We start from the raw sequence: 52,138 nt of genomic DNA, 5'->3' as shown, positions 1-52,138 counted from the left end.
ATTTTCGCTATATTCTTTCTATTTCCTCCTCTTATACGACAGCAAAGACCCGGCTAACTAAAAGCCGGGTCTTACAGTTAATATTCGATAGTGATTTGGCTGAGAGCCTTCGTCACAATGTGCTCAGGAATATCATTTTTGACAACGGCTGAACCGATACTATTCAACAACACCCAGTTTATTTTGCCGTTAATTGTCTTTTTATCCCGCATTAGATAAGCTTCCAGCTGCCGGACTGTACAGCCCTGGACTTTTAGCGGCAGACAATATTTCGTTAGTATGTCGCATACCTGATCTACCGTTTGCTGCGAGCATAAGCCGCAATCACGACTGATACGCGCTGCACCGTGCATACCGATAGCCACCGCTTCTCCATGGCTGTATTTATAATTCGCAGCTCTTTCAATTGCATGACCAATTGTATGACCGAAATTCAGGATCATCCGCAATGACGCTTCCCGCTCATCCTGCTGTACAACATCAGCCTTAATGCGGCAGGACCGGCTAACAAGCCTGGTAAGCATGACAGGATCCTTCTCCCATATAGCTTTGTCATTTTGCTGTAATTCAGCAAACAAACGGCTGTCACCAATAATACCATGTTTAATTAATTCTGCCAGCCCCGTAGCAAACTCACGCTCCGGCAAACTATCCAGCATATTAGGCTCTATTAAAACAATCCGTGGCTGATAGAAAGCACCTATAAGGTTTTTTCCAAGCGGATGATTGACAGCCACTTTTCCTCCCACACTTGAGTCTACTTGTGCTAATAGACTAGTAGGAATTTGAATAAAAGGTACTCCTCGCATGTAGGTTGCAGCGACAAAACCAGCTAAGTCTCCCACAACACCACCGCCTAAAGCCACAATCGGAGATAGACGATCAAGGCCCATTTCAATTGCCTTTGTATAAAGATCCTCAGCAACCGCCAGAGATTTGGACTCCTCCCCCGGAGCAATCGCCTTCATCTCCGTATGAAAACCGGCTTGCCGGAGGTTTTCAACTACCTGAGCACCATATAAGGCCCCCACGGTTTCATCCGTTATTACGAGTGCGGTAGAGCTTAAGTGCATACCATCTCTGAGTTTGCTCAACTGGGCTAAGCTGCCTGATCCAACATGAATAACGTAACTGTCAAATCCAAGTTCCACTTTTATTTGTTCCATACAATGCTCCTTACGCCAGAGATAAGCGACTCTTGTACTGCTCGACTGCTGCCACTAAATCATTCATACAGTCACTGCTAAATTTCTCCAAAATTGCCTGTCCTAGTATAATTGCAGTCATTGCTTCGCCAACGACTGCTGCCGCCGGAACAGCACAAACATCGCTGCGCTCGGTGCTCGCCGAAATCGGCAGGTGACTTGCGATATCAACGGACTGAAGCGGCTTCATCAATGTTGGTATAGGCTTCATCACTGCCCTCATCACAATGGTCTCGCCATTGCTCATACCACCTTCAATACCGCCTGCAAGGTTAGTCGACCGGCAATAGCCGTTGCCCGGATCATAATAAATCTCATCATGAGCCTTACTGCCAGGCAATGCAGCATATGCAAAGCCTGCTCCAAACTCAACGCCCTTAATTGCCGGTATGGACATCATGGCCGCCGCAAGCCGGGTATCCAGGCGGCGGTCCCAGTGTACGTAACTTCCCAGTCCCGGCAGGATTGAATCAGCCAGCACTTCCACCGTCCCCCCCAGACTGTCACCTTGTTCTTTAGCAGCATCAATTGCTGCTCGCATGCGTTCCTCTGCTTTTGCGTCAATACAGCCTAGGTCGGATTTTCCCCGGCGCCTAACAATACTGGCAAAATCGGGGCGGATTCCCTGAATAGCCACGCCACCTATATTTATAACATGGGATGTAACTTTTCCGCCAACTGCAGCAAGCAATTGCTTTGCTACCGCGCCAACGGCGACCCGGGAAGCCGTTTCCCGGGCACTGGCTCTCTCCAGTATATCCCGTACATCTTCCCTGTCATATTTAAGCACTCCTGTGAGATCTGCGTGACCAGGACGGGGGGCAGTAACAGGGGTCCCATTTGGGAGTCCACTAACTGCCATACGGTCTGTCCAGTTCGCCCAATCCCGATTGGAAATTGCAAGAGTAACCGGGCTTCCGAGAGTTCTGCCAAAGCGAACTCCTGACAAGATCTCCACTTTATCTTTTTCAATCTGCATGCGTCCGCCTCTGCCATATCCCAGCTGACGCCTGGCCAATTCTTCATTTATTCCATCAATATCAATCGGCAATCCTGCCGGCAACCCCTCGATTATCGTAGTAAGACATTGACCATGAGATTCTCCTGCTGTAAGAAAACGCATTAACTGTCACTCCCTATCCATTTGCACATTTGCTCCTAATTGTCTGAGTACGTCCGCAAAACCAGGAAAAGATACTGGAATACATTCTTCTTCATCTATCGTTGTTTCCCCGTCAGCGGCCAGACCGGCAACAGCAAAGGCCATAGCAATGCGATGATCGCCCCGGCTGTTGATCTGAGCTCCATGCAGCGAATTTGAGCCGCGGATAACCAGTCCGTCGTTTAATTCCCCGGCATCTGCCCCCATAGCGGTTAACCCCTGTACCATAGCGGCAATGCGGTTAGACTCCTTTACTTTCAGCTCGGCTGCATCACGAATAACCGTCTCGCCTTCAGCAAAAGCGGCAGCAATCGCAATTACCGGAATTTCATCAATTAAGCGGGGAATCATGTCTCCCGCCACCGTAACACCGCGCAGTTTACTGGACCGCACAATAATATCAGCTACCGGTTCAGTTAATTGGTTCTCATGCTGTAGTACTTCAATATTGCCGCCCATTGCCTGCAATACTTCGATAATACCGGAACGAGTCCGATTAATACCAACCTTGCGGATGATGACCTCAGAATGGGGAATGATCAAAGCCGCCACTAGTAAAAAAGCAGCCGAAGAAATATCTCCCGGTACAGCGATTGTTCTTCCCCGTAAAACAACGGGACCTTCAACAGATGCGGTAAGGCCCTGCCGCTTAATGGGGACACCAAAAGCCTCAAGCATTATTTCAGTATGATCCCTTGACGGCGCAGGCTCTGTTACACTTGTAACACCTTTGGCATACAGTCCCGCAAGCAGCAAGGAAGACTTCACCTGAGCGCTGGCCACAGGCAGTAAGTAGTCAATACCCGTCAAATTCTCAGCCGGACTTACAGTGAGCGGCGCCAGATCGCCAGCGCTATCAATCCGCGCCCCCATTAATCGCAAAGGCTTAGCTACTCTTGCCATTGGACGCTTTTGAATAGAAGCATCACCGTTAATAACCGAAGGAAAGGCCTGACCCGCCAGAATACCTAATAATAAGCGAATTGTGGTTCCCGAATTACCTACATATAACGGCTGCTTAGGCTGCTGTAATCCCCGGAGACCGGCACCTTGGACCTGAACAGTACTGCCCTGACGCGTTATTGTTACACCCATATCGCGAAAACAAGCGATTGTGGCCAGGCAATCTTCCCCGGCTAAAAAGCCGGTTATCGTTGTCTCTCCTTCAGCTAAAGCTCCCAGCATAACCGCCCGATGAGATATGGACTTATCACCTGGCACCTGCGTTTCGCCTTTGAGACCGGAGTTGAATCCCCAAATTTTCATTGCCTCACCCTCCCTTTCGTTAATTGCTCTGGCAAGCATCGCGCAGTTGCTTGGCTTGCTGAAAAAATTCTGTCAGTCCAGCTCGGTCTCCATTCGCTAATTTGCTTTCAACTGTATCCAATATATCCTTTAGCCGGGCTATAGTCTGTTTAATCTCAACCTTATTTGTCAAGCAAATATCTGCCCATAAACTGGGATTAGAGGAAGCAATACGCGTCATATCCCGGAACCCGCCGGCAGCAAGCGCCAAATGAAGCTGCCCTTGCTCTCCCTGTCCGGCCAAGACGGTCAGGGCTGCAGCTGTCACGTAGGGAGTGTGGCTAACATGCGCGACTGCCGGATCATGTTGCTCTCCCTCAAGTACTACCGGCAGGGCACCAATCTGCTCTGCAATAGCACTAAGCTGAGCTAATGCGCTTTCTGAGACTCCTTGATGCCTGGTTATAATATAAGGCCTGCCGCAGAAAAGCTGAGCATTGGCTGCTATAAAACTAGTTTTTTCCGAGCCTGCCATGGGGTGACCGCCCACATAGCACACACCTGGCGGCAACAACTGCGGCACAATACGCAGCAGTTCACCTTTCGTACTTGCCACATCAGTAACAACAGCGCCTGCTTTTAGATGTCCGGCTGCTTGCTGAACGGTTTGACCAATTGCACCCGGCGGTATTGCCAGAAACACAATATCTGCTTCAGCCACGCCTGTTTGCAGACTATCCGCTATACCGTCTAATTCGCCGCTTTTCTCCGCGAGTTGCCTAGTCTGCCGACAAGCATCATAGCCAATTACAGTAAAATCGGTATGTTTTTTAAGAGCCAACGCTAATGATCCGCCAATAAGTCCCAGTCCAATAACTGCTGCAATTCGCCTCATCCTATATCCCTCCGTCGCAGGAAAGCTGCTAGTTCCTGTATTTCCTTCATCAAAGAAGTATAATTAGCCGGGTTAAGGGATTGTGGACCGTCACACTGCGCCTCTGCCGGATTAGGATGCACTTCTATCATTAGTCCGTCAGCACCGGCCGCTATTCCGGCCATGGCCATTGGTTTAACCAGTCTCCATTTGCCGGTACCATGGCTGGGATCAACAATGATTGGCAAATGACTAAGATGTTTTATTGCTCCTACAGCGCTCAAATCCAGTGTATTGCGGGTATAGTCCTCAAAGGTGCGAATTCCCCGCTCACATAAAATTACATTAAAATTGCCTTCTGCCATAATATATTCAGCTGCCAATAACCATTCGGTGATCGTTGCCGCAATTCCTCTCTTCAATAAGATGGGCTTCCCTGAGCGCCCCACGGCCCGCAGCAGGTGGAAGTTCTGCATGTTTCTCGCGCCTATCTGCAAGACATCCGCATAATGAGCAACTAAATCAACACTCTCTACATCCATTACTTCCGTTACGATCTTAAGGCCAGTCAACGCTCTTGCCTCAGCAAGATAATCAAGACCGATTTTTTCTAATCCTTGAAACGCATAGGGTGAACTGCGAGGTTTAAAAGCACCCCCACGTAAAAACTGCGCTCCCGCTGCTTTAACTATTTCTGCAGCCTCGAATAATTGTTCCCGGCTTTCTACTGCACACGGTCCAGCCATAACCGTTATTTCCTTACCGCCAATAGACACTCCGTCAACATCTATAACCGTTGGCTCAGGGTGAAACTCCCTGCTTACCAGTTTATAACTGGCGGTAATAGGAACAGCCTGTTCCACTCCGGCAAAAGCTTCTATTGGCAAAGCTGCGATACTTTTTTTATCACCGATTATACCAATAATTGTCCGGAACTGCCCCTGGGAAAGATGAGTTTTTAAACCTGCCCCGTGAATTCTCTCTACTACAACTTTAACCTGCTCTACAGTAGCTTCTGATGACATAACAATAACCATACTACCATCCTCCTCATTATTGGAAAATTAAAAAACTCGCCCCTAAAATAATAGGGGCGAGTTAATAACCCGCGGTACCACCCTGCTTGCAAAAGCCGCTTGTTTCAGATGCGGGACATGAATGTCCGATATCTTAGCCTTTTAACGGTGGCAACCGGCTCAGCCTACCCCGTTTCACCGGTTTCAGCCTGCAACTCAGCGGCGTACTTCACTGCTCATGCCCTCCGGTTCACACCACCCACCGGTTCTCTGCGCGGCATTATAACAGCTACTCTTCCGCTTCATTGTATTTACTATATTAGCCTTATCATAGCAACAGTGTTAACTATTGTCAATACTATAGATACAAAAGTACACAATAAGCCTGTTTAGATACAAAAAAAAGCTAACTCCAATAGTTAGCTCCAATTTTCTTCTATTGCTCGAAGGCTAAGCACCCCAGATAAAACTGACCAGGTAATACACTGCTGCACCAGTTAAAGCACTAAGCGGGATTGTTAAAACCCAGGCCATCAGCATACTCTGCGCTACTGACCAGCGAACCGCTGTTACCCGCTTCGCCGAACCCACCCCCATAATAGACCCTGATACAACATGAGTGGTGCTTACCGGCAAATGAAAATGAGTGGCAGCAAAAATAACTAAAGCTGAATTCAAATCTGCTGCAAAACCATTGATAGGCTCCATCCGGAAAATCTTTGTTCCCATGGTTTTAATAATCTTCCAGCCACCGACAGCTGTACCACAGCCCATTGCAGCCGCACAAGATAACTTAACCCACATCGGAACTTCCAGTACATCGATCTGCCCTGCACTCAATAATGCCAGAGTAATAATTCCCATCGCCTTTTGCGCATCATTAGAACCATGAGAAAAAGACATTAAACTGGCTGAAATCAGTTGCATTCTCCTAAATCCAGTATTCAGTACATTAGGAGCATTACGGCCAAATATCCATAACAGCAGAATCATAATCAAATATCCAAAAACAAGGGCAACCAAAGGCGATAAAATCAGCGAAAGTACAATTTTTTGCAAACCTGCCATTTTGAGAGCATAAATACCCTTACTGGCAATTACCGCGCCCATAACACCACCAATAATCGCGTGGGACGAACTACTGGGAATGCCGTACCACCATGTCAATAAATTCCAGGCAATAGCTCCGATCAAAGCGGCTACTATGACCTGTTCATTAACCATTGCTGCTGACGTTACAATGTCACCGCCAATAGTCTTGGCTACGCCAGTACTGTAAAGAGCTCCCAAAAAATTGAGTACAGCTGCCAGATAGACCGCCTGCTGCGGCTCAAGGGCTCGGGTTGAAACGGAAGTGGCAATCGCGTTTGCCGTATCATGAAAACCATTAATATAATCAAAAGCCAAGGCAAGAAAGACAACTACCCATAATAATGTTAAATCAGGCATATTTTAGCACAACTCTCTTTAGAGATTCTGCCAAATCCTCACAAAGGTCAAGTACTTCCTCCATATGAGTGAGAATTTCTTTCCATTTTATAATTTCAACTGGATCTTTACATTCCCGAAACAGCTTAGCCATTTCACGGCGGTATAATTCGTCTCCCTCGGCTTCCAGAGCTACAATACGATTACAGCGCGCTTCCAGCTTCAAGTGATTCTTTTTGATATTACTTAAATACGATACAGCCTTGTCCAATTGTTTGACACACTTAACGACAACAACTGCCAATTCTTTTGTGCCTTCCGTAGCAAGCCCTGCATTATACATGTGCATTCTTTCAACAATGCCCTTAATGCAATCAACAACATCATCCTGTTTTTCTACCAGAATATGAATATCTTCCCGGTCAAGAGGTGTAATGAAGGTTTTGTGGAGCTTGTGCATAGTATCATCAACAATTTTGTCAGCCTGTTTTTCCAGTTTATCAATTTCAAAAACTACTCCGGCAAGATCAGTGCCGTTTTGAATTGCCTGATCCATAATTTCGGCTGATTGTCGAGCGATTTTTGCATGGTCCGCCAAGAATTCAAAGAATTTTTCTTCTTTCGGCTTTAAGCGAAAGGCCATAGTGACACTCCCCCTAATATGACTAAATCATACTGATTATAACATAGAACGACACAATGTTAAATTACCGTAAAATAATGTTATAATTCGGTTAAATTACACTTTTATTGCATAAGCCACCAGAATGATATTCTTTTTTCATATTTATTATAGCCTTCCCGAAGCAGGATAAAAAAATCGTAACCTTCTTGCCACCATTGGAATAAACTGTAGCAAAACTTTCATGTAAAAGAGGTATGCGAACTATGTTCAAATTTACTAAAAACAACCTATCCGTAAATTTACGTCCGGGAATCACCCCATGTCAGCCTATTATTCCCCGTCGCTATACCTTGACTCATTCCGATCAAACAGGTCAGCTATTCCTGTCCATAGGCCTGGATTATGCTACAGATGAAATTAACGCTAGCCGGGATGAAGTGCTAGCCGAGTGGCACTGCCTGGGAACAAGATCCTATCAGTTCCATGCCTATGTATGCATAGGCAGTCATTGCAGCAAAACAGAAGCCGCTTCTCGCAACCGTCATTTTATTCGCCGCCTTCCTTTAGCGCTCAGTGCAATTTATGGCGGTGACAGGAGTTTTTTTTATAACCGGACTGAGCTGCTGACAGCTCCCATATGGCTTCATTTTCAGTCAGCTTACTGCAAATTCCATCGTACTGAATATTGGGGTATGTTTACCGAGTATGCTAATGGTTACAGCCGAAGGGTCTGAATAAACAGATTCAGACCCTTCGGCTGTAAGGATTAAGCTATCGATTATCCACTTTTTCAGGATTCATATCATGATAAAACAGGCGCTTTTGCGCGGTCTCTTCCCAGCGCGTTCCAGGCTTGCCGTAGTTGCAAAAAGGATCAATTGAAATACCGCCCCGAGGTGTGAATTTGCCCCAGACCTCGATATATTTAGGATCTAATAAGCGAATTAGGTCCTTCATAATAATATTGACACAGTCCTCGTGAAAGTCACCATGATTGCGAAAACTAAACAGATAAAGTTTAAGAGATTTACTTTCCACCAAAAGCTGATCAGGCACGAGAGAAATATAAATAGTGGCAAAATCAGGCTGTCCCGTCATTGGGCAAAGACTGGTAAACTCAGGACAATTAAATTTCACAAAATAATCGTTACCTGGATGCTTATTTACAAAAGATTCTAATACCGCAGGATCATAACTATAGGTGTACCCTGTTCCCTGATTGCCCAGCAGAGTTACACCTTGTAATTCTGCTGCATTTCTTCCGGACATACTATTCCTCCTATCAAGCTCAAAGGTTTAACTTATTATTCAACTGTTTAACCAACAGTACTCCAGCAATACCCGGTATAATTTGGCCAATAGTAATGCTCGCTGCTAAAACGCCATAGGGTACATGAATTAAATAGGACAGCCAGATAGGTACAATCAGACCAGGACACAGAATAATCGGCACTGCTATCCACCAGTCGTTCAACCGGTATCGTCGCACTAGATAGGTCAGTGTAGAGGTGATAATTCCCACGGCAGTACCACCAATAATATCTGGCAGGCCCAGCCCCCCCATGAACAGGTTGCTTAGTAAATTACTCAGTCCCATAGGAACGATAAGAAACGGAAAAATTGCACTAAGCGCATATAAGGCGGTAGCTATTCGAATTTGATATTGACCAAAAGCGAAGCTCTGCGTCATATACATTACCACAACATACATGGCAATAATCAGACCTGATAAAGTTAGCTTTTGCAACGAAGTAGAAATAATTGGCCTGCTGGAAACTGCGTTTTTCATAAAATCCTCCTAATTTTGGGCAAACAAAAAAGGGCATACGCGCCCTTGTACTACACTATTGTCTAAGTAGTTGGCCCGTAGTTTTATTTAGAGACAGGATGGTTACGAACTGTCTGTTATATAGTTACAAAATATTATACCATAACGAAACTATAGCCGCAACTTGTTTCATCTTAAGGTCACTCAAGCCCACTTTCTTTATACCAGGCTAATGAGTTTACATGTAAAACAGGCAGCCTTGCTTCGGCTATATTCAACTGCCCTGCATAAATAACAACCGCCTGCCAATTCCCTTGTTCATAAGCTAGACTAAGCTGATAAATATCCTGAAACAAACCCGATGCCCCCAGCAAAGCGGCACGCACATCAGAAGTTACTGGCAATTCAGCCAGAATGTCTGCTAGCGGACGGTCAAGAAGTGCATCGATCAATGACAGTAAGCCCAGTAAAAATGCATCGGAGCCTCGCTCCTTATATCCGGCTTCATTAGCCAGCAGCTCGCAAAAACGCGCTCTCATCACAGAAATAACCACCAATTCCTGCGGTTTATCCTGTGCAAGTTCTCTGGTTACAATCAATGCTGCCCACTTGACTGCTTCTTTAACCCCCAGCAGTGCCAATGCCTGGCGGATTGACCGAATGGATGCACGAAAACCAAATGATGCTGAGTTTATATATTTAAGAAGCATATAAGTTAAAAATACATCTTTTTCTATTAACTTTTCAAGCTTGTCCAAATCAAGCAAAGAACTGCTGATTTGCTGCAGCAGTCTGAAATTAACTGTTTTATTTTTAGGGATACTCTGACTTGCAATAATAATAGGTTTGCTAAAAAAATAGCCCTGAAAATAAGTATAGCCAAGCTCCATAGCCTGACGGAATTCTTCTGGTGTTTCTACCTTTTCGGCAAGAAAACGAATATCTTTCCCTCTACACATCTCAATTAATTTAATTTGCTCTTCAATCCCCGTAATTTGAAAGTCAATCTTGATGATATCGGCTAGTTCCATCAGGGGCTCAAAGCGAGGTTCAAACACGAAATCATCTAATACAATCAAAAAGCCTAGTTCCCGGATTTTCCGGCATGCTTCTACAATGTCAGCTGTAGGATCAACCGTTTCAAGAATTTCTACTGCGATTTGATCTGCGGGCAGCATTGTGACGATCTCATTCTTTAGCAAATTGGCCGTAAAATTAATAAAAGCCCGTTTACCACCTGTCAACGTAGAAAGACCGATTAACCAAAAGCTGTTAACAATAACCTGCGATGTTGCTTGGTCACCATCAGCCGCACTATAGAAATTTTCCTGACCTTGCCGGAACAGTAGTTCATAAGCGAAAATATGCTGACGTCTGTCAAAGATAGGCTGACGAGCTACAAAAACCTGCATGTTACGTCCCCCTGCTTGCACACCCTACATATATCCCCATTATACGACATTTTTCTACCAGGAACCAGTTAATTTTCAGATTTTTGCAGCAATCATCCACCTTATACCGATATACTGCGCACGTTATTGCGTCCCGCAGTCTTAGCCTGATATAATGCCTGATCTGCTCTCTTAAGAAGTTCTTCGGAATTACCTCCCTGCTGAGGAAAGCTTGCTGCTACGCCCAAGCTGATGCTAAGCAACTGCGAAGGACTGCCGTAATGTTCCAGTGCCAGTTGGTTTACTGCCGAGCGCAAGGCCTCAGCGACCACGATAGCGCCTACATTGTCTGTATTAGGCAGCAACACGGCAAATTCTTCCCCACCGCAGCGGGCAACTAAATCGCCAGCCCGGCTGATTGTTTGGGACAATGCATGCGCTACTCGCTTGAGGCAGTGATCACCACCTATATGTCCATAAAAATCATTATATTTTTTAAAATAGTCAATATCTATCATAATCACTGCTAATGGAATTTCTTCTCGCATTGCCCGCCGCCACTCGTCCTTATAACGTTCTTCAAAATGACGCCTGTTCGCTATTTCTGTTAAACCGTCAGTAGATACCATTCGGTTAAGTTCTAAATTGGCACAAATCAACTCTTCAGTGAGACAGGCCAAAGTATACTGATATTCCAACAACCGCCGTCCGACCTGAAGACGGCTCCGCAGTTCTTCCGCATGAAAAGGCTTGCTGATATAGTCATCTGCTCCTGAGTTCAGCGCTAATACAAGCCCGTCCTTGTCAGTACGCATAGTCAGCATAATCACATAAATCTTGTGTCCTTCCGCACGCCCCTTAATTTTTCGGCACAATTCAATACCATCAATTTCGGGCATTACCCAGTCGACAACAGCAAGCACAGGCTCACACTCACTCTGCAGGTACTCCCAAGCCTGTTTGCCATTTGAAGCCGTCATTACTTCATAGCCCCAGGGATTAACGATTTGTTTTAAATAAGCAAGACTAAGCTCTTCATCATCCACCAGTAAGAGTTTCATCATTACGCTCCCTTCTTCCATCCGGAAGGCTAAGTTGACCCTTGGAATATCCTGGTTTTTCGCTGAAAATAGTGAAATACCTTTTTTAAATTTTCTGATAAAAAACTCCGCATCAGTAGCAATGCGGAGTGTCAATCTAAATAATATGATTTTGTTGGAGTTCGGCAATGCGCTCAGGGGAATAGCCTAATTGCTCGAGGATTTCCTCCGAATGCTGTCCAAGCACTGGTGCCGGCCTTTCAATACAATCAGCAGAAGCACTCAGTTTAATTGGATTACCGGGAATACGGACTTTTCCCGCAACAGGATGCTCCACCTCAATCAGCATATTGCGTGCTTCAATATGTGGATCAGAGGCCAGATCAGCAATAGTCAGGATTGGCGCTCCCGGCACGGCATGGTGCTGAAGTTTCAGTAAAATCTCATTCATAGTAAACTGACCAGCCCATTCGTTAATCATCCTGCCTAATTCGACTATATTTGTGGAGCGGTTGTCATTCAGCAAAAATCGTTCATCTGTAATCAATTCCGGTTTTTCCATTGCTTTGCATAATCGCTGCCAGGTAGCTTCATTGGCACAGGCAATGATGACATAGCCGTCGCTGGCCTGAAATACATCATAAGGCGCTACACTTGCATGACGGCTGCCAATTCTCGACGGATTCTGGCCAGTCATTGTATAGCGGACAACAGCGTTTTCCAAAATAGAGAATATACAGTCCTGCATGGATATATCAATACGCTGTCCAGTGCCGGTACGGCCTCGCTGTACAAGCGCCGCCAATATGCCGATGCTCATGAAGTTACCGGCATTAATATCGCCCAGGGAAGTACCTACACGGGTAGGAGTATCAGGAAATCCGGTAATACTCATTAACCCGCCCATTGCCTGAGCAATAGCATCAAAAGCCACCCGCTCAGCATAAGGTCCATACTGACCAAAACCAGTAATGGAAGCATAAATAAGCTTGGGATTGATTTTGCGCAATTCCTCAAACCCGAGTCCCCACTTGTCCATTGTGCCGATTGTGAAGTTTTCCAGTACTACGTCGGCGTCCTTGATAAGATCTTTTAGCACCGCTTGCCCTGCGGCAACACGAAGATCGAGTGTTATACTGCGTTTATTGCGGTTAAGTGTCATAAAGTATCCGCTCTCACCATTACAGAAAGGACCGAACAACCGGGCATCATCACCATGGCCCGGAACCTCTACCTTAATTACATCTGCCCCTAAATCCGCCAGGGTCATGGTACAATACGGCCCGGTTAACAGTCTGGATAAATCAATTATTTTAATACCCGCTAGAGCTTTCTCCATTGCCATCCCCCTCTTTTTTACTCACCTTGCTGTGCATGCCAGGATTTATAAAAATGTACTGCCCGGTCATCGCCTAATAACTCCCGGTATTGTTCAAGGGTTTTACCATTTAAGGTTAACATCGGCTCAACTTCCAGCAGCGGGATAATAACAAAGAGCCGTTCGTGCAGGCGGGGGTGGGGGACAGTCAATTCTGGAGAACAAATATGACTATTACCATACAGCAAAATATCCATATCAATCGTTCGCGGCCCCCAGCGTACATCCCGCACCCGCAAAAGCGACCGCTCAACTTTCATACAGGCTGAAAGCAGCTGTTCGGCAGAAAGAATCGTTTCGATAACTGCAACTGCATTTAAAAAAGGAGGCTGGTCAGTAAAGCCAACCGGTTCAGTTTCATACATAGAAGAAACCCGGCTGATTTGGATGCCGTCAACTGCGGCAAGCCGGGCTACCGCTTCACGTAAATACCTTTCCCGGTCCCCCATATTGGAGCCTAATCCTATATAACATCTCGTCATTTTCTTTTTTCTCTTGTAATTGAAATTTCTACATAATCAAAAATACCTGCTACTGGAGCAGAAGGCTTTCGTATTACTATATCAATCTTATCTATGAAAAAATCAGCCAATATTTTTTGGGCAATCGCTTCTGCCAGCCCTTCGAGCAGATTAAAGCGCCGATTTTCTACCAACTCTTTAATTACGCTGTAAACGTCTGCATAGTTGACAGTATCCCGCAAATCATCTGACTGCCCGGCAGACTTTAAGTCGAGGTACAGGACGGCATCAAGCATAAACCGCTGGCCGATTTGCTGTTCTGCCTCCAAGGCACCATGATAGCCAAAAAAAATCATATTTTGTAATCGAATGCTGTCCATATGAGGCATTATTCTAACTCCTCCCGGATTAAGGCGTCAGTCATGCGCGCAACCCGCACCATTTCTTTTACATCATGTACGCGGACAATATCAGCTCCGTTGGCAATTCCAATTGCTACCGTAGCTGCGGTTCCCTCTACCCGCTCGGCAGGCGGCAGTCCGCCCAAGGTTGTTCCAATAAAGGCTTTGCGGGAAGTACCTAACAGAATTGGGCAATCCAATTCTTCCAATAGCCGCAAATGGCGAATCAGCTTTATATTATCGGTCCTGGTCTTTCCAAAACCAATGCCCGGATCAATAATAATATTTTCCTTAGCAATTCCTGCCTGCTCAGCAATACGAATGCTTTTCAGCAAAAACTGATTCACTTCCTTCAGTAAATCCTGATACCCAGGCTGTTCCTGATTATGCATAACAATGAGAGGCACCTGATACTTTGCGACTACTGTCGCCATAGCCACATCCTGCTGCAGGCCCCAGACATCATTGATCATATGGACGCCCATCTTAAGGGCCGCCTCTGCTGTAGCAGGCTTATAGGTATCCAGCGAAATAGGTACACCGATTTCCCGGATAAGCCGCTCCAGCACAGGTAAAACGCGATCCATTTCTTCCTGTGCCGTGACTGGCTGATTATTGCCATAAGGGCGGGTTGATTCACCGCCGATGTCAATAATATCTGCTCCGTCAGCAACTAGTCTATGTGCATGGCGGACAGCAGCTTCCACCTGCCGGTAGCAGCCTCCATCAGAAAAAGAATCAGGCGTAACATTAACAATTCCCATTATCAACGTACGCTGACCGATTTGAAGTTCACGATCAGACCACCTGTAGGTTCGCATGCTTTGCTTCATATTCGTCACCTCTTGATGATTGCCAATACTTCTGCCCGGGCAGCCAGGTCGTCAGAATACGTGCCCCGCACAGCCAAAGTCGTGGTTATCGATCCAGGCTTCTTAACACCTCGCATAGACATGCATAAATGTTCCGCTTCAATCACTACCATAACACCGGCAGGCTTTAGCTTCTTTTCAATTACATCAGCAATTTGAGCCGTCAAGCGTTCCTGTATTTGCGGCCTTCTAGCGAAAATTTCCACAGTACTCGCTAGTTTCCCCAAGCCCGTAATCATGCCTTCTTGCGGAATATAGGCAACATGCGCCTTACCAAAGAACGGCAGGAGGTGGTGTTCACACATGGAGTGAAAGAAAATATCTTTTACCAGAATCAACCCATCATATTCTTTAGAATAAAAACACTCCAATTCTTTTTCCGCATCTTTATCCAAGCCGCTAAAGAGTTCAGCATACATGTGGCCGACGCGCTTCGGAGTATCCTCCAGCCCTTCGCGGGCAGCATCTTCACCAATCGCTTCCAGCAGCAATGCGATTGCCTGCCGGGCTTTTTGTTCATCCACCATTATTATCCCTCACTTCGCCTTTGCAGCCAAAACTGTAATGTTTATCGCTCTAATTGTCTGATTTGTGCTTCAAGCTCACGGCAAATTTTTGTATTGGCAGCAATAATGGATACTCCCCGGTCTTCCCGAAAGTTCAACACTCTTCCGCCCGCTTCTTCAACAAGCAAAACACCGGCAGCTGCATCCCACGGAGCCAGATTCATCTCCCAATAGCCATCAAAATATCCGGCTGCAACACAGGCCAGGTCATAGGCTGCAGCCCCTAGCCGCCGAACGGCCCGGGCCTGACGCACAATATGACTGAAATACGTTATATTATTGGCGGGATGAGTAGCAATATCATAGGGAAAGCCAGTTGCCAGCACACAGTCTATTAATTCACTTTTCGCCGAAACAGTGATCTTTTTACCATTCAGATAAGCCCCCTGGCCTCTAATTGCCGTATACAGTTGATCCACGATCGGCGCGTATACCATTGCCAGCACAGTCTCCTGCCGCCATTGAAGCGCAATCGAAATTGCAAATATAGGCAAGCCTTGCGCATAGTTAGTAGTGCCGTCAAGAGGGTCAATAATCCATTTATAATCGGAAAGCCGAGAAGTCAATCCCGACTCTTCAGCCAAAATGCTGTGTTCCGGATAGTGCTCCTGCAAGAAGGCAATGATGGTTTGCTCCGATTGCCGGTCAATTTCCGTTACTAAATCAATCCCAGTTGACTTAGTGGCAATGGTTAAATTCTGCCGTCCCAAATTTGCCTTTTGCATGGCCCCAACTGCCGTAACAACTTGTTTGAGCCGCGCCAGTACCTGATTCAGATCAAGCTCACTATGCACGATAACCGCCTCCAGAGCGCGTGTTTTTGACACGCTTTTATACGATTTTAGTTGTCCAGTCTTCCACATTCCATATGGAAGTCACCCAATCCTCGTAAAAATCAGGTTCATGAGACACCAATAATACAGTACCTTTAAACTCACGCAAGGCTCTTTTTAATTCTTCTTTTGCCTCTACATCCAAATGATTAGTCGGCTCATCCAGTACGAGCCAGTTAAAATCCTGCTGCATCAGTTTGCAAAGCCGGACTTTCGCATTCTCGCCACCGCTGAGAACCATCATTTGGCTCGTAATATGTTCATTTGTTAAGCCGCAACGGGCCAAGGCCGCACGAACTTCGTAGTTGGACATACCTGGATATTCATTCCACAGTTCTTCCAGAGCCGTATTACTGTTATTACGGCTTGATTCCTGCTCAAAATAACCGGGGAATAAATAGTCCCCTAATATCACTTTTCCGGACAAAGGCGAGATTTTTCCCAACAAGGTCTTAAGCAATGTTGATTTTCCTAATCCGTTAACACCCCGGATGGCAACCTTTTGCCCCCGTTCCAATGTCACATTGACCGGGCGGGTGAGCGCCTCGTCATAACCCAATACCAGATCAATTCCTTCCACAATAAACCGGCTAGGAGTCCGGGCTTCACGGAACTGGAATGTTGGCTTTGGTTTTTCCCGGGGCTTTTCCAGTATCTCCATCTTCTCCAGGCGTTTTTGCCGGCTGTTAGCCATGCCACGTGTGGCAACACGCGCCTTATTGCGGGCGATAAAGTCCTCTAAGCGGTCAACTTCCTGCTGCTGCCGTTCATAAGCCCTCAGTTCTTGACTTTTCCGGGTAGCATACATTTGCTGAAATTGTTCATAATCGCCGGTATAACGGGTAAGAACAGTATTTTCTACATGGTAAATGACATTAATGACGGCATTTAAAAACCCTATGTCATGAGATACTAAAATAAAACTGTTTTCGTAGTTGATTAAATACCGTTTAAGCCATTCAATATGCTCAAAATCAAGATAATTCGTCGGCTCATCCAGGATAAGGATGGTAGGGTTCTGGAGCAGCAATTTTGTAAGCAGCACTTTGGTTCTCTGTCCGCCGCTTAAATCGGTAACATCCTTCTCCAGGCCAATTTCTCCCAGCCCCAGCCCGTTAGCCACTTCGTCAATCTTAGCGTCAAGAGTATAAAATCCACTGGTTTCCAGCATATCCTGAATTTCGCCGACATCGGCAAGCATGCCTTCCATGGCATCAGGATCGGCATCACCCATTTTATCGTAGATACTGAGCATTTCCGCTTCTAAGTCAAACATGCGCTGAAATGCTTCCCGTAATACATCACGGATACTCTTTCCTTTAGTTAAAATTGCATGCTGGTCCAAATAGCCTACCGTCACCCGGCTGGACCACTCTACTTTGCCTTCATCCGGCGCTAGTTGTCCGGTAATAATATTTAAAAAGGTCGATTTACCTTCACCATTAGCCCCAATCAGCCCTACATGCTCACCTTTGAGCAAACGAAAAGAGGCGTTCTCTAAAATCTGGCGGGCACCAAAACCATGTGTAACATTTTCAACTGTTAATACACTCATATATCCTACTCCTGCTTCTCTTTTGTTTAACACTTTTAATCAGTCTAAACCCTTTTTAATTCTAGCCCAGACAGGCCCTTACTGTCAAAAAGAACTTACCTATTTCCAGCCTTACCAATATTATTGGTAAAAAATCCCTGAATTTACATTGCTTATCCTGCCGACACTATAATAATCAATTGTGAGAAAGGGGAATTACGATGAGACAAAGCATCCGCCGTAAAGCTCTAAAAAAGAAATATAAACGCATAGTTGCTGCTATGGCAGGCGCCGCAGTGATGTCGAGCGCTATGCTGCCTATGGTTTCTGCTGCTGCTGTTCAAAATGCACTTAGTCCTGTCGCCGGCGAAACTACTACTGCCACCGAGCAGGCTCAGCAATTGCCAAAGGAAACGCCAGCAAAAGATACAACTGCCACACAAACACCGGTTAAAGACAAAACACCTAAAAAAGACGAAAATAAAAATGAAGCAAAAAAACCCGTCCCCTCTAACTCTCCTGTCAGAGCAGCCAGAGAGCAGGCCGCTGCCCGTGGGTATGATACCCGCGGCGCGGATTTTTCGCTGCAGTCCAGCACTAAAACTGAAGCTACGGTCCGAATGCGTACAGATAACGGTAAAGAATACCGTATCAAGTTAAAAGCGGATTCTTCAGGGGACTGGAAGATTCAGCAAATTACACAGATTAGTGACGGAGGCGACCGGGACCATCATTCAACAAGCAATCCTGTGTCAATTGTTAAAGCTAATGCTGCTCGCTACGGCTTTGATTCTAATCGCGACTCCTTTACCCTTCTTTCCAAAACTGCTAACAAAGCTATCGTCCAGGTTCATCACCTGGGAGGCCAGACCTTTAAAGTCGATTTGGAGCGCAGCGGTTCAAGCTGGGTAATCACAACGATTCGCGGCATTGGCAATATGAACTATCCTGCCACATATATTCCAGCCAGCATGTTTACTCAAAGAACGGTTATCGCAGCGCCTGTTGTTGATCCTGCAAATCAAAAAATTCTTTTCCAATCAAAAGACTTTAAAGGCTGGGAATGGAATGAGAGAGCATATCCGACTAATATGCATTTTGGAATCTTCACCCGTGATCCCCGCCTGGGCGATTCTGTCACATTACCAGAACCGTTACTCCGCTCCTTATCGAACATAAACTATAACCGCCAAATGGTACTTTACGCCAATCTGGGTACTGTCGCTTACAATGGGTATGGCATTGGAATTGAGAAGGTAAGCCAGTCTGGAAATTCTTTGTTCATTACCGTAAGAACCAAAAGTCCCACGTTAACGGGTACCAGTCTCACTGCCAGCAAAGTTTACGATTATGTTCCCATCAACAGAAGTGCCGTTGACTTCACCAAACCTGTTCACGTCAGCTTTATCACTCCTGAAGGCACTGCGCTCAGCTGGTATACTTTCATGCCGCAAAGTTAAAGAACGCTTTAAGCCCCCCTCAGTTATTCGAGGGGGGCTTACTTACTGAATATGACTATACACAACTTGCGCCGTGTCCCAGTTCATTACCTGAGGACGCAGGCGCTCCAAATCTTCCTGCCTCCAACCGCTGTCTCTTTTAAGCAGCAGCTGAATTGCTTCCTGTTCCGTTTCGGCAACAACGACTGCCGCCGCTCGACTGTACATAGCTTCGTGCAGAACTGGTTCATTCATCATACTCCAGCTATGAAATGTACGGTCATGAACCCAAATAAAAAGTTTCACTGCAACTCCTCCGAACTCTTATTCCAAAGGCATATTAATATCTCTGACCCGTTCAGGTGCCTCAGCCAATAATTTGTCAATAATTAAAATACCATTCAAATGATCGTTTTCATGCTGTACAATGAAAGCTTCCAGATCCTCAAGGTGCAGAGTTTGACGTATCCAGTCCTCATCATGATATTCAATCGTAACCCCTGCGCTTCTATTCACATAACCAAAGGTCTGGGGAATACTAAGACACCCTTCTAAGCTTGGCACTTCTTCTCCTGTAAAAACCAGCGAAGGATTCATCATAATCACAGCTTCATCATCAATCATCGCTACAAAACCGCGTTTGGCAACCGCCACTTGGGGCAGGGAAATCCCCCCCTTAGGCAAAACGCTATCTTCCAAATATTCAGCCATTTCCTGCAACAGTTGTACCGTCTCTTCATCATCCGCAAGAATCGGGACTGCTTGCTGGCGCAGCACCGGATGCGGCACTACTACAATCATCTCTTCGATACTGGACTGAGATAAGCTGACGGCAGTATAAAACAGTCCAGAAGCAGCTACACCAAGCAACACAAATATATATCGCCGTACTATTTTTTTCATCCATTCGTACTCCGTTCCAGACATTAGATATGCTTTGCTCATTATAGCATATATCAGTACATACAGATGCAAGTTTTTCACCGTCTGTCACAAACTAGCGTAGGAGGTGTAAAATGAGTAAAAAAAGCAAAATCGAATCCTATGCAAGCGAGTATGCCATGAACGCAGGAGATAATGCTCTTTCACGGGAGCAAGTCAACAAATCAATCGTATCACCGGAGACAGCCAATGAAAACACTTACACCAAAGCCTTGGAAGAGGGCTTGGATGAAATGCTTCAGCCCTAAGAAAAACTGCTACACTGTCCTATGTGACTGAACTTAATCTTCTCCTAGAAAAAGCCCGGGACGTACTTTTGTCATCGCAACAAAAGTACCAAAAATGCTAGGCCAAGTCTTCCAAAAGACTTGGAAAAAAGCCACCTTACTAAAATCCGTGAAACTCGCTACGCTCAAACAGAACTGATTTCTTAACGTAAGCTGACTTTTTTTCATCCTCCGGACCGTCTTTTTCCAGAAAGGCCAAAAAGAACGAGGAACGAATGTGGAACGGGGACGTTTCCAATAACACAATATTCTGCAGCCAAGGTTCTACCCCCGTTCTTCCGATCCTTGCTTTCGTAGCTTACGACCCTTATAAAAATTGCCGTCCCGCAGGGTGGAAGCAGGCCTCTCTTGCGTAAAGAAATTCCGACTGTTTGAGCGCAGCGAGTTTCGGAATTTTAGCAAGAGAGGCCTGCTTCCAAGGCCATTTTTGTACAGGTCTTGACTTTTTGGTACTTTTAGTACAGACCCATGAGTTCTTCATTCTCTTCGCTTCCACGCCTCTTGAAACTAATATTTTCTGATAATAAAAAATACAGAGCTTGGGCCAAGTCTTATGTAAGACAAAGGCCTAAGCTCTGTGTTTTCTTCTCTAGGCTTCGTAGCTGCAGCAATAATCCGCTACTTTCCGCACCTTTAGGGCAAAGCGGGATTTGGCAGGAACCGCAAAGGACTGTCCTCCTTGAATGGTTTGCCATGCAGTTTCTCCCGGCAGCAGTACATCCAGAACACCGTCCAGAATCTCCATGACTTCCGCGGCATCAGTACCAAACTCATAATCACCCGGCAGCATGATTCCCAGCGTCTTTTTGCTGCCATCAGCAAAAACTACTGTGCGACTGGTAACCTTACCATCAAAATACACATTTGCCTTTTTAACGACCGCCACATTTTCAAAGATATCCATTGCTTCAGCTCCTTCTTTTTGCGCTGCTTCTAGATTCTCTGCTTTGTAGTCAGTTCCTTCAAGCAAATCACTTAACCTGTACTTTTATTTATTTTCAAAACAAATTAACCCTGCAGCGGCATTGGCCAGCTTTTGATCCTCTTCTGAAGGTCGCCCGCTTATCCCGACAGAGCCGATCACCCTTCCGTCGGGTGTATATACAGGTGCACCACCCGGAAGTGCTGCCAATTTGGGATCACAAAAATATTGAATATCCAGGTTCTCTTTCTGCAGCCTAGCTAAAAAAGCATCTGTAGCAGTCTGCATCCGGGCTGCTGTATAGGCTTTGTGCTGAGCAAAATGGACACTTTTCGTAGGCACACCATCCATTTTAACCAGAGAAAGCAAAAAACCTTCTCCATCGCAAATGGCAACAGCTACTGGCTGACCTCCATCCTTGCCGGTACTATCAGTAACCCAATCGGTAATTTGACGGCATTGTTTCATTGTCAGAACAGTCATTGCTTCCCCTCCTGCGTGTGTATCATATTTAATAATTCCTTACGGTTGTGACTGTACTGGAGTTCTAAGTGAACGATGGCCGCCTCTGTACAAGTCATTACAGCAGCTGTCCCAGGTGCTGCTTGACTGCGCGATATAGTATAACGCCAAGCTAACTGCAGCAAACGAACCATGTTCTCCAGCCCGTATAAGAATCCAATCTTCTTAAAAACCAGGTTAACCAAAAAATGCTCCAGCAAGATATCGGGAGTAGCTTTATCCTGCTCATTTAGCTGTTCAGCTTGCTGCTGTATTGCTTTTTCATCTAGGAATTGATAATTCCGGCAAAAAAGCTGCTGCAGCTGCCGGTCAAACTCAGCGAATTTAGCTAAATCAAGAACTTCTTCAACCACAGTTTGTAAAAAAGCCAACCGCTCTTCAATCGTAAGGCTGCGGCTTTGCAGAATATCAATAAAATGCTGCTCCAGTTCAAAATAATAACGGAGTGGACTGTATCGGGGCTGTTGAGAAGGAAATACCTGAGCGGTATAAGCATCAAGTCCCGCTGACACCGGTGGCTTGTCCGACCGGGTAATCATTAGTGGCTCAAATCTGTGAGCTGCTAACTTCAATACAGCAGGGCAGCTGAAGCTAAGCGTCAGTTCAATGCCCCGTGCCGTATTTATCGGATATCGTGGATAGATTTGGCATACGCTGTCCAGGTGCTGGTGACCAGCTTCCCGGTGAAGCCGACAGCAATTCGTACTGTCTAAAAACCAGCAGCCTCCCCCTAAAGCCTGCTTGGCAATATATGCATACTCTTCTGGTCTGCCGCCGGACAGTTGAGTAAAAGCCTGCGCAAACTCGTCGGCTCTGCCAGTACTCTTAAACAACTGTTCATTACGGTAATAACTATCTTTACTCACGGTTACCAGCCATTCATTGCGACAGCAGGTTCCGCACATTTCACAGGAAAAACGGTTGTACAGTTCCGGATCAAGATAAATATACGTATGTACCACCCAATTTAATTCAAATTTTTATGCACTCATTCATTATACCGTTTTTACCGTTGATGAGCAGTACTATTGAGATATTTTAATTTTCTTTCCGTTACAATACCTGCTGATAATGTTTTCACTGCTGCCGGTGTAAACAAACTGCTGCAATTTCTCAAGGGAAGTAAAGGCTGCGCCTGGAGCTATGCAGGGATCAACAACAAGGGCATCGCAGGCAAATCCTGGTTCAAAGCTGCCTACTTTACCAAAAAATTGTCCGCCGCCTTTGGTTGCCATATAAAAAGCTTCAGCAAGTGTTAGCGGCTTACCGCACGCCGGATCATTACTCACCTTAGATACTTGAATTGCCTTTACGAGCGCTTGGACCATAGACAAGCTGTGACCTGCGCCAATATCCGTCCCTAGTCCTACCTGAACATCAGCATCAAGCAGCTTGCGGACCGGCATAATTCCACTTGCCAGATTTAAATTGGAATCGGGGCAATGAACAGCTATAACACCATTCTCGCGGATGCCTGACACACACTTGTCGGTAACATGAACACAATGAGCCATCAAGGTAGGAGTCTGACCAAATAACTGATAGTGCTCATAAACCCGGTGATACTCCCGCTGTTCTGGAAACAACCGGGCCACCCATGCAATTTCATTCTCGTTTTCCGAAAGATGGGACTGAACAGGCAGCTTGTATTTTTCAGCTAATTTTCCAAGTCCTGCTAATAATTTTTTACTGCTGGTTGGCGCAAAGCGGGGAGTAATAATAGGCCTTACCAGCGGGTTATCACCCCAGGTACGGATAAGCTCTTCCGTATCCTTTAGCGATTGATCCGTATCTTCTTGCAGAGATTCAGGACAATTACAATCCATGTTAACCTTGCCGACATAGGCACCAATTCCCTTGCGGGTAAGAATCTCAATTAACATTCGGCAGCTCTCTTTGTGAATGGTAGCAAATATGACTACTCTGGTAGTACCCTGCCGTATCACTTCCTCGGCAAAAGCTTCATAAACACTTATGGCGTATGATGGGTCATGAAAGCGGCTTTCTTCTTTAAAGGTATATTCATTCAACCAATCCAACAGTTGTAGATCCAGTCCCAGCCCCCGCTGATTAAATTGCGAGGCATGAGTATGTAAATCCACAAAACCCGGAATAATCAACTTATTTTCGTAATCGCTTACCTCATAGTTCTTATACTCGTCCGGTAAAGTTTGGCTGATCTGTGTCACAATACCGTTGCAGCTAATAAGATAGCTATTGTCATATACGACAAACTGATCGGGTTTAGGAGTAAACACAATATTACCCTTTAAGATGAATATTGACTGGTTCACCGCAAATTCCCCCCTGCCGTTTTATACAGTCACTGCCAAAAAGGCGTTTATATTATAGTATTGTCAATTCCTAATCTGCAGTACAAAATGAAGATTCCAGCAAACTACGCATTATATGTTTTATTAGTTCAGCTAATCAATGCTACTTCTGTAAATTCATTCATTTTCCTTTTAAAAAACAAAAAAAGTTGTAAGCAGGCTAGCCTTTTTACAACTTTATCATCTATACTCGAATTTTTCCGCTAGCTGCAGACGAAAGGCCCCTCAATCTAGCGTAAGGCATCTTGACATACTAATAAATAAGTAAAGAAGCACAGCTCTCAGAAGGATATGTTACTGAATGGGAGAAGTAATACTAGTCATTTCATTTACTGGAGATGCTTATGGGAATCGATAATAAGGATACGCTTGAACAGAACAAGGTAGTAAGCAACATGTTGGAAGAAGTGTCCGATCCAGATCACATTGTAGATCTTATTCTTAAGGACATCGGGTCGTTACTGACCACTAACTATCAGCCGCACCTGGAAAACACAAATTATTTTAACATACACCGGTTGGAGTTTTTGCTAGGCGGCCAGTTCCGAATTGCTAAAATGGCCCGTGAAGAGGGCTATATCATTGAAGACTGTGAAATGTGCACTTCTTTTGACCGGGACTTATCCTACTGCCAGCATTATCATATCATGCTGACTTACGAAAAGGAGCGGCATTATTATTATGCAGCTTTGTGCCCAGCATTGCTGGCCGATTGTTGATGCTTATGCTTGAAACTTCGGAGCTGCCGCTTCCTGGGGATTATCTTTTAATACATATACTTTCACTCTTTTTATACCGAACTTCTCCGCTTCCTTCACGGACCACTTAGCCACATCGATTCGATTGCCTTTAATTGCCCCGCCCGTATCTTCTGCAACGGCGTATTCCTTGGTGCCGTCAGGATATTTAATCATTACATTTGATCCAAGAGGAATAACATTGGGATCTACTGCAATAATGCCTGGGCGAACCTGTGTACCCAGGAACGTCTTATTGCCCCACTGATCATTATCATGGGGTCCGGGAGCATAGGCTGTCGCTTTAATATCAAGTACTTGCTTCGCATTTGCCTCTGGCGAAGAATTCGCTGCAGCAATCGGCGATAGCTGTGGTGTTGAATCCAGATGAGCCACATGAGGCGTAGCAGAATCACCGGTTGGATTAGGATCTGCCGCTGCCTGGATATGTCCGGCTAGACCGGGTATAACAGCAGTTGCCAGTACAGCTGCACTTGCTAATGCTGCGGCTAGTTTTTTGTAGCGTCGCTTGGTGTGGCGGTAAAGTTTGCTTTTCATATTGCACCCCTCCTTTGCATTAGTATCCTCGAAAGTTAGCATTTGTATTGCACAAAATTACAGAATCATGATTCTGTGGGAATGTAGACGAATTTATTACCTGGGGCTAACATAGTATTAGTCTCAGGTACTATTTTTTATGCCTAAAAGGAGGAGTGGCCTGTTATGAAAGACGAGAGTAGCGACCATTCTCATTCCAAACAGTTATATGCGTTATCCGAGCCTTATCCTGAAGTGCAGGTTAGCGGAGAAAACCTCCACTACGCCGCCCTGCTGCTGCAGGACTACGCTGGCATGGCCGGTGAATTAACGGCTATTAATCAGTATATTTACCACTATATTTCACTGCAGCACACCTATCCTGCGATTGCCGACGCTGCCCGGCACATAGCCATAATTGAAATGCACCATTTTGAAATGCTGGGAAAAACAATTGAATTATTAGGCAAAGCACCGGTTGTACATTTCCCTGACTACGGCGGCATGCGCTTTTGGAGTTCAAAATTTGTTTACTATGGTGGAAATATCTATGATAAGCTAACCTGCAATATCCAGCATGAAGCCGACGCAATTCGCAGCTACCGCAATCGTCTGCGCCAAATCGCCGATCCCTGCATTCGTGCAGTTCTGGAGAGAATCATCCTTGATGAAGAACTCCATTTCCACGTGTTTTCCAAGCTTAGAGATGAACTGCGGTAAATACCATGGATTTTACCAAATGGAATCTGCCAAGAGTGATCATCGCCTGTATAATCGCTACTGTTTTGCTGATATACAAATAAGCTATTTCTGACCAAAGTAGCAATAGCAGCAATACTTTAACTAATGATTATACAACGTTACTAAGCAGCCGCGTTCACTTTTGCGCGGCTACTTTTTATTAAATAACGGAGAAATACTTTTATTGATCTTGTCTTTGCCTGTAGGCCCCGATCGCCGGTCAGGCAAATAACAGGCCTGCCGGATATTACCGGCAGGCCTGTTATCACTGGTTAAACTATTACCAAAGTCCTAATATCTTCCACCAGGTAAGTCCAACCACAAAATAAATTGTCAAGCCTACTAAAGTAACAATATGGCCTATTTTCCACCAGGTTCCCTGTGGTACATAGCCCGCACCATACAGAACAGTTCCTACGGCATTCCCGTAATGTGTCATTAAGCTGGCAATCTGCGCCGAAGCAGCACACAGCAGCAACAGAGGAATGGGCGGAAGCTTAGCGGCTGCGCCCAGGACGAAGATTACCGGGATAAAGGTGACCACAAACGCAATGGTTGAAGCAAACAAGTAACGGGGAAGAACAGTAATAATAACGAGTGCTGCAAGTACAAGGATGGGATCTATGCCTGTAAAGTTTAGATTTTGTTCAAACAATTTACCAAGCCACACAAAAAATTTCGTTTTATTTAACCCATTTGCCAAAGAAATAATGCCTGCGTACCAAACAAAAGTACTCCACGCCGGTTTGCATTCTAACACCTTGTTCCAGGAAATAACCCCTGTCAGTATGCACATAGCAAGCAGAGCAAGCGCAACTGCAGTCGAGTCAATTTTAGTTATGGAGCCTGTTGCCCAACCGATAATAGCCATTACAAACAAGCCTGCCAAAATCTTTTCACGACGGCTCATAGGTCCAATTTTTTCGTAGCCTTCTTTGGCAATCTTTTTATTGTCTACATGTTTAATGTCAGGCGGATATAATCGATACACCATATATGGTACGATCAGTAAGCATAATCCGCCAGGAACTATCATGGCAGTAGCCCAGCCCATCCAGGAAATATCCGCATGCATAATGTCATTGGTCAGCTTAATCATCATGGGCATAATTGCGCCTGCGGTAATAAACATAGTCCCGGTTATTAAGCTATTCTGATACATGAGAGTCATTAGGAACGCACCAATCCCGCGCGGATTTTGATCTGGCTTTGAACCTAACGTAACCGACAGGCTTTGAAAAATTGGGAATACCAAGCCGCCTGTTCTCGCAGTATTCGAAGGAATTGCAGGAGACAAAATCAGATCGGTTACCGTAGAAATATAACCTAGCCGCAGCGTAGAATGTCCCAGCTTGTCAATCAAGAAGTAGGCAATGCGGCTTCCCAGCCCGGTTTCCACAAAACATTGTCCGATAATAAAAGCGGTCAGTACCAGCCACGGTGTGGTTTCGCCAAAAGCTTCCAATGCAATTTTTGTCTGACCAAAAAATACTGATACTGCCCCCATGGCTGTAATCAATACAACGGCTTCAGGTACTGGTCTTAAAATAATGCCAAACACTGCTCCCAAATAAACTGCAAGTATCTTCCAGGCTAACGGATTCAAACCACTAGGGACAGGACACAACAAAACAAAACAAGGTATCAATAAACAAACAAGCCCCTTAACCATTTTGACTTTAGAGTCTGAATTCGCTTTTACTTGTACTTCTGTGTTCATCTTCTTCCTCCAATTAAATTATAAGATTCAATTTATTAGAGTAACAGTGTTTTTTCTAATTAGTATCTGCAACCAACTATTTTTTCAATAGCTTACCAGGTACGTAAACCAATCCTTCCATGATCGGCTTTGCCGTCCGGCAAACCCCGGCCTGCTGCAAATCCCACTCACCATTAAGAAGTTTCTTTAAGTTGACGAATACCTCCAATATGCCGGAAGGATGACCGATACGGATTTCCCCGGATTCTTTCGCTTGCGGACTCACTACTTCATTAACCACAGTACCATCAATGCAGGCTGCCGCTGCCAGGCATATCCCGCCGGTAACCGCGTAGGTCTTGTGCATGACCGCCAACGCTTTGGTTCTGGCCAATAAATCAGTTTCTTCGGCCTTAACCGTTTCGCCGTTAGTAGTAAGATAGTCTGCCGGAGCCGCCACGAAAGCGACTTTAGGCACTGCCGAGCTTGCTGTTTCTTTACTCTTGGCAAGTCCCATCATAACTGCTGCGGTTGTCCGGATGTCTTCCATCATCTCAAGGATCGTAGGATTTGTTTCCGTATCGACAGGAATTTCCTTTCCTGTTAAACCAATATCCTCCGCTTTGATAAATACCGCGGGGTTTGCGGCATCGACCAAACTTACCCTCACCTTTTTGCCGCTTCTCAAGGTAATCTCGTCAACAACATTGCCTGTAGGTAACAGCTTACCGGTTTTAGAACCGGCTGAGTTCAGAAAGTTCAGTGATATTTTGGCGCCAGTACCCGGTACGCCGGCTATGGCATAATCCCCATCAACGACCACTTCCCCATCCTTTACCGGAACTGAGGCCTCTATTACTTTGTTGGTATTGGTGTTATAAATCCTTACCCGCGTGATAGGCTCTTGGGCCGGTACTAAACCCTTGGCGATGGCAAAAGGACCTACTGCCGAAGACATATTGCCGCAATTGCCTTCATAATCCACCACAGCATCTTTAATTCCTACATACCCGAACGTATAATCGACGTCCACACCGTCCCTGGTAGAAGGCGCAATCAGCGCTACTTTGCTTGTCAACGGGTCTGCCCCGCCTATACCGCTAATCTGCCTTGCATCAGGACTGCCATAGATACTCAGAATCACCTGATCCCGCAGTACGGGATCTTCCGGCAAATCGCTCATCATGAGGTAGGCACCTTTGCTGGTGCCGCCCCGCATGAGGACTGCCGGGACTTTTACATACTCTCCCACTCACGCTTCCTCCTATTTCGTATTTTTAGCAACATAATTTAGCAAGCCGCCGCTTAACACGATTTCCTTCTGCCGGGGTGTCAAGCTGCATCTTGTCTTAAATTCATATCCTTTGCTAACATTCTTCATCACGATAATCTCTTGCTCAACGGCCTGATGCACATGATCAATCGCCAATTCATCGCCGTCCTCAATGCGCTCATAATCCGCCTCATCTGCAAAGGTAAGCTGCAGAATACCAAAGTTGACCAGATTGGCGCCGTGAATGCGCTCTACGCTTTTCGCTAGCAGCACCCGTACTCCCAGATACATCGGACACAGTGCCGCGTGCTCGCGGGAAGACCCCTGCCCATAACTAAGTCCTGCCACAATGATGCTGGCTTTGCCTTGTTCCCTGTTTGCCTGGCATTTGGCGGCAAATTCGGGGTTCATATGATAAAATACGTAATTTGCATATTTAGGAACATTGGAACGGTACTTCAAGAACGGACCGGCAGGCATAATGTGGTCGGTAGTGATTTTATCCCCCACTTTGATCCCAACCTTGGCGCTCAAGTTTTCCGGCATTGCCGTATTTTTAGGAGGTTCACCGATATTAGGACCACGGTAAACTTCAACCGCCTGATCCTTAGAAGGTTCCACAATGAGAGTATCATCAATTTCATATAACTCCGGCAAAACGATGTCCGGATAGGTTAGTCCCAAATCGCGGGGATCGGTTACTACTCCGGTTAGCGCAGCCGCTACGGCAGTTTCAGGACTTACCAGATAAACCTGACCGTCTTTTGTCCCGCTTCTGCCTTCAAAGTTGCGGTTATTGGTACGTAAGGATACGCCTTTTGTTTGTGGTGCCTGCCCACAGCCTACGCAAAAACCGCAGGTGGTTTCGAGAATACGCGCACCGGCGGCTACTAACTCGTGCAAGGCCCCATTTTTAGCGATCATTGCCAGCACTTGTTTGCTGCCTGGTGCCACACCAAAGCTTACATGAGGATGTACCTTTTTTCCTTTTACCATGGCAGCTACCATCATGATGTCCCGATAGGAGGAATTGGTACAGCTGCCGACCAATACCTGATCCACCTTCAGACCTGCTACCTCATTAACCGTTTTCACATTATCCGGAGAATGGGGACAGGCGATATGGGGAACCAATGAATCCAGATCAATTTCAATTACCCTGTCATATACGGCATCTTCATCAGGGCCTAAGGGCTGCCAGTCTTTCTCCCTTCCCTGCGCTTTGAAAAAGACTTTTGTCATTTCATCGCTGGGGAACAAAGAGGTGGTAACGCCGAGCTCTGCGCCCATATTCGTTATGGTAGAACGTTCGGGGACGGTAAGGGCTGCCGCTCCCGGCCCGCCATATTCAATGACGGTACCCACGTTGCCTTTTGTCGTCAGAATTTGGAGCATCTTCAGGATTACATCCTTGGCTGAACACCACTGCTGCAGTTTGCCTGTAAGATTTACACAAATCACCTTGGGGTAGGTAAGGTAAAAAGGGCCACCGGCCATAGCCACCGCTACGTCCATCCCGCCTACTCCCATAGCGATCATGCCGACCGCACCGGAAGTGGGAGTATGACTGTCGGAACCGATTAAGGTAAGACCTGGACGGGCAAAACGTTCCAAGTGAACTTGATGGCAAATGCCGTTGCCGGCCTTAGAATACTTAATACCATGCTTATCCGCCACAGTCTGTAAATAACGGTGATCATCTGCATTTTCAAAACCGTCTTGTAAGGTATTATGGTCGACATAGGATACAGATTCCGTTTTGACTACAGGTACGCCCATTGCCTCAAACTGCAGATAAGCCATCGTACCCAGTGCATCCTGCGTAAGTGTCTGGTCAATGCGTATGCCGATCTCATTTCCTGCCTTAGGCATTCCTGTCACCAAATGCGAGCTGATTATTTTTTCGAATAAAGTTTTTGCCATTTTATCCTCCTCATTTCAAGTGAAATGCCTAAATTTAATAATTTTTAAATTCTGAATTTAGTGTAATATATTTCTTGAAATAAATAAAATATTTAATTCTTATTAAGATCGATAATTTTTTCTTATTTCCGAGGACTTTTTATGCAAAAAAAAGAAAGCTCCAAACTTTGGAGTCTTTCCTGTTTTATTTGTTCTTTAGATGATTGCTTTGTAGACCGGAATAGCAAGTACCGCAAAAATCGTAGTGATACTTACCAGGATTGCAGCATATTCCGTATCGGCTTCATAGACCTTAGCAAGTACCGTAGTATGGGTCATAGCAGGCAACGCTGCTTGAATGACAAAGACTTTCTTCATTAACTCAGGAATAGGAATAAAAGAAGCCACTAAGAGCACTGCAAGTGGTGAGATAATAAAACGGCCTACCAATAATAATATTATATCTTTGCTTATTTTTATTTTCTTGAAATTGACACCGTACATGGCAATACCGATAAAAAGCATCGATAAGGGGGTAGTCATGGCTCCTAAGTATTTACAGGTGTTCATGATGAATGCAGGCAGCTGAATTTCGCAAAAAATGAACAGTACTGCTAACGCAAAACCGATAAATGGAGGTGAACATACTCGTTTTAGTGTTTCCATGCTTATCAGTTTAGCCGGCGCCACCTTTCCTGCCAAACTGATGGAATAGTTGCCTAAGGTCCAAAAGAGAAAAGCATTTGAGAGAAAATAAACAAGTACATAGGGCAAGCTTTCTCCTCCGAATAGTGCTAAATTCACCGGTACGCCCACAAACACGGAGCTCGAACAAAAGAATGCAGAGCGGAAAATACCTTTTCTGTCATTAGGTAAGCCCAACAGGTGTGATACTATATAACTAATTGCAAAACTTGTCAGCATAGCCATAATGGGAACAACAATACCGGAAATAAGCTGCATGAAATTCGCTTTGTCAAAAGTGCTTAATAGGTTCCAAATCATATACGTTGGCAGAGCAATATAATTAACCAGCTTAGGAATTAATTTAGAAGGTTCTAGTTCAAACCATCCTTTCGCATTCAACAAATACCCTAAGGTAACCATAATAATGATACTCAACAAACCTTCAACCGCATGCAAAAAGACCATATATTCCTCCACCGTTTAGTAAGCAATACTTTAAAACGTTTTATTTGATGGTGCTTACTACTTGTGTATCATTATAGCAAAAGTTAGTCTATAAAAATAATAGGCAAAAACTCTTGTTAATATAGGAAAAAATTATATAACAGATTGGATTGTCTGGCTGTCAAACAGCACAAATATTTATCTTGCAAATTATCTTCAGTCCGTAAATTTAATAATATACTGAAAAAGTGGTATAAAATTAGCTTTTTAATTGCTATTTATACCACTTTTCGTATTGTTTTATGGTCTTATTCAGTACATCTCTCGAATCTATTCAAACGCCTTTTTATGTATGGCACTGTTTAGGTGAACAGCCATACATTTTCTTAAAGGCACGGGTAAAATTGGCATAATCATGAAAACCACTTTCCAGGCAGGCATTCATAACCGGCTTTCCTTTTTTCAACAGTTGATTTGCAGCAAGCAGTCTTTTATGTAATACATACCGGTGGATACTGTAGCCTGTATAATACTTAAACTTCCGCATGAGGTAATATTTGCTTAAGAAAAACCGGAATGCCAATTTATCAATCGTTAATTCATCCGTAAGATTAGCATCAATATAGGCAATTACCTGATCAATTGTCTCATCATATTCCCTATCAACATAGGCCAGTTCGTCCGGAATTTGCTCGGCAGCCCGATTAAGGTAAACAAGCATCTGCAATAACAGCGAGGTACGCAGCACCTCACTGCCAAATCCCTGTTTTTCACAGCTTTCATTCATCTGCTCAAACAAGCCTTGCATTCTTTGCTGCATAGAAAAAGAAAGCCGCAGGAGGTTGCATTTATGCTGAGAAGCTAATGAAAAGCATTGCAGCAAGTTGCAGTTTTCTTCATTGAATTTATGCAAGGATTCCGGTTGAAACCAAATAATCTTCCGCTTATACGGCACAGTCCCGTCAATAACTGTTTTATGAATGGCATATTGATTAAGGAGCAGTATGTCGCCCGGTTTCAATGTATAACCTATACCTTCGATAAAGTAAGTAACATTTCCGGAAATAAACAACACTATTTTGCAGAATTCATGGTAATGAGGCTCGAATTTCATTGTCTGTGTATCCTGCAGGTTAAAAAACCGAAAACCTCCGCCTAAATAGCCTCTTTTTTCAATCTCAAGACCTATTTCTTGATCCATATCCATCATTCCCTGTTTAGCATCTTTTGCAACCTTTTGTGCAGATTACGCAATGCAAAGCTGCTGAATTAAGCGCATACTGAATGTATTCTTTAAAGAGGGAGGCTTATATCCATGTATGCAGATTACGATAAGTACCACGCCTTAGGCAACGATTATATTGTCATTGATCCTAATAAAAGCACAATCACCTTAACAGAAAAAAACATCCGGCTCCTTTGTCACCGGAATTTCGGCATTGGCTCGGATGGTATTTTATACGGACCTTTTTTTAATGACAGTTCCATGAGTCAGCGCATGAGCCTGCGTATTTTCAATCCTGACGGCAGCGAAGCTGAAAAAAGCGGCAATGGCATCCGCATGTTCGCCCGCTATCTGGTTGATCAACACTATGTCACCGAAAAAGAGTTTTCCTTAAAGACCGTAGGAGGCACCGTGCAGGTCGAGCTTCTGGATAAAACAGGCCATCAGATTAAAGTAGATATGGGTACGGCAGCCTTTACCGCTATAAACGAGCAAATTTTGATTCATAACAAAGCACTGCAAATCACCAGTTTATCCATCGGCAATCCGCATTGCGTGATCCTTTGCGACAACCTATCGACTGACGCTGTTTTGGAGCTGGGACCGGTCCTTGAAAACCACAGCCGCTTTCCCAACCGGACAAATGTTCAGTTTTTAAAAGTAATTGACCGCCGCACTATTCAGATCGAAATCTGGGAAAGAGGTGCAGGCTATACACTCGCGTCAGGCAGTAGCAGCTGCGCTGCTGCCAGTACTGCGTATAAACTGGGTTTGGTCGATCACGAAGTGAACGTGCTGATGCCAGGCGGAGTGATTCATGTAGCCATCAGGCAAGATGGTCATGTGTTTATGACCGGTCCGGTCTCAGCCGTGAGCAGAGGTCGGTTTTCCAGTGATTTACAGGTACTTTTAGACACTAATTCATAATCTCCTGTACCCGCCCGACAATTCCATTATCCAGTCTGACTTTAATTCCCCGGTGATGGACGGCACTGCTTGTAAGCAGATCTTTTACAATGCCTTCCGTCAACTGACCGGTACGTTGATGTTCTTTCTGGACAATTTTCACCCTGGTGCCAGGCTTTATATTCTTACGTTCTGTTCCGTTCATAGAGAATCACTCCTTCATTGCCACTCCTGCCATACGGCAGGGCAATATCCTATAGTAGCCTTGGTGCCATTGCGAACAATCGGTGTTTTTAACAATAAGGGATAGGCAAGCAGCTGCTCTTCTACATTATGAACAAGATATTTTAAGTTTCTCTTGCCATATTCCTTACTGGTTTTATCTACCATATTTTCCAGGCCCACTGCATTTTTAATTTTTTCAAGTTCCCCTTTACTTAACCCCCGTATGGTTAAGTCCATAAAATGATAAGGAATCTTCCGCTCTTTAAAATACCGTTCTGCCTTGCGGGTATCCTGGCATTTTTTTGTCCCGATCAACTGTATATTCACTGCTGATTCCCACTCTCCTGCTGTTTAAGAAACCACGCTTCCCGGTCATCACTCATACTACGGGCACTGTGCAGCAACGCTTCTAACGGTGTCAGATTATTTGTATTTGCCGAGAAAGCAGCCAGCCGCGCTACATCACCTGTAGTCATGTCTACTATTTTTTCACTTAACGTCAGATAGTACATTGCTTTTGCATTTGGCAGTTGATAGGCGGTAACTTCAGGGAGAATCAGCCACCTGGCTCCCGATGCCGCAGCCTGCTCCAGCAATTGCGATTCCGTCGGCTGAACTGCCGGCTGACAGCCGGGCAGTATCCGCTCATATTCATCTAGCAGAGCTTGCTGCATATACCATTTTTCTTTTCCAAATTTTTCAGGTAACGAATACTTCACGGGAGCGATATAGGCCTTAGGAAGAAAGGACGGTGTTCCCCGTTGGAGCAGCGCTACTGAATCACCTTGTGCCTGATGGCGTTTATCATAGTAGTTCTTCATTGCAAGATCCAGATATTCCGTCACGCCATGGGGTCCCTTATTCGCCCAGTCTGGTGATACCCAGCGTATTTCGCGGCCAAATTGGGCATATCCCCCGGCAAATGACTGCAAAATCCCTGTTACTACATCACCGGAAATTACGACTCGCGTCAAATCCATTACAGGGTCAAACTGACGGTTAAAAGCATCATTGCCAACAGCGGGTGCTCCAAAAGTAATAACCTCAATCTGTCCGGGCTTAACACCCATACTGATTAATCTGGCAGCAGATACCGTTGCTGCTGCACCGCCCAGACTATGTCCGGTCAAATATACTTTACGGCTCGAATCGGCTAACAGCCACTCGCTTAACAGCTGCGGCTGACCCGTGCCATCCGTTAACGATTTAGCAGTTAAGGCTGCCTGAACATATTCATGAAATCCCCGGTGAATCTTGGGTTCCGAAGCGGGTATCTTCTTTTTAGCTGCATGATCTGCAAATTGCTCAATGGTCTGACCGGCAAAATAAACCCGGCCCGCCCGTACATCCGTTTTTACATCCTTTACCGTCTCGGTACCCGTAAAAGCAATGACATACGATTCCTCTAAATGGTTTGCATCAATATTTTTAATGACAAGAAAACGGGCATCCGCATTCTCACTGTTTTGCTCATAAGGCTGAATTTGCCAGCCTTGCTGTTTGAGATACTGCCTTGCTAAATCCCCCGGCCTGTCGCTGTATGCTGCCACACAAGCACTGGCCGCAAGATAAATAGTATAGGCTTTATTGAGGTCCTCTGCCGGCATAGCCCGGACAACAGCGGTACCTGCTATACTATATACGACAAGCAACAGCATTGTAATCCACTGTTTCATTTTTTTCATAGTTCACCTCAATAACAGGCCAAAGTACGCTCGCCAACCTAGCACAGTACCCGTCAAATAATGCTAATATGATCAAGGCACTGCGCGTTGGCTGCAGAATTCAGCCATTTTTTTGGAAGCCCTAAAAAGTTTCTCCGCATTAATTTTACGCAACCCTTCAGTAAGAGAGGGATGAAGTGCATAGTTGCTAAGCTCATGAACCTCAACCCAGCGATAATCAATATGCTCGTGCGATAATCGTACAGCATCATCCTGGGTCTCGCACAAGCATATGAGTCCGGTGAGATATTCATTCGCTGTTTTCTGATAACGCCAGGTTTGCAGAGGACAGATAAATTCCATCGTTAAACCTGTCTCTTCTTGTATTTCACGTTCCAATGCCGTCTGTGGGTCTTCACCAAATTCAACTCCGCCGCCTGGCAGTTCCCATGGCTTTGCACCATGACGATCTTGTTTTTGCAATATGAGCAGCTTATTCTGAAAAAAGAGCAGCGCCTTCATTGAGAAGTACATTCTCTTATCACTTTGCATAATAGAAATACCCCGTTTCGTGCTAAATAACATCTATTCTACTCTTTATTGTTATACACAAGAGCGTAAAAATCCTGTTGAACTTAAGATAAATAGAACAAGGCCTGCATAAAACATGCCGGCCTTGTTCTATGTTTTCACTATAAGTTGTCAGCTATGCAGGTTCCTATCGTTTCCGCAAGAACAGCAGGAGTAAAGGAGTAACTTCCGAAGGGAAAACAAAATTGTATCATAACGACGGCAGCAGGAACAGCTTTAAGCTCTGCAACCCTTAAGGGACAAATATTTATCCGGGCAATACCCGGCAGTTCGGCCATACGTTTACAAATATCCTGCCTTACCGCTTCGCCTCTGGAATTACTGGCCAGACGGCAAAAAAAACTGGTTTTACAGGTGGAGTCGTTCTGGTCAGGTGTAGCATACAAACCAATAAACAGATCTCCCTGACTGACACCAGCATCAGCCCCCTCAGAAGCTTTGCTGCGGGTCATCAGTACCTCATGCCCCCGGCTGTGCAGCTTATCGTACAGATTGTTTGCAATAGAAAGTAATATGTCTTGCGTCTTCCAGGTATCATTCCAGATTCCCGGATCAATTACAATTCTCACAGCAAATTCCCTAGCCCTTTCCGGATATATCAATAAAAAGGAAAAAACACAAAACTGTTGAAGATATAACAGTTAAGTTTTGCATTTAACACACAACAATACTTCTCTAACTAAAAGCGCAAGAGAATCATGCATCTCGGTAACCATTTTACTCTTTATACTATCATTATAGTTATTCATAGGTAACCAGTCAAGTCTTTTTTATTCTCTATTCTTTTTCAGTTACCATTAAGTAACGCGAGGAGCATTTGTTATGGCATTAGATTACAAACAAACTGGAAAACGTTTGAAGCTTGTCAGAGGCCGCTTGACACAGGAGGCTTTTGCCAACAGCCTTGGTGTTTCAGCTTCTTATGTAAAAAAGACAGAACTTGGCGGTAAACCGAGTCTAAAATACCTGGCAAATATTGCTGCAGGCTATGGCGTTTCTCTCGATTGGTTACTATTGAGTGACGAATTAAACACACCTACCGGCGTCGCGGTGATTCAGCCCAAAGTAGTTTCTGAAAATAACGCTGAGTACCACACTCCGGTTAAGCAGCAAAATCAGCCCACTGCAGATGATCCTGAATTGGAAGAAATGGTAAAAACACTCCGAGACATCATGAAAAGCGGCGATCCGGACCTGCGCTCATGGGGGAAAATCCAATTCCGCCATGCCTTCGATTCTTATACAGCAAGGAAAAGCACACCACCGTCAACCTAAAATCCCCTTCACCAAGCGAAATTAAAAAAGACCTGTGCAAATGCACAGGTCTTGAGTGTTACTTGCTATATCCGGCTACAAAATTTGAGCCGAGCTGTTCGTACTTTTCCAGATAAGCTTTTACTTCACTGAGTTGAGAATGACTCATCTCATCCAAGCACTCGCTACCTGCTGCGTACCGAAAAATACTCTTAATCTCAAAAGAGCCATAGCCTAAAAAGGCTAACCGTTTTAGCAGTTTTTTGATCTGCTGCTCCATGTATAAATCCTCCGTATTCTAAAATTGGTAATCATAACATTATAAAATGTCATCAGCCGCAATTACCTTCGACTACTACTACCAATAACGCATTAGAACTAAGAGATAATATGGGGCAGTATTTACTCTCACTAATGATAGGCTGTTAAAGCTTAAATGGTGTATAATCTTTATATATTATATTTTTTTTTAATAAATTAGTCAAGTTTTTAATTATTTATGAAAAAAATACCAAGAAAGATATATTAAATTTTCATATAAGGTGATACTATAGAAGAGTTGTTATACAAGGAGGACAGAATCATTTGGAAAAATTTAAAGCATTAGGAATTGGTGACGCCATTTTACGGTCGCTTAACGATATGGGTTTTGAAGAACCTACGCCAATTCAAGAGCAAGCTATCCCATCGGCATTGGCTGGGAAAGATTTAGTAGGACAAGCTCAAACCGGAACAGGCAAAACAGCAGCATTTGGTATTCCGCTGCTGAATAAAGTGCGCGTTTCCGCCGATGGTCCCCAAGGAATTGTATTGACGCCTACCCGCGAACTTGCAATTCAAGTAGCGGAAGAGCTAAATAAAATTGCTCAATACACAAACATCCAGGCTCTCCCTATTTATGGCGGCCAGGATATTCAGCGTCAAATTAAGGGATTGCGCAAGAATCCGCAAATTATTGTAGCCACCCCTGGACGCCTGATGGATCATATGGATCGCCGTACCATCCGTCTGGCCAGCATTAAAATGGTCGTGTTAGATGAAGCCGACGAAATGCTCAACATGGGCTTTATTGAAGATATCGAGAAAATTCTCAGCACGACTCCCGATAGCCGCCAGACTTTACTGTTTTCGGCTACTATGCCCAAACCTATCCAGAATCTTGCTCAACGCTTCTTGAAGGACCCATCCTTCATTAGTGTTAAGTCAAAAGAAGTCACTGTTTCGCTCATTGAACAGCATTACATTGAACTTCAAGACCGTCAAAAATTTGACGTGCTGTGTCGTTTGCTTGATATCCAATCGCCTGAACTGGCTATTGTCTTCGGCAGAACCAAGCGCCGCGTTGATGAAGTATCGGAAGCATTGAAAAAACGTGGTTACTCGACAGAAGGCATTCATGGCGACTTGTCTCAGGCCAAGCGCGATGCTGTAATCCGTCAGTTCCGCGAAAATACAATTGATATCCTCGTTGCTACCGACGTAGCTGCCCGCGGTCTTGATGTCAGCGGCGTTACGCACGTATATAATTATGACATGCCGCAAGATCCAGAAAGCTATGTCCACCGGGTAGGCCGTACCGGCCGGGCCGGTCAGAGCGGATTAGCGACAACTTTTGTTATCCCGCGCGAAATCGAGCATCTGCGGAGCATTGAGCGTCTAACTAACCGTAAGATTCTTCGCATGTCAGTACCTTCCGTAACGGAAGTAATCGAAGGTCAGCAACGCCTGGCTGTAGACAACCTATTGATGGCTGTCGAAGAGGGCAATCTGGAATACTACCGCGGACGGGCTGAAGAATTGTTGACTGATATTGATTCGGTAACATTATTGTCGGCTGCATTGAAACTACTGACAAAAGAACCCGATACAACACCAGTTAAAATTACCGAAGAAGCACCTCTTCGTGTACGCCGCGGCAATAATAGACCAAACAACAACAACGGCGGCAGACCTTTTGATCAAAGACGTCCGCCCGGCAACAGACCGGCATTCTCAAAAAGCAATAAACCTCCCCGTCGTCCTTAGGCTGGGAATAACAAAGGCAAGAACTCTGCATAAATGCAAAGTTCTTGCCTTTATTCATGCTAAGAACAGACAACAGGCCATTCATAGCGTATACTAAAGCTAAGCATTCATTAGTAACTGCAAGGGGAGGACTTTGCTTTTATGTCTACCACACAGCAGTACCTGGATCAATTGCATACTGATTTTACGTTTTCTACTGCCCAGCTGACAGGCATAGTGGAATTATTTCTTCATGACATGAAGGAAGGGCTTCAAGGACAGGCGAGTTCATTAGCCATGCTGCCATCTTTTCTGACTAAGCCTGACGGGCAAGAAACAGGAATCTTCCTCGCCCTTGACTTCGGCGGTACGAATGTACGGGTTATGCTGATTAAACTCACCGGCCAGGGCAACTATACGATACTTAAACGGCAGGATGTGCCGCTGTCCAATCAATCTAAAAATTATGATTTCACCAGCAGAACGTCAACCGCAGCGGAGCTATTCGGTTTTCTTGCCGACCAGTTGGCACAGCTCACTCAGCCAGGCAAAACATATTTGTTAGGCCATACCTTTTCTTTCCCCTGTCGCCAGACCGGTACAAACCAGGCTATTCTACTGCACTGGACGAAGGAAATAAACACATCCGGTGTTGTAGGCCATAATGTCGTGGATTTGCTGCATCAGGCATTAGCTGACCGCGGCTTGTCTAATATTCAACCTGTGACAATTACGAATGACACAGTAAGCGCGCTCTTAGCGGCGGCCTACCAGGATCGCTATGCCGATATCGGCTCTATTTGCGGCACCGGCCACAATACTTGCTATCTTGAGCCGAAGCCACCAAGGTTTTCCCATCCCACGTATATTAATATCGAATCCGGAAACTTTGATAAAATCTCCGGCAATAAGTATGATGCCTTGCTGGATCAATACAGTTCTCGCCCTGGCGCAGGAAAGCTGGAAAAAATGTGTGCAGGACGTTATATTGGTGAATTACTTCGCCTTGTTTTGCTCGATGTTGTAACCCAAGGACTCCTATTCAACGGTAACTGTCCCGTTTTCTTACAGACAGTCGGTGCCTTATCTGGCTGGGATGTGGCAGTTTTACAAGATGCCGCAGCTAGGCCAGAACAGATTTCCCTGTGGCTTGCCAAGCACAGCAGTCCAACTGCTGTTTCTCTCGATGACCGGGAAGTACTACAGCACTCGGCCTGCCTTATCGCCACGCGCTCAGCCCGCCTGGCAGCCGCCAGCTACGCAGCCATACTGAAGCATATCGATCCCACTTTAAACAGTTTGCATACGATATCCATAGATGGCTCATTATATGAAAAGCTGCCTGGCTACGCCGATACCATTTCGCAGACTTTACAGGAATTGGTCGGTGTAAAAGCTGGGCAAATAAAATGCGTCCTTACAAAAGATGGATCAGGCATCGGTGCCGCTATTGCCGCCGCCACCACTAAAAAGAATCGCGGCTCTCAAATTACAACTTGAGAGCCGCGATTCTTATGATTTCATCGATTGTTCAAGCGTATGGAGAACTGCCCGTAAATCATCAATCGGAACTTGTCCGGGTGCCGAAGCTTTATGGCCTACGGCAAAAGTGACTGCTGAACCAAAAACACCTCCGGCGACGCGGGTAATCACCCCATACGGTCCCATCGCAATGACAATAACCGGTATGTTCAATTGATTGTTAGCCTCTAAACTAACAGACAACAAGGTTATGATATCTTCCATACTACAAGGCATTACAGCTATTTTAGCGACATCCATCCCCTGTTCTTGCGCCTCGGTCAGCTTTGCCAATAAAAACTCTTTCGTTGGCGTATAAAAATGCTGATGAAAAGAAGCAATAATTTTTTTATTATGTTTATGCGCTACATCCCTCAAAAACACCATATGCTCAGGGGCATTGCTCAATTCACAGTCAATATATTCAATAGCCGTATGAGTACAAACTGCTGCACATAGGCCAATAACTTCTTCATCCGCCAGAGGTATCGGCTCACCGCCTTCCCGGTTTGAGCGTACAGTAAAGATGATTGGCACATTCCGGGCAGTAGAGGTAATCAGATCGGCAACTGCCAATATTTCCGCTGTGTTGCCAATATCCTGAAAAAAATCTGCACGCCATTCCAGCATATCCGGTTTCTTAGACAAAATATCTGCCAGCTCAGCAATAATTTCATCCTTGCAATTGCCTACCAAAGGGGTGCAAATGGCAGGCGGAGTCCCGTCACCAACACTTTTACGTTTCATTTCCATAACCTCCTACTATATTACTATACTACATGAACAAACTAAAAACTCACCCCTAATTATCTTAGGGGCGAGTCATCTACCCGCGGTACCACCCTGCTTGCTTGCGCCACTCTTCAAATACGGGACCACAGGTCCGATATTCAAGCCTCATAACGGCGGCAGCCGGCACAGCCTACTCTGGCAGTAAAACCAGTTTTCAGCTTGCAATTCAAGAGTGAACTTCACTATCGGACTGACCGGTTCGCACCACCCACCGGCTCTCTGAACAGCTCCCAATACTTACTCTTCTCCATCATCATTTTTGCTTATATTAGCCTAATCATAGCAGTGCTGTTAACTATTGTCAATATTACAACTACAAACGTACTTTAGTTACGGTATACCTGCTTGAATCATCGATTATTTTGGTTCCTAGCCTTTTCATTGGTAAGATCCTCACAGCGCCCTGCCTTTAGTACATGACTTTCCCCCTGGCTGCCAGTCATTTGTTGAGCCTTGCGGGCGGTATCCATCGCTTTCGGCAAATCTATGCCGGTGGCAATTCCCATTTCGTGCAGCATATGAATCACATCTTCGGTTGCAATATTGCCTGATGCACCGGGAATATAGGGGCAGCCGCCCAATCCGGCAAAAGCACCATCAAAAGTAGTAATACCCGCCTGCAGACCGGCAATGATGTTGCTTAAAGCCATATCACGGGTATTGTGAAAATGCAAAATCCATTTTACCTGTGGAAAGGTCTTAACCATATAGCTGCCAATCTCATATACTTGCCTGGGATTAGCCATACCGGTAGCGTCTGACAGGGATAGCTCAGTAATGCCTAGTTTTAAATATTCAAGCACAATTTTTTCGATTTGTTGTACAGGTATCTTCCCTTCGAAAGCACATCCCCAAGCAGACGACAATGCTCCGGAGAGCTTTATATTATGTTTGGCAGCATATTCAACGCAAGGCACAAAACCTTTCATCATCTCCAGCGGAGTTTGATTAAAGTTATTAATACAATGAGACTCACTGACTGATATGGTCAGCTTTGCTTTTGTTATACCGGCATCATATGCCCTTTCCAGCCCTTTTAAATTAGGAACTAAAACACGATATTCCACTCCGGCCATTCTTGTCATCTGACGAACAACTCTTTCTGTATCAGCCATTTGTGGAACGGCTTTAGGATGAACAAAAGAGCCTACTTCAATGATTTTAATACCTGAGCCAGTCACCATATCCAGCAGTTCGAGCTTTTCATCAACACTGAGTACCTTCTTTTCGTTCTGCAGTCCATCCCGTAAACCAACTTCGCAAATTGCTACTTGATTAGGCCACCTCATACCAGTTGCTGCAGTGTACATATTCTCCCTTCTTTCGTCATCAGATCATTTTCATTGAAGCACCCTCTAAAACAGACTGAAGACCGTACTAAGAAACCGCCAACCATTGACAGGTCAACAGCAGGCGGCTCCCATATTTTTTTATAACGCTACCGGCGAATGCCCGGAAGTCAAGAGACTGTTAAACACACCACTCGCGACCTGATATTCAGATTTTTGCTGATGAACAGCTATATAGTTCTTTGCCGATTGCAGGCAGCGCCAGGCATGTTCGGCATAGCCAAGTTCTTTAACCCGTGCAAGATGAGGCAGCTCAATGGAGTAAGGAATGGCAGGCAGCCGTTTCAAAATAGCAGCAATATCAATTCCTCCTTCTCCTGCATACAGGCGCTCATCCCGTCCAGTATGAATCAGCGCCTCTTTGGTATCCGGAATCTCTGCCGGGCCATCACACAGATGGGCGAAATGAAACCATTCGCGAGGCACTGCCTCCAGTTCCTCCAGCCCTACGCGCGAGCGGTTGAAATGAAGGGTATCGACCAAAACTCCACAATTGTCACTATTGGCATCTCGGAGAATATCCAGCGCTCCCCTGAGTGTCGAAACACTGGCCCACGTAACGAATTCCAGGTCTACGGTCAGTCCGAATGATTTTGCAAGCTCACAAAGTTCAGCAAAACGCTCTATGGCGAAGCTGCGATCCTCCGTCCAAATGCTGCTTAATACATGACGACCGCCAAGTTCGGCTGCCACTTCTAAAGCAGGCAGATATTTCTTCGGATCAACACCATCAAAAATTCGCGCCAGCTCAATGTCTAACAGTTTCATCCCCGTATCGGCAAGAGCTGTCTTCGTCTGGCGCAAAAGTTCCTTGTTCTCGCCTAGCGCATAGTTTGGTTCTCCAGGTAATCCGAAGAAAATAGGCCGGAAGCTGACAAAATCATAACCCGCTCTTGCCGCAATATACGTCATTTCCGGCGGCGCACAACCGAGTACTGTTAAATGAGCTAGAGAATACTGCTGTGTCATTTTTCTCCTCCTTAATTAGTGCTTACATGGTGCACTTTTTTGCCGGGAGAATAAATGTCCATAATGTTCCAGTGCCCTGCGGTCGGTACCGGGTTGTTGACCATTGATACATCAAGCACATATGGTTTGTTCGATTCAATCGCTTTTAGCAGCGCCGGTTTGAATTCTTCCGCAGACCCGATCTTTACGCCTTCCACGCCATAGGCTCTGGCAATTGCCGCATAATCCGGCGAATAAGGCTCGCCGTCCTTGATAAAGAGCGTGCCAAAGGTGGTGTCATAATGTGCTTTTTCAAGGCCTGCAATGGTTCCAAAAGCATAGTTGTTCATGATGACGAAGATAGCCGGAATATTTTCGATTGCCGCTGTAGCCAGCACTGCCGGGTTCTGGCCAAAACCTCCGTCACCGATGAGCGAAATTACTACTCTGTCCGGAGCTGCCACTTTTGCTCCAAGCGCTGCCGGTGAACCAAACCCCATAGTAGCCAGCCCACCTGGTGTCAGGATAGAACCCGGTTCATAGATGGGGAACTGCTGACCCACGCCATTTTTATTCCAGCCCACATCAGTCGTGATAATGCCATTGCGTGGCAGTACATCCCGCACATCTGCCAGAATGCGCTGCGGACTCATCGGGAAAGCATTACATTCTTCCAAAGGCTTATTGCCTGCTTTAAAATCCTTGCGATAGGCACTGATTTCTGCCTTAAGCGCTTGATTTTCTCTGGCAGCAGGATACAGTTTTTTCGCCACGCGGGTTAGAACAGTCAAGGCTTGCTTTAGATCGGCTACCGCTCCTATTTCAACTGGATAGTTTCTGCCGATTTCACTTGCATCAATGTCAATGTGAATGAGCTTGGTGACACTAAAATCAAAGGTATATTCGGGATACCACGAACTGCAGTCCGCTTCTTTGAAGCTGGTCCCTAATCCGAGGATACAGCCGGCCTGCCGGCATTTATCATTGATAAATTGCGTTCCCCAAAAGCCGGTCATTCCTAAGGTAAAAGGATGATCATCAGGCAATCCCCCTTTCCCCATCAAGCTGTGAGCGACAGGAATACCCATATGGTCGACGAATTCTTGCAGTTCTTGTGCCGCATCGGCCAATATAATGCCGCCGCCCGCATAAATTAGCGGATTTTTTGCTTCAGCCAGAGCCCTGACGATGGTACCCGCAATTTCTTCATCTAGTGAAGGTTTTTGAATGGTCTTGGTATTACGCTCCAGGCATTCAAAAAGTGCAGTCTCCACTTCCATCGAGAAGATATCCATGGGCACATCCACCAGCACCGGACCGGGACGCCCTGACTCAGCCAGAGCGAAGGCTTTTTCCAGTATCTGCGGGAAAAGATCAGGCCGTTCAACCCGCCAGGCCCGTTTAACGAAGGGACGATAGATTTCCCATTGGGTTGCATCGGCATGGAGGTTAACTTCCTGGTGAGGATGCTTGCCGTAATAATGAGTAGGAACATCTCCGGCAATCACCACCATTGGAATCGAGTCAAGAGCAGCATTGGCTACACCGGTAGCGGCGTTGGTAAGCCCTGGGCCGAGATGACTCAGCACAACAGCTGCTTTTTTCGTTACTCGGGCATAGCCATCGGCAGCGTGAGCGGCAATTTGCTCATGGCGCACATTAACAAAGCGGATTTTTTCACTTTTGGATAAAGCCGCTAAGACGGCGATATTGGTGTGTCCGCATAGACCAAAGATGTGCTTAACACCTCTTTTTTCCAGATACTTAATTAACTGATTGGAAACCAGATCTTTCATATTTGTATCCTCCCCACTCGATTTCTTCTGAACATATATGACTGTCTTCCCTGTCAATCAACGCTCATTAGATCGATCTAATCAATAGTTTTACTTATGCCAGATTTGCAGCATACAGTACCGGTATTTACCCCAGCAGCCAGCGCATAGGAACAAGAACAAGCTGAGGAAATAAGATCATCAGAATAAGGACTACTGTTTCAATAATCAGGAAAGGCATAATGTCTTTCATTAAGTCATCCATGAGTACTTTTCCCGCACCGCAGGCAGCATTTAATACTGTTCCGACTGGTGGAGTCAGCAGGCCAATCGCATTATTCAAAATAAATATTACACCAAAATAAACTGGATCAATACCCGCTTTCAAAACAATTGGCATTAACACCGGTGTAAGAATGAGTACGGTAGGCGTTAAATCCATGGCTGTTCCAACTACAAATACCAGAATATTAATTGCAATCATTAATAACAGCGGGCTGTCCATGTAAGCGGAAAGCCAGCCAGTAATTGATGCAGGAATGTTTGCTATGGCAATAAGCCAAGAGGATACCATAGCCGCCGCAATGAGAAACAGAATAACGCTTGTCGTCTTTGCTGCTGAAATCAGGATATGATATAGCTGCTTGACGGTTAGTGCCCTATAGACTACGAAACACAGAAACAGCGTATAAAATACTGCTGCAACGGCGGCTTCCGTGGGAGTAACAACACCGCCTTTGATACCAACCATGATGAGAATGGGCAATGCCAGCGCCCATGCGGCATCCTTAAAGGCAATCAAAATTTCTTTGAAAGATTTGCGCTCAAAAACCTTCACTTCTTTCTTTCTCGCCATATACCACCAGGTAACTGCCAGACTTACAGCAATTACTAAGCCGGGAAACAGGCCAGCCATGAAAAGTTTCATAATTGATACACCGCTAAGAGAACCAAAAATAATAAAAGGAATGCTTGGCGGCAAAATAGGCGCAACAATAGAGCCTGCCCCGATAAGCGCGGCTGAGCGGCTCTTATCATAGCCGGCATCAGCCATCATTGGAACCATAATGGCTGCCAGCGCAGCCGTATCCGCAACTGCCGAGCCTGATAAACCTGCAAAAATGAACGCTGTCATTATTGCAACATAACCTAAACCGCCGCGAATATGACCCACAAGCGCCAAGCCAAAACCAATAATCCGCTTGGAAATTCCTCCTGCATTCATTAACTCACCTACAAGAATAAAGAAAGGAATAGCCATTAATGCAAAGCTATCAGCGCCTACAATTAAATTCTGTGCCAGAATGCGGGTATCGAACATCCCAAGATGAAGCATCAATGCAGCTCCGCAAACTAACAATGCAAAAGCGATAGGCATTCCAAGCGCCATGGCACCACATAACGAGAAGACAAATACAGCTACCGTCATTGGGTTATTTCTCCTTTACCACTATTCTCCATGGTGACTTCTTCTTCTGATTCCTTTAGTACAACAAGCCTTTCCACAGCTCCCTTTACGAATATAGCCCGGTATATATTGCAGCAAACTACTAGAAACATACCTACACTGGAAATAATGCCAATGATATACATATACGATAAGGGTATCCCCGTAGCAGGAGACAAAGTGTGGGATGTCATCATCGTTAATTTCAGACTTCCCTGGAAAAGCACCCACAGAGTCCCCAATACCATTGCATTACTTATGATAAAACATATTTTCTTACCAAAAGGCGGCAATTTTTGCACCAGAGATGTGAAGCCCAAATGATTATTATCTTTGAGAGCTCCAATTGCCCCTAGGAATACGGTCCATACGAACAAAAAGCGCGATAATTCCTCAGCCCATGTTAAGCCTGAATTAAAAAGATAACGCAATGCTACGTTGGTGAAGATTAAGAGACCCATAAGCGCTAAGAAAAGGGCCATAATACCATTAAAAGCGGATTCCATCTTTGCTAGCTTTTTCATTTTTATTTCCCCCATTGATGTTGCTTGGTATTAAGGTAGGAGGCTTTACTAAGTGAGAGTTCTTAAGAACCTTTCTTAAGAACTCTCCTTGCTCCCCGGCTACTTCGCTGCTTTTATCAGTCTGTCAACCAAATCTCCACCAACAGCCGTACTCACTTGTTTATAAATAGGCTCAAGCATCTGCATGATTTTGTCTTTCTCGCCTGCATTCAATTCATTAATTTTCATGCCTTTTTCCGTCAGGAATTTAACACTTGATTGGTCTTCCTCTTCATTCAGCTTTCTTTGATAAACCTTCGATTCTTCCGCTGCTTTTTTCACAGCATCCCGTTCTTTATCGGTAAGCGAATCCCAGAAAACCTTACTGACAATAAATACATTGGCATTATAGACATGACCAGTATTAGTCAGGTATTTTTGCACTTCATTAAACTTGCTTGTTACTACATTGCCGTAAGGGTTTTCCTGACCATCAACAACACCTTGCTCCAAAGCGGTATAAAGTTGCGAGAAGGACATCGGTGTGGGATTAGCACCAAGTGTTTTCCATGTTTCAACATGAACTTTGCTTTCCAACGTCCGGATTTTCAGGCCCTTAATATCATCTGCGGTTCTCACTTCCCGCTTATTGTTTGTTAAATGTCTAAAACCGTTCTCCCAATAAGCCAAGCCAATTAAACTTGATTTAGGAAGATCCTGCAGGACTTCCTGCCCGATTGGTCCGTCAAAAACTTTGTATGCAGTTGCTTTATCCTTAAATAAAAAGGGCAGGTCAAAAGCATCAAATCGCGGGGCAAAGGCAGCAACAACACCGGTAGAAACAGCCGTTCCATGGACCGTCCCCATTTGCAAGGCTTCCAATACCTGGCGGTCTCCGCCTAATACACCGTCAGAAAATACTTCTCCTTTAATTGTTCCACCTGATTCTTTTTCAACTAGTTCAGCGAACTTTTGCAGACCTTTTGTCAGTGAGCGGTCTTTATTTGTAACAATTCCCAGTTTCATCACTTTGGCGCCGTCTTTCTTTTCTCCCGATTGCGTTTGTGAAGAACAACCGGTGACCAGCAGCAAACAGATTATGATTGCTAAACTTGTTAACGTAAGATACTTTTTCATTCCTACACGCCCCTCTTCCTATTAGTAACTTACCTTCTAACTGGTTGGCACCATTGTCCTTATTTCTACGTTACCATGGCCCAGCCCCCCTCTACCGGTAATTCTCTAGTCAAATGTTACAATAATCTTGGCATAATCCCCTGACATGGCATCATTGAACGCTTCCTGATAGTTTTCATATGCCCATGTTTTAGAGACAATCGGTTCTACAAATAACGAAGGATCACCCAAATAAGTAATCGCATCCGCAAAATCTTCAACAGTATAAATGATAGAGCCTAGAATGGATATCTCGTTACGTACAATGTGAATAGGGGATAGATGTACCGGATCCATGGTTATTCCTAAGGGTACCATTATTCCGCCAGGCTTAACGATACTTATCGCCTGCTGGATGGCTTCTTTTACTCCAGCAGCTTCAATTACTACATCAAACACTTTATTATTGACTTCTCCAGGCAGGAGTGTGGTTACTTTCCCTAACCTCTCAGCCAATGCTAGCTTAAGCGGATTAATATCAATAACAGTTACCTCAGCCCCTTGATAAAGTGCCAGGGCAATTGACAACAAGCCTTCCGTACCGCAGCCGATTACCGCCACAGTTGTTCCTGGGGTAATACCGGCTTTTTTCAGAGCATGAACGGTAACGGCAAAGGGCTCAATGAGAATTGCTCTTTTATCCGGCAATTCAGCGGGAACAGGTATGAGATATTTTGCATCAAGTATAATCTCCTGTGCAAAAACACCGTCAGTTGATACTCCTAATGGTTTTTTATGTATGCAGATATTTGTTTTTCCGCCTGCACAAAACTCGCACTCACCGCAATAGGTATTCGGAAACACGACCACTTTGGAACCAATCTTATGCTGCGCATTACTGCCTGCCCCAACAACAGTGCCGATTACTTCATGCCCGGGCCGGAGAGGATATTGCGCATAGCTGATCGTCCCCTTGTAAACTCTCAAATCTGATCCGCATATACCACCACAGCTAACCTTAATTTTTACATCATTCGCTGTAAGCGCAGGTAGTTGCCGGGATTCACGGATTTGCATAATTCCAGGCCTTTCTAAATACAACTCAAACGTGCTACTCACCTTCTTAGTCGATTATAGTTTGTCTTTCATACAAAATTCATCTTATTTTGTCGATTCAAGTAACGCAAATCAATGAATACCATTTGTATCATTTAGTTATTAGATCGATCTAATGAAAGTATAGTATCCCAGATTGCTCGCTGTCAATAAGTATTTGCAGACTATTTTAAAAATATAGTATAATCAGACTATGTGTGAATACCTTCACGTTCTATCGCGGTACTCCTTACTAGAATTGACGCAAAAATGCATGAACTTGTGCTATTAACACTGCCAAACCAGGCTGCTTCATTGACAGTCAACAGTCCTTATCTTATACTGTCTTTAGTGCTAATCAGACTTACCCTGCTCGCTCATTTACCGTTTATGGTAAACTTTGTAGTATTAGGTGGTCACATGAAACTAGAAAAGAAAACGCATATAACATTACAGGATGTCGCTAAACACGCAGGCGTATCCCGTGCTACCGCTTCGCTGGTACTGCGTGGCAGCAAACATATTACGGAAGCGACCCGTGAAAAGGTTTTAGCCTCAATGCAGCAATTAGGTTATGTCTATGACCGTGTTGCTGCTAATTTGCGTTCCAAAGTTTCCACAACGGTGGGCCTCATCATCATGGAGCTTGCCAATCCTTTTTATTCAGAGCTGCTGGTCGGCATCCACCAGGAATTAGATAAGTTCGGGCAGACTGTTATTCTGGGAACAACCTTTGACTCCCAGTCCATTCAGGAACGCCTGCTTTCCACTATGCTGGAGCACAGGGTAGGCGGCATCATCTTGTCAGCAGTCCCTGGTAGTCCCAGTGCACCGATAAACCGGATTGAACAGTTAGGAATACCCGTAGTACTTGTTGGCAGAAGGCTGCCTGAAGCCAACTGCGATTACGTAGGCGTGGATAACGTACTGGGAGGCCAAATTGCTGTCGATTATCTCGTTCAGAAGGGGCACCGCCGGATTGCTTTAGTCGGTGGTTTTTCTCAGCTTTCATCCTGGCAAGGGCGTAAACAGGGTTATGATCATGCACTGCTGCAAGCAGGCCTTACGATTGATCCTTCACTTATTATCGAAAGCCCGGCTACCCGGCAAGGCGGAATTGAGGCAATTGAAAAACTTTTGCTCCTGCCCGACCGGCCTACTGCCATTTTCTGCTATAACGATACTATTGCGATCGGTGCTATGATGAAGCTTAAGGATGCAGGCATTAATCCCGGACAGGATATGGCCATCGTGGGCTTTGATGATATTCCGGAGGCGGCAATCATTAGTCCCAAATTAACTACGGTTTCCTCGTTCACCCGTATGATGGGAGCTCATGCCGCCCGCTTATTGTACTCACGAATTGAAGGCTCTGCCCTTGAACCTACATCAGTCATTCTTAAACCGCAGCTCATTGTTCGCGATTCCTGTAGTTTTACGGGTAAATATTAGAAAAGAC

The 52,138-nt window shown here is 45.1% G+C and carries 54 protein-coding genes and 2 other annotated features; of the genes, 10 read left to right on the top strand and 44 right to left on the bottom strand.

What is annotated here, in order from left to right; genetic code table 11:
* Positions 1-77: 77 nt before the first annotated feature.
* The 7 genes from aroB to RTR76_RS18175 all read right to left on the bottom strand — a co-directional run bounded on the left by aroB (position 78) and on the right by RTR76_RS18175 (position 7,573).
* A complete protein-coding gene (gene aroB, locus RTR76_RS18205; RefSeq protein WP_312523520.1) occupies positions 78-1,166 on the bottom strand; it encodes a 3-dehydroquinate synthase in 1,089 nt (362 codons plus the stop codon).
* A gap of 10 nt (positions 1,167-1,176) precedes the next feature.
* Positions 1,177-2,328 (bottom strand): chorismate synthase, encoded by a 1,152-nt coding sequence (gene aroC, locus RTR76_RS18200; RefSeq protein WP_312523518.1) that lies wholly within the window; start codon positions 2,326-2,328, stop codon positions 1,177-1,179.
* A 6-nt stretch (positions 2,329-2,334) separates the two neighbouring features.
* Positions 2,335-3,633 carry a 3-phosphoshikimate 1-carboxyvinyltransferase gene (aroA, locus tag RTR76_RS18195; protein WP_312523516.1) on the bottom strand — a complete coding sequence of 433 codons (1,299 nt, stop codon included), beginning with the start codon at positions 3,631-3,633 and terminating at the stop codon, positions 2,335-2,337.
* 19 nt (positions 3,634-3,652) lie between these two features.
* A complete protein-coding gene (locus tag RTR76_RS18190; protein ID WP_312523514.1) occupies positions 3,653-4,507 on the bottom strand; it encodes a prephenate dehydrogenase/arogenate dehydrogenase family protein in 855 nt (284 codons plus the stop codon).
* Positions 4,504-5,523, bottom strand: a complete 1,020-nt coding sequence (gene aroF / locus RTR76_RS18185; RefSeq protein WP_312523512.1) for a 3-deoxy-7-phosphoheptulonate synthase — start codon at positions 5,521-5,523, stop codon at positions 4,504-4,506. The genes RTR76_RS18190 and aroF overlap by 4 nt, the downstream gene beginning before the upstream one ends.
* Positions 5,524-5,572: 49 nt before the next feature.
* Positions 5,573-5,817: a binding site (T-box leader), on the bottom strand.
* Positions 5,818-5,952: 135 nt separating this feature from the next.
* On the bottom strand, positions 5,953-6,951 hold the full coding sequence (locus RTR76_RS18180) for an inorganic phosphate transporter (protein ID WP_312523509.1): 999 nt from the start codon (positions 6,949-6,951) through the stop codon (positions 5,953-5,955).
* Entirely contained in the window at positions 6,944-7,573 is a 630-nt protein-coding gene (locus tag RTR76_RS18175) for a DUF47 family protein (RefSeq protein WP_312523507.1), read from the bottom strand. The genes RTR76_RS18180 and RTR76_RS18175 overlap by 8 nt, the downstream gene beginning before the upstream one ends.
* A 245-nt stretch (positions 7,574-7,818) precedes the next feature.
* Here RTR76_RS18175 and RTR76_RS18170 point away from each other — a divergent pair, with 245 nt between their 5' ends.
* Entirely contained in the window at positions 7,819-8,289 is a 471-nt protein-coding gene (locus RTR76_RS18170; protein ID WP_312523505.1) for a staygreen family protein, read from the top strand.
* 37 nt (positions 8,290-8,326) lie between these two features.
* Here the strand turns inward: RTR76_RS18170 and queF are convergent, their stop codons facing one another.
* From queF to RTR76_RS18115, 11 genes are all read right to left on the bottom strand, one after another.
* On the bottom strand, positions 8,327-8,824 hold the full coding sequence (gene queF / locus RTR76_RS18165; RefSeq protein WP_312523503.1) for a preQ(1) synthase: 498 nt from the start codon (positions 8,822-8,824) through the stop codon (positions 8,327-8,329).
* A 19-nt stretch (positions 8,825-8,843) separates the two neighbouring features.
* A complete protein-coding gene (locus RTR76_RS18160; protein WP_312523501.1) occupies positions 8,844-9,344 on the bottom strand; it encodes a QueT transporter family protein in 501 nt (166 codons plus the stop codon).
* A gap of 179 nt (positions 9,345-9,523) precedes the next feature.
* On the bottom strand, positions 9,524-10,735 hold the full coding sequence (locus tag RTR76_RS18155) for an HDOD domain-containing protein (RefSeq protein ID WP_312523499.1): 1,212 nt from the start codon (positions 10,733-10,735) through the stop codon (positions 9,524-9,526).
* 101 nt (positions 10,736-10,836) lie between these two features.
* Positions 10,837-11,778, bottom strand: a complete 942-nt coding sequence (locus RTR76_RS18150) for a diguanylate cyclase (protein ID WP_312523497.1) — start codon at positions 11,776-11,778, stop codon at positions 10,837-10,839.
* A gap of 133 nt (positions 11,779-11,911) precedes the next feature.
* A complete protein-coding gene (locus RTR76_RS18145) occupies positions 11,912-13,093 on the bottom strand; it encodes a CoA transferase (RefSeq protein WP_312523495.1) in 1,182 nt (393 codons plus the stop codon).
* Between the two features lie 17 nt (positions 13,094-13,110).
* A complete protein-coding gene (gene folK, locus RTR76_RS18140) occupies positions 13,111-13,614 on the bottom strand; it encodes a 2-amino-4-hydroxy-6-hydroxymethyldihydropteridine diphosphokinase (RefSeq protein ID WP_312523494.1) in 504 nt (167 codons plus the stop codon).
* Entirely contained in the window at positions 13,611-13,982 is a 372-nt protein-coding gene (folB, locus tag RTR76_RS18135; RefSeq protein ID WP_312523492.1) for a dihydroneopterin aldolase, read from the bottom strand. The genes folK and folB overlap by 4 nt, the downstream gene beginning before the upstream one ends.
* Positions 13,982-14,827 (bottom strand): dihydropteroate synthase, encoded by an 846-nt coding sequence (gene folP, locus RTR76_RS18130; protein ID WP_312523489.1) that lies wholly within the window; start codon positions 14,825-14,827, stop codon positions 13,982-13,984. The genes folB and folP overlap by 1 nt, the downstream gene beginning before the upstream one ends.
* Before the next feature lie 5 nt (positions 14,828-14,832).
* Complete coding sequence (folE, locus tag RTR76_RS18125; RefSeq protein ID WP_312523487.1) at positions 14,833-15,393, bottom strand: GTP cyclohydrolase I FolE; 561 nt, start codon at positions 15,391-15,393, stop codon at positions 14,833-14,835.
* Positions 15,394-15,434: 41 nt separating this feature from the next.
* On the bottom strand, positions 15,435-16,226 hold the full coding sequence (locus RTR76_RS18120) for an inositol monophosphatase family protein (RefSeq protein ID WP_312523486.1): 792 nt from the start codon (positions 16,224-16,226) through the stop codon (positions 15,435-15,437).
* 37 nt (positions 16,227-16,263) lie between these two features.
* On the bottom strand, positions 16,264-17,820 hold the full coding sequence (locus RTR76_RS18115) for an ABC-F family ATP-binding cassette domain-containing protein (RefSeq protein WP_312523484.1): 1,557 nt from the start codon (positions 17,818-17,820) through the stop codon (positions 16,264-16,266).
* Positions 17,821-18,020: 200 nt separating this feature from the next.
* Here RTR76_RS18115 and RTR76_RS18110 point away from each other — a divergent pair, with 200 nt between their 5' ends.
* Positions 18,021-19,259 carry a hypothetical protein gene (locus RTR76_RS18110; RefSeq protein ID WP_312523482.1) on the top strand — a complete coding sequence of 413 codons (1,239 nt, stop codon included), beginning with the start codon at positions 18,021-18,023 and terminating at the stop codon, positions 19,257-19,259.
* A 42-nt stretch (positions 19,260-19,301) separates the two neighbouring features.
* Here RTR76_RS18110 and RTR76_RS18105 read toward each other — a convergent pair whose 3' ends face one another.
* Positions 19,302-19,544: a hypothetical protein gene (locus RTR76_RS18105; RefSeq protein ID WP_312523480.1), complete on the bottom strand. Its 243-nt coding sequence runs from the start codon at positions 19,542-19,544 to the stop codon at positions 19,302-19,304.
* An 18-nt stretch (positions 19,545-19,562) separates the two neighbouring features.
* Complete coding sequence (locus RTR76_RS18100; protein ID WP_312523478.1) at positions 19,563-20,141, bottom strand: peptide deformylase; 579 nt, start codon at positions 20,139-20,141, stop codon at positions 19,563-19,565.
* Positions 20,142-20,254: 113 nt separating this feature from the next.
* On the opposite strand from RTR76_RS18100, the gene RTR76_RS18095 reads away from it, so the two are divergent.
* Positions 20,255-20,428, top strand: coding sequence for a hypothetical protein (locus tag RTR76_RS18095; RefSeq protein ID WP_312523476.1), 174 nt, complete (start codon positions 20,255-20,257; stop codon positions 20,426-20,428).
* 628 nt (positions 20,429-21,056) lie between these two features.
* Here RTR76_RS18095 and RTR76_RS18090 read toward each other — a convergent pair.
* The 4 genes from RTR76_RS18090 to guaD all read right to left on the bottom strand — a co-directional run bounded on the left by RTR76_RS18090 (position 21,057) and on the right by guaD (position 24,205).
* Positions 21,057-21,371 (bottom strand): pyrimidine/purine nucleoside phosphorylase, encoded by a 315-nt coding sequence (locus RTR76_RS18090; RefSeq protein WP_312523474.1) that lies wholly within the window; start codon positions 21,369-21,371, stop codon positions 21,057-21,059.
* A gap of 84 nt (positions 21,372-21,455) precedes the next feature.
* Positions 21,456-21,872, bottom strand: coding sequence for a heme-binding protein (locus RTR76_RS18085; RefSeq protein ID WP_312523472.1), 417 nt, complete (start codon positions 21,870-21,872; stop codon positions 21,456-21,458).
* Positions 21,869-22,873 carry a flagellin lysine-N-methylase gene (gene fliB, locus RTR76_RS18080; protein WP_312523471.1) on the bottom strand — a complete coding sequence of 335 codons (1,005 nt, stop codon included), beginning with the start codon at positions 22,871-22,873 and terminating at the stop codon, positions 21,869-21,871. Before fliB ends, RTR76_RS18085 begins: the two co-directional genes overlap by 4 nt.
* 63 nt (positions 22,874-22,936) lie before the next feature.
* On the bottom strand, positions 22,937-24,205 hold the full coding sequence (guaD, locus tag RTR76_RS18075; protein WP_312523469.1) for a guanine deaminase: 1,269 nt from the start codon (positions 24,203-24,205) through the stop codon (positions 22,937-22,939).
* A gap of 383 nt (positions 24,206-24,588) precedes the next feature.
* Between guaD and RTR76_RS18070 the strand changes: the two genes are divergently transcribed.
* Positions 24,589-24,963, top strand: coding sequence for a hypothetical protein (locus tag RTR76_RS18070; RefSeq protein ID WP_312523468.1), 375 nt, complete (start codon positions 24,589-24,591; stop codon positions 24,961-24,963).
* A gap of 3 nt (positions 24,964-24,966) precedes the next feature.
* Here the strand turns inward: RTR76_RS18070 and RTR76_RS18065 are convergent, their stop codons facing one another.
* Positions 24,967-25,539, bottom strand: a complete 573-nt coding sequence (locus RTR76_RS18065; protein WP_312523466.1) for a 3D domain-containing protein — start codon at positions 25,537-25,539, stop codon at positions 24,967-24,969.
* Positions 25,540-25,704: 165 nt separating this feature from the next.
* On the opposite strand from RTR76_RS18065, the gene RTR76_RS18060 reads away from it, so the two are divergent.
* On the top strand, positions 25,705-26,238 hold the full coding sequence (locus tag RTR76_RS18060) for a ferritin-like domain-containing protein (RefSeq protein WP_312523464.1): 534 nt from the start codon (positions 25,705-25,707) through the stop codon (positions 26,236-26,238).
* Between the two features lie 301 nt (positions 26,239-26,539).
* On the opposite strand, the gene RTR76_RS18055 is transcribed toward RTR76_RS18060, so the two are convergent.
* The 5 genes from RTR76_RS18055 to RTR76_RS18035 all read right to left on the bottom strand — a co-directional run bounded on the left by RTR76_RS18055 (position 26,540) and on the right by RTR76_RS18035 (position 33,465).
* Positions 26,540-27,979 (bottom strand): DASS family sodium-coupled anion symporter, encoded by a 1,440-nt coding sequence (locus tag RTR76_RS18055; RefSeq protein WP_312523462.1) that lies wholly within the window; start codon positions 27,977-27,979, stop codon positions 26,540-26,542.
* A 76-nt stretch (positions 27,980-28,055) separates the two neighbouring features.
* Positions 28,056-29,210 (bottom strand): PrpF domain-containing protein, encoded by a 1,155-nt coding sequence (locus RTR76_RS18050; RefSeq protein WP_312523460.1) that lies wholly within the window; start codon positions 29,208-29,210, stop codon positions 28,056-28,058.
* Positions 29,211-29,222: 12 nt separating this feature from the next.
* The gene (locus RTR76_RS18045) at positions 29,223-31,154 is read right to left on the bottom strand and encodes an aconitate hydratase (protein WP_312523458.1); all 1,932 of its coding nucleotides are present in this window, start codon (positions 31,152-31,154) and stop codon (positions 29,223-29,225) included.
* A 195-nt stretch (positions 31,155-31,349) separates the two neighbouring features.
* The gene (locus RTR76_RS18040; RefSeq protein ID WP_312523455.1) at positions 31,350-32,285 is read right to left on the bottom strand and encodes an AEC family transporter; all 936 of its coding nucleotides are present in this window, start codon (positions 32,283-32,285) and stop codon (positions 31,350-31,352) included.
* 325 nt (positions 32,286-32,610) lie between these two features.
* A complete protein-coding gene (locus tag RTR76_RS18035) occupies positions 32,611-33,465 on the bottom strand; it encodes an AraC family transcriptional regulator (RefSeq protein WP_312523453.1) in 855 nt (284 codons plus the stop codon).
* Positions 33,466-33,579: 114 nt separating this feature from the next.
* On the opposite strand from RTR76_RS18035, the gene dapF reads away from it, so the two are divergent.
* Entirely contained in the window at positions 33,580-34,416 is an 837-nt protein-coding gene (gene dapF, locus RTR76_RS18030; protein WP_312523451.1) for a diaminopimelate epimerase, read from the top strand.
* On the opposite strand, the gene RTR76_RS18025 is transcribed toward dapF, so the two are convergent.
* The 5 genes from RTR76_RS18025 to RTR76_RS18005 all read right to left on the bottom strand — a co-directional run bounded on the left by RTR76_RS18025 (position 34,406) and on the right by RTR76_RS18005 (position 37,444).
* Positions 34,406-34,600, bottom strand: a complete 195-nt coding sequence (locus RTR76_RS18025; RefSeq protein WP_312523449.1) for a YwbE family protein — start codon at positions 34,598-34,600, stop codon at positions 34,406-34,408. The genes dapF and RTR76_RS18025 overlap by 11 nt on opposite strands.
* Positions 34,601-34,614: 14 nt before the next feature.
* On the bottom strand, positions 34,615-34,947 hold the full coding sequence (locus tag RTR76_RS18020) for an ArsC/Spx/MgsR family protein (RefSeq protein WP_312523444.1): 333 nt from the start codon (positions 34,945-34,947) through the stop codon (positions 34,615-34,617).
* Positions 34,944-36,305 carry a lipase family protein gene (locus RTR76_RS18015; protein WP_312523443.1) on the bottom strand — a complete coding sequence of 454 codons (1,362 nt, stop codon included), beginning with the start codon at positions 36,303-36,305 and terminating at the stop codon, positions 34,944-34,946. The genes RTR76_RS18020 and RTR76_RS18015 overlap by 4 nt, the downstream gene beginning before the upstream one ends.
* A 72-nt stretch (positions 36,306-36,377) precedes the next feature.
* Positions 36,378-36,869 (bottom strand): NUDIX domain-containing protein, encoded by a 492-nt coding sequence (locus RTR76_RS18010; protein WP_312523440.1) that lies wholly within the window; start codon positions 36,867-36,869, stop codon positions 36,378-36,380.
* A 107-nt stretch (positions 36,870-36,976) separates the two neighbouring features.
* On the bottom strand, positions 36,977-37,444 hold the full coding sequence (locus RTR76_RS18005) for a hypothetical protein (protein ID WP_312523439.1): 468 nt from the start codon (positions 37,442-37,444) through the stop codon (positions 36,977-36,979).
* Positions 37,445-37,697: 253 nt separating this feature from the next.
* Here RTR76_RS18005 and RTR76_RS18000 point away from each other — a divergent pair, with 253 nt between their 5' ends.
* Complete coding sequence (locus RTR76_RS18000) at positions 37,698-38,150, top strand: helix-turn-helix domain-containing protein (RefSeq protein WP_312523437.1); 453 nt, start codon at positions 37,698-37,700, stop codon at positions 38,148-38,150.
* Between the two features lie 58 nt (positions 38,151-38,208).
* On the opposite strand, the gene RTR76_RS17995 is transcribed toward RTR76_RS18000, so the two are convergent.
* Positions 38,209-38,409 carry a hypothetical protein gene (locus tag RTR76_RS17995; protein ID WP_312523435.1) on the bottom strand — a complete coding sequence of 67 codons (201 nt, stop codon included), beginning with the start codon at positions 38,407-38,409 and terminating at the stop codon, positions 38,209-38,211.
* Positions 38,410-38,714: 305 nt separating this feature from the next.
* Here RTR76_RS17995 and RTR76_RS17990 point away from each other — a divergent pair, with 305 nt between their 5' ends.
* Together RTR76_RS17990 and RTR76_RS17985 are read left to right on the top strand one after the other, a co-directional pair.
* Positions 38,715-40,154: a DEAD/DEAH box helicase gene (locus tag RTR76_RS17990; RefSeq protein WP_312523433.1), complete on the top strand. Its 1,440-nt coding sequence runs from the start codon at positions 38,715-38,717 to the stop codon at positions 40,152-40,154.
* 141 nt (positions 40,155-40,295) lie between these two features.
* On the top strand, positions 40,296-41,633 hold the full coding sequence (locus RTR76_RS17985) for a hexokinase (RefSeq protein ID WP_312523431.1): 1,338 nt from the start codon (positions 40,296-40,298) through the stop codon (positions 41,631-41,633).
* Between the two features lie 12 nt (positions 41,634-41,645).
* On the opposite strand, the gene aroD is transcribed toward RTR76_RS17985, so the two are convergent.
* The 8 genes from aroD to RTR76_RS17945 form a co-directional block, all read right to left on the bottom strand.
* Positions 41,646-42,401 carry a type I 3-dehydroquinate dehydratase gene (aroD, locus tag RTR76_RS17980; protein ID WP_312523429.1) on the bottom strand — a complete coding sequence of 252 codons (756 nt, stop codon included), beginning with the start codon at positions 42,399-42,401 and terminating at the stop codon, positions 41,646-41,648.
* A 63-nt stretch (positions 42,402-42,464) separates the two neighbouring features.
* Positions 42,465-42,709, bottom strand: a binding site (T-box leader).
* Between the two features lie 87 nt (positions 42,710-42,796).
* Positions 42,797-43,756, bottom strand: a complete 960-nt coding sequence (locus tag RTR76_RS17975; protein ID WP_312523427.1) for a hydroxymethylglutaryl-CoA lyase — start codon at positions 43,754-43,756, stop codon at positions 42,797-42,799.
* 120 nt (positions 43,757-43,876) lie between these two features.
* Complete coding sequence (locus tag RTR76_RS17970) at positions 43,877-44,764, bottom strand: sugar phosphate isomerase/epimerase (RefSeq protein ID WP_312523426.1); 888 nt, start codon at positions 44,762-44,764, stop codon at positions 43,877-43,879.
* An 11-nt stretch (positions 44,765-44,775) separates the two neighbouring features.
* Positions 44,776-46,539 carry a thiamine pyrophosphate-binding protein gene (locus tag RTR76_RS17965; protein WP_312523416.1) on the bottom strand — a complete coding sequence of 588 codons (1,764 nt, stop codon included), beginning with the start codon at positions 46,537-46,539 and terminating at the stop codon, positions 44,776-44,778.
* Between the two features lie 127 nt (positions 46,540-46,666).
* Positions 46,667-47,947 (bottom strand): TRAP transporter large permease subunit, encoded by a 1,281-nt coding sequence (locus tag RTR76_RS17960; RefSeq protein WP_312523411.1) that lies wholly within the window; start codon positions 47,945-47,947, stop codon positions 46,667-46,669.
* On the bottom strand, positions 47,944-48,489 hold the full coding sequence (locus RTR76_RS17955) for a TRAP transporter small permease (protein WP_312523409.1): 546 nt from the start codon (positions 48,487-48,489) through the stop codon (positions 47,944-47,946). The genes RTR76_RS17960 and RTR76_RS17955 overlap by 4 nt, the downstream gene beginning before the upstream one ends.
* A 99-nt stretch (positions 48,490-48,588) precedes the next feature.
* Positions 48,589-49,605: a DctP family TRAP transporter solute-binding subunit gene (locus RTR76_RS17950; RefSeq protein ID WP_312523407.1), complete on the bottom strand. Its 1,017-nt coding sequence runs from the start codon at positions 49,603-49,605 to the stop codon at positions 48,589-48,591.
* 105 nt (positions 49,606-49,710) lie between these two features.
* On the bottom strand, positions 49,711-50,661 hold the full coding sequence (locus RTR76_RS17945; protein WP_312523405.1) for an alcohol dehydrogenase catalytic domain-containing protein: 951 nt from the start codon (positions 50,659-50,661) through the stop codon (positions 49,711-49,713).
* A gap of 438 nt (positions 50,662-51,099) precedes the next feature.
* Between RTR76_RS17945 and RTR76_RS17940 the strand changes: the two genes are divergently transcribed.
* Positions 51,100-52,131 carry a LacI family DNA-binding transcriptional regulator gene (locus RTR76_RS17940; protein ID WP_312523403.1) on the top strand — a complete coding sequence of 344 codons (1,032 nt, stop codon included), beginning with the start codon at positions 51,100-51,102 and terminating at the stop codon, positions 52,129-52,131.
* Positions 52,132-52,138 lie beyond the last annotated feature (7 nt).

The sequence above is a fragment of the Anaerospora sp. genome (assembly GCF_032013335.1).
Classification (GTDB): Bacteria; Bacillota; Negativicutes; order Sporomusales; family DSM-15969; genus Anaerospora.
This window is presented reverse-complemented; position numbering and strand designations above follow the sequence as displayed.

What these genes read in the sequence shown, in the direction of transcription:
- RTR76_RS18115 (WP_312523484.1), bottom strand. Translation starts at nt 17,820, where the DNA reads ATGAGTGTATTAACAGTTGAAAATGTTACACATGGTTTTGGTGCCCGC.
- aroC (WP_312523518.1), bottom strand. Translation starts at nt 2,328, where the DNA reads ATGCGTTTTCTTACAGCAGGAGAATCTCATGGTCAATGTCTTACTACG.
- RTR76_RS18055 (WP_312523462.1), bottom strand. Translation starts at nt 27,979, where the DNA reads ATGAACACAGAAGTACAAGTAAAAGCGAATTCAGACTCTAAAGTCAAA.
- RTR76_RS17995 (WP_312523435.1), bottom strand. Translation starts at nt 38,409, where the DNA reads ATGGAGCAGCAGATCAAAAAACTGCTAAAACGGTTAGCCTTTTTAGGC.
- RTR76_RS18175 (WP_312523507.1), bottom strand. Translation starts at nt 7,573, where the DNA reads ATGGCCTTTCGCTTAAAGCCGAAAGAAGAAAAATTCTTTGAATTCTTG.
- RTR76_RS17950 (WP_312523407.1), bottom strand. Translation starts at nt 49,605, where the DNA reads ATGAAAAAGTATCTTACGTTAACAAGTTTAGCAATCATAATCTGTTTG.
- RTR76_RS17985 (WP_312523431.1), top strand. Translation starts at nt 40,296, where the DNA reads ATGTCTACCACACAGCAGTACCTGGATCAATTGCATACTGATTTTACG.
- RTR76_RS18065 (WP_312523466.1), bottom strand. Translation starts at nt 25,539, where the DNA reads ATGAAAAGCAAACTTTACCGCCACACCAAGCGACGCTACAAAAAACTA.
- RTR76_RS18040 (WP_312523455.1), bottom strand. Translation starts at nt 32,285, where the DNA reads ATGGTCTTTTTGCATGCGGTTGAAGGTTTGTTGAGTATCATTATTATG.
- RTR76_RS17960 (WP_312523411.1), bottom strand. Translation starts at nt 47,947, where the DNA reads ATGACGGTAGCTGTATTTGTCTTCTCGTTATGTGGTGCCATGGCGCTT.
- RTR76_RS18180 (WP_312523509.1), bottom strand. Translation starts at nt 6,951, where the DNA reads ATGCCTGATTTAACATTATTATGGGTAGTTGTCTTTCTTGCCTTGGCT.
- aroD (WP_312523429.1), bottom strand. Translation starts at nt 42,401, where the DNA reads ATGAAACGTAAAAGTGTTGGTGACGGGACTCCGCCTGCCATTTGCACC.
- RTR76_RS18190 (WP_312523514.1), bottom strand. Translation starts at nt 4,507, where the DNA reads ATGAGGCGAATTGCAGCAGTTATTGGACTGGGACTTATTGGCGGATCA.
- RTR76_RS18015 (WP_312523443.1), bottom strand. Translation starts at nt 36,305, where the DNA reads ATGAAAAAAATGAAACAGTGGATTACAATGCTGTTGCTTGTCGTATAT.
- folP (WP_312523489.1), bottom strand. Translation starts at nt 14,827, where the DNA reads ATGAAGCAAAGCATGCGAACCTACAGGTGGTCTGATCGTGAACTTCAA.
- RTR76_RS18060 (WP_312523464.1), top strand. Translation starts at nt 25,705, where the DNA reads ATGAAAGACGAGAGTAGCGACCATTCTCATTCCAAACAGTTATATGCG.
- RTR76_RS17965 (WP_312523416.1), bottom strand. Translation starts at nt 46,539, where the DNA reads ATGAAAGATCTGGTTTCCAATCAGTTAATTAAGTATCTGGAAAAAAGA.
- RTR76_RS18090 (WP_312523474.1), bottom strand. Translation starts at nt 21,371, where the DNA reads ATGGATATCTTTGAAAATGTGGCGGTCGTTAAAAAGGCAAATGTGTAT.
- RTR76_RS18100 (WP_312523478.1), bottom strand. Translation starts at nt 20,141, where the DNA reads ATGAAAAAAATAGTACGGCGATATATATTTGTGTTGCTTGGTGTAGCT.
- RTR76_RS18155 (WP_312523499.1), bottom strand. Translation starts at nt 10,735, where the DNA reads ATGCAGGTTTTTGTAGCTCGTCAGCCTATCTTTGACAGACGTCAGCAT.
- RTR76_RS18045 (WP_312523458.1), bottom strand. Translation starts at nt 31,154, where the DNA reads ATGGCAAAAACTTTATTCGAAAAAATAATCAGCTCGCATTTGGTGACA.
- RTR76_RS18070 (WP_312523468.1), top strand. Translation starts at nt 24,589, where the DNA reads ATGGGAATCGATAATAAGGATACGCTTGAACAGAACAAGGTAGTAAGC.
- RTR76_RS18010 (WP_312523440.1), bottom strand. Translation starts at nt 36,869, where the DNA reads ATGTTATTTAGCACGAAACGGGGTATTTCTATTATGCAAAGTGATAAG.
- RTR76_RS18160 (WP_312523501.1), bottom strand. Translation starts at nt 9,344, where the DNA reads ATGAAAAACGCAGTTTCCAGCAGGCCAATTATTTCTACTTCGTTGCAA.
- RTR76_RS18150 (WP_312523497.1), bottom strand. Translation starts at nt 11,778, where the DNA reads ATGATGAAACTCTTACTGGTGGATGATGAAGAGCTTAGTCTTGCTTAT.
- folK (WP_312523494.1), bottom strand. Translation starts at nt 13,614, where the DNA reads ATGACGAGATGTTATATAGGATTAGGCTCCAATATGGGGGACCGGGAA.
- queF (WP_312523503.1), bottom strand. Translation starts at nt 8,824, where the DNA reads ATGTCCGGAAGAAATGCAGCAGAATTACAAGGTGTAACTCTGCTGGGC.
- RTR76_RS18095 (WP_312523476.1), top strand. Translation starts at nt 20,255, where the DNA reads ATGAGTAAAAAAAGCAAAATCGAATCCTATGCAAGCGAGTATGCCATG.
- aroB (WP_312523520.1), bottom strand. Translation starts at nt 1,166, where the DNA reads ATGGAACAAATAAAAGTGGAACTTGGATTTGACAGTTACGTTATTCAT.
- dapF (WP_312523451.1), top strand. Translation starts at nt 33,580, where the DNA reads ATGTATGCAGATTACGATAAGTACCACGCCTTAGGCAACGATTATATT.
- folB (WP_312523492.1), bottom strand. Translation starts at nt 13,982, where the DNA reads ATGCCTCATATGGACAGCATTCGATTACAAAATATGATTTTTTTTGGC.
- RTR76_RS18085 (WP_312523472.1), bottom strand. Translation starts at nt 21,872, where the DNA reads ATGACTGTTCTGACAATGAAACAATGCCGTCAAATTACCGATTGGGTT.
- folE (WP_312523487.1), bottom strand. Translation starts at nt 15,393, where the DNA reads ATGGTGGATGAACAAAAAGCCCGGCAGGCAATCGCATTGCTGCTGGAA.
- RTR76_RS17945 (WP_312523405.1), bottom strand. Translation starts at nt 50,661, where the DNA reads ATGCAAATCCGTGAATCCCGGCAACTACCTGCGCTTACAGCGAATGAT.
- RTR76_RS17955 (WP_312523409.1), bottom strand. Translation starts at nt 48,489, where the DNA reads ATGAAAAAGCTAGCAAAGATGGAATCCGCTTTTAATGGTATTATGGCC.
- aroA (WP_312523516.1), bottom strand. Translation starts at nt 3,633, where the DNA reads ATGAAAATTTGGGGATTCAACTCCGGTCTCAAAGGCGAAACGCAGGTG.
- RTR76_RS17940 (WP_312523403.1), top strand. Translation starts at nt 51,100, where the DNA reads ATGAAACTAGAAAAGAAAACGCATATAACATTACAGGATGTCGCTAAA.
- RTR76_RS18170 (WP_312523505.1), top strand. Translation starts at nt 7,819, where the DNA reads ATGTTCAAATTTACTAAAAACAACCTATCCGTAAATTTACGTCCGGGA.
- RTR76_RS18110 (WP_312523482.1), top strand. Translation starts at nt 18,021, where the DNA reads ATGAGACAAAGCATCCGCCGTAAAGCTCTAAAAAAGAAATATAAACGC.
- aroF (WP_312523512.1), bottom strand. Translation starts at nt 5,523, where the DNA reads ATGGTTATTGTTATGTCATCAGAAGCTACTGTAGAGCAGGTTAAAGTT.
- RTR76_RS17975 (WP_312523427.1), bottom strand. Translation starts at nt 43,756, where the DNA reads ATGTACACTGCAGCAACTGGTATGAGGTGGCCTAATCAAGTAGCAATT.
- RTR76_RS18025 (WP_312523449.1), bottom strand. Translation starts at nt 34,600, where the DNA reads ATGAACGGAACAGAACGTAAGAATATAAAGCCTGGCACCAGGGTGAAA.
- RTR76_RS17970 (WP_312523426.1), bottom strand. Translation starts at nt 44,764, where the DNA reads ATGACACAGCAGTATTCTCTAGCTCATTTAACAGTACTCGGTTGTGCG.
- RTR76_RS18035 (WP_312523453.1), bottom strand. Translation starts at nt 33,465, where the DNA reads ATGGATCAAGAAATAGGTCTTGAGATTGAAAAAAGAGGCTATTTAGGC.
- RTR76_RS18145 (WP_312523495.1), bottom strand. Translation starts at nt 13,093, where the DNA reads ATGGAGAAAGCTCTAGCGGGTATTAAAATAATTGATTTATCCAGACTG.
- RTR76_RS18000 (WP_312523437.1), top strand. Translation starts at nt 37,698, where the DNA reads ATGGCATTAGATTACAAACAAACTGGAAAACGTTTGAAGCTTGTCAGA.